We start from the raw sequence: 57,671 nt of genomic DNA, 5'->3' as shown, positions 1-57,671 counted from the left end.
TTCCGACTTAGTAAATTCTTCCGGCTCTTTCGTGCCGCCGGTGGCGTTATCGGTAATGCTCATTGCTCGCTCCACAGTACGCGACTACGCCAGCAAAGACTATTCGTCCACCCGATGATGGGCATAAACACACCCTGGCCACACTCCCGGCGCCTGTCACACTGCGACGGCTGGGCTACCATGACGAACATGAAGAAACTGGCGGCTGTCATCCTCGGTGTGGGCCTCCTTGCGGGATGCTCCTCGCAGCCTGCCCCTCCCAGCCAGTCCACTGAAGAATCTCCGGCACCTTGGAGTCCAGAAGTCTACGTCGCCCTGGGGGATTCCTATTCCGCCATGGGCTCGACTGCGCTTCCATTGGATCCTCCCAATACCTGCGTGCGCGCCCAAGACTCCTATCCGGAGCTTCTGGCCAAGGAGCTTGACGTAGAAACGCTCGCCAACGTCACCTGCCAGGGTGCGACCACGCTCGACGTACTCAGCTCCGCCGGCGAGCATCCTCCCCAGGTAGACGCACTGACCCCGATAACGGATCTCGTGACTTTGAGCATCGGCGGCAACGACGCCAGCTTCATCCTCATGGCCTCGTGCCTCGAGCGAGGCGCCCAGGAATCAACCTGCCAGCAGGAGCACGGCCAGCAGATCGCGCTGGAGATTTCCGATCTTCCGCGGCGCCTTGATGTGCTTTATGAGGAACTCGCCAAGCGCGCGCCCAACGCCCGCGTCGTCGCCACTGGTTATATGCCGCTTATCACCTCCACGGATGATTGCGCGGCCATTGCTCCCCTGGCCGCGACGGATAGGCAGTGGCTTTCGCAATCAATTCAGGACATCAACCTGGCGGTAGCGGACGCCGCTGCACGCCACGGCGCCCTTTTCGTGCTGCCCGACGACGCCGCGCAACACACCGGCTGCTCCCCCGATCCCTGGGTGGATTTCACTGGGGAGAACACCGGTTCCTTCCCCATGCACCCCACCCACGCGGGGCAGCAAGCCATGGCGGATGCAGTCGCCCGGGCGCTGAGCGCTTGAGACGGTTTGCCGGGAATTAGTTTTTCTTAGAAGATACTTGGGTTAAAGCAATCACTTTTCTCTTTTAGATAGAAGGATCTCCATGTCCGGAACCTCTCCGCGCGCGGGCCTCAAACACCGCCACTTGCACTTCATCGCACTGGGCTCAGCCATTGGAACCGGCCTGTTCTACGGCTCTGCTGGCGCCATCCAGGCGGCCGGGCCGTCGGTACTTTTGGTGTATCTCCTCGGCGGCGCCGTGGTCTACTTCATGCTCCGCGCCCTCGGTGAGATGGCCGTGCGCAACCCCATCACCGGCTCCTTCGCGGAGTACGCACGTGCCTACATGGGTGGCTGGGCCGGCTACATCACCGGCTGGATGTTCGCCTTTGAGATGGTCATCGTGGCTCTGGCGGATCTCACGGCGATTGGCATCTACATGAAGCTGTGGTTCCCCGATGTCTCGCAATGGGTCTGGGTGGCGGTGACCCTACTCATTGTGGGCGCCGCCAACGTCGCCGGCGTGCGCGCCTTCGGCGAGCTCGAGTTCGCCTTTACCACCATCAAGGTCGGCGCGGTGGTTGCCATGATCATCGGCGGTGCCGCCATTTTGGTCTTCGGGCTTTCCGGAGCCTCCACCACCACCGGCCCTGCCAACCTCGTCAACGATGGCGGATTCTTCCCCAACGGCGCCGAGGGCCTTATCGCCTCTTTCATCTTGGTGCTCTTTGCTTTCGGCGGCACTGAGATCATCGGCGTCGCCAGTTCTGAGGCCGAGGACCCCGAGGTCTCCGTGCCCAAGGCCATCAACACCGTGCCCGTGCGCATCCTGCTCTTCTACGTCCTGGCCATCCTCGTCATCTTGATGCTCAACCCCTGGCGTTCCATCACCGGCGATGAATCCCCCTTCGTGCAGATCTTTAGCTCCCTGGGTGTCTCCTGGGCCGCCGGCCTGCTCAACTTCGTGGTGATTACCGCCGCGCTCTCCGCCATCAACGCCGACCTCTTCGGCGCCGGCCGCGTGCTCACCGGCCTGGCCAAGCAGAACCTCGCCCCCGCCGTGATGTCCAAGCAGCTGCGAGGCATTCCTGTCATGTCCACCGTCATCCTCGTCATCGTGATGATCGTCGGCACCATCCTCAACGCCGTTATCCCCGAGAATGTATTCGCCATCATCGCCTCCCTGGCGACCTTCGCCACCATCTTCGTCTGGCTGATGATCCTGCTTGCCCACGTCTACTCCCGCCGCGGCATGGACAAGGCCGACCTTGCCCAGCTCACCTACAAGGTGCCCTTCTGGCCCTGGGGGCAGTACATCGCCATCGCGTTTATCATCTTCACCTTCGGCATCATGGTCTGGCAGGCCGACTACCGCGTCTCCCTCGGCGTCGGTGTCGGATTCATCGTGCTCATGACCGGCATCTACTACGCCACCGGGCGGCACAAGGTTGATGCAGTGCCGCTTCGGGTCTAATTGTCGGTCTCGACGACACCGGAACGCTGCCAATGTAATGTCTTAAACGGTGTCTACTCAGGTAAGGGAAACGAAAATGTCAGATAGCTCCGTCAGCCGAGAAGTAAGCTACATTCTCGACATAATCAGAGACATAGTGGGCTCAGGCCACTCAATTGACGCGGCAATTGAAAAGGTCTGTTCTAACCCATACGCACAACCTCCGGCAGAGGTCATGGAAGAGGCACGATCCCGCTTTCTACGCGAAACTGGGAAGATTGCTAAGTATGAGGGAATTGACATCACGAACAGGAAGGAACTGGAAAAAGGCAGTTGGTACAGCGGCCCTCGAGAACAAGACCACATCTACTGGCCGCACGTAAAACAAGTACTTGAACCAATTCTTGGTGCCGCTCTCAATGACGTTGACGCAGCTTCCAGTGTCACACTCGGTTCCCTGCGCCCCCCAGCGGAGTCAACCATTAACGTTCGCGGCCTCGTTCTTGGTTACGTACAAAGCGGTAAGACGACGAACTTTATCTCGCTGATAGCAAAAGCTGCCGATGTAGGTTATCGACTCATCATTGTCTTGGCTGGATTAACTGATAATCTCCGCAAACAAACTCAAGCGCGTATTGACGAACAATTAATTTCTGGCACGTCTGGATGGATACACCTTACCGACATTGAATCCGACTTCAACAAGTCCAAGTTTCTTGCCAACCATAACAATGCGAGTTCCTTCTTCAGCAACTCTGATAACAGAATGATTGCCGTGGTAAAGAAGAATGGACACGTCTTAAAGGCTCTTAACCAGCTCCTCAAAAATGGTGGGACTTCGACCAAAGAGCTTCCTATCTTGGTCATCGACGATGAATCAGACCAAGCAAGCATCAATGTTTCGCCCAAAGCCCAGTCAGAAGTCTCGAGGATTAATGCCCAAATACGCGAGCTTTTGAGAAACAGCAAGACTGCCTACGTTGCATATTCTGCGACTCCGTTCGCAAACATCCTCATCGACCCTAATGAGGACCAAGATATTTACCCGAAGGACTTCATCCACGTGCTCCCGATGCCGAATGGTTACTTCGGAACTGAGACCATTTTTGGGCGAGCCCCGCTGTCGGGTGAAGAATATATCGAATCCGACGGACTCAATATGATACGCACCATCGACGAATCCGAAGTAGACCAGACTCGCCCGCCGAGCAAGAAGAACGGAGGAGAAGCCTGGGACCCTAGCATTCCCGATTCACTCGACGAAGCAATCCGTTGGTTTATCCTCGCCACTGCCGCACGACATGCCCGAGGTCAAGCCTCCAAGCATTCTTCAATGCTGGTCCACACCGCCGTTCGAACTGTCGCTCACGAACAACTACGCGACCTAATCGCCGAACACGTACGTATTCTCAAATCTCACTACAAGAAGGATAATCTGCGCAACGAGCTTCGTAAGCAGTGGGAATCGGAGATCTCTACGGTGCCTCCGGAGCAACTAGGGTACAAACCGCTTACCTTTGAGGAAGTAGACGCTTATATTCCCCGCGTCCTCAATGACATCGAGGTTGTTATGGATAACGGAATATCTGAACACCGCCTAGACTACAGCACCGGACGTCCTTTGACCGTCATTGCCGTTGGTGGAAACACGCTTGCAAGAGGATTAACTCTTGAAGGATTAGTTTCAAGCTACTTTGTAAGAACTGCTACTGCCTATGACACTCTGCTTCAGATGGGCCGATGGTTTGGGTTCAGGAATGGTTACGGCGACCTGCCTCGTATCTGGATGACGGAGGAGCTGGAGTCTTGGTTCCAAGATCTATCATTAGTCGAAGCGGATCTCCGACGCGACCTCTCACGCTATACAAAAGAGAACCTCACCCCAATGGACTTCCAAGCACGAATTCGAGTTCATCCCTCCATGGAAGTCACCGCCCGCGCGAAACAACAAGACAGCCGCCCCGCAAGCATTAGCTATTCAGGGCAAAAGGTTCAAACGATCCTTTTTCGGCACAAAGACAGGCAGTGGCTAGAGTCGAACATTGAAGCGACCAAAAGGCTCGTTGCTGAGATCAAGTCAGCTGGTGTGCGCGAAATTCCCAAGAGCAACGGCACGCAAGTTTTCCGAGGCATCTCCCCTTCCATCATCGAAGAGTTCTTGGACAACTACACCATTTACGAGGAATCGAATCTAGGAAAGAACGACGCAGCACTGCTGAAGAAGTACCTGAAGCGCGAGCACGATACAGATTCGATTCGTAGTTGGGACGTCTCTTTCTATGGAAAGAGCCATAAGGACGATGAAGAGACCATAGACTTGGGCCTCGGGACAAATCTCCCGCTAATCAACCGCTCACAAATGATCGCGAATTCAAATCCGAATGTAGCGAACATAAAAGCCTTGGTAGGTTCAATGGATCGCATCAATACCGCGGATATCGATTCCGCTGCTCGGTCACAAATACTGAAAGAGCTTTCGAGTACTGAGGGAACTACGGAATCAAGGCTGCTGGACGCATACGAGGAACATGTGGGCTCTGATGTGGGACACCTCGCTATCTACGCAATCAATCCACTTTCCAAAACCACACAGAAACGGTTCTCAAAATCTGGCAAAGAGATCGATATAAGGAACCGGAGGAAAGACCTAGATGCAGTAGAGACGATCATCGGCATTGGACTCTTCTTCCCGAATTCAAACAACCCCGACATCACCGCAGACTACGTCAGCGCGAAAGAACCGATCGACGCTGAAACAATGCGCTTGATTCAAGAGTCTGAAGAAGAGGCTTTCTCTAATGAGTTTGAAGATGGAGACAAGTAGTGCCAGCGTTCGATAGAGCTGCGTTCCTCTTTCAGGCCGCTCGGAAAGATGATTCGCTCAAGCCTGGTCAAGAATGGGTTCTCGAGTCGGGTGTAGAAATCGAAGCAGGCCCAGTCATCTGCTTTGTTCAGGAAAACGGCGAGATTGGAATTGATATTCCATGTAGTGCCAAAGATTTGGAGATATTTACTGAAGACCGTAGAAGCCTTGCGATCCACTTAACAAAGAGTTCTCGTCTGAACAGTAACGGCGTTAGAGCATTTCAAACGCGTCTTGCCCTGAAAGACCTGAATCATGAAGCTATCTTCTACTTCTTCATTGACGAAATCCTGAACTTCCTCGATGAGAACCCCCACACTGGCCCGCAGGATGTTGCTGGGCAGTTAGCAAAATGGCGCCGCCTTTTCGCAGGAGCCAAGCATGCGCCAATCTCACCCGAGACCGAAGTAGGCCTCTTAGCCGAGCTTGAAGTGCTTATCGGACTATTTGAAGACAACTCTCCTCATCCCCTCGAGTCTTGGTTTGGTCCCCAGAGCGGAAAGCACGACTTTGAGTTCTCAGATTGCGCGGTGGAATGCAAAGCGACTTCTTCAGCAGAGAGGCTCCTCGCCACTATCCACGGTGCGGATCAACTAGACACTCTGAATGACAAGCCCTTAGTTCTAGTTTTTCGACGATATGAGCGCCATCTAGACGGTCCGATCTCGATTCCTAACTTGATAGAAAAGCTGAATGCTTTCTCAGAGTTTGATGTGGAGCGCTTTATTGAGCAAACACAAGAGTTCGGCATTGATTTTTTCAGCAAACAGAACCGCCAAAAATTCGGCAGCTATTTCGCCGTAGATGTACATGAGTTTGAAATCACACGGGATTTTCCCCAAGTCAAGTTAGTTAACGACCAAAATCGTATCCAAAACCTCTCTTATTCCATCGACCTTGCAGGGCCTGCGAGCGTTCCTGGACACAGAGACTTCCCCACATACATTCGATAGAGACTATGCCCTACCATCACAAAAAGCCTTTTGATCCCTCAGGTGACGTATACGCCACCTCTGTAACACGTACGATGAAAAGCCAAGCCCTATCAGCTTGGGACATGTTTACCCGTGAAACTCTCCAGAATAGTTGGGATGCTCGAGATAGGGCTTCCACCGACGATGGCGTGACATTTGCGATTGATTTCCGCGAGCTATTCGCGGATCAAGTGTCCACCCTCCGACAAGAAGTCTTTGGAAATGACTTCGTCGGAATCCCAGAGCTCGAGAAAGCTCTCGGACAAAATAGCATCACCGCTTTATGTGTTAGCGATTCCGGAACTCATGGACTACGGGGACCTAGCAAAGCTACCGCTGCTGTCGACGGACCAACAGACTTCAATTCCTTTATACGCAACATTGGGCGCAGCGACTCCAAGGTCTTGGCAGGCGGAACCTACGGCTTCGGAAAAGGAGTCTTCTTCATTGCAAGTGAGGTGAACACCGTCGTGGTCTACACGCGAACTGTCGATGAAAACAACCGACGCGTCCACCGCTTGATAGCTATGTCAAACTCCGAAGACTTCAACGCAGACGGAGTCGCATATACAGGCCGGCATTGGTGGGGTGAGCATGCAATTGAAGAAACGGGAATCGACCGCACAGAATATGCCGAGCCCTTCGAGGGCGAAACCGCCGATCGAATTGCTTCATTATTGGGGCTAGATGCACACTTTACTGAGGAGCGCCCGACCGGTACCTCTATTATGATCCTCAGCCCAGATATGTCAGCGAGTACTGAAACTGAAGAATCAGATATCGTGCCTTTAGAGCAACGCCAGCGCGGTATCCTGCAGGAAATAGCAAACTCACTGACTCGCTGGGCTTGGCCCCACATGATCGATGTTGATACGGGAATGGATCCCATTGAGTTTCTGGTTTCCTTCAAGGGCGAACCGGTAAAGATCATCAATCCGGACGAAGACAAAGCCTTACGGAGATTTATAGATGCCTTTGTCCAAGCTATTGAGCACCAAGATGCACCGATGAACGCTTGGGAACACTTTTTTAATGGCCGGGTGACCAGGCTAGCAAGTATTCGGCCTAAAAAAGTACTGGGAACTTTGTCCCTGATCGATCTCCCTAAGCCAATAAAAATTGTCGATACCATAATTGATAAGGACGTTTCCAGTCACATCGCAACAATTCGCAACCCAAGGATGATTGTCGAGTACTACAAAGCTCCAGAGGCGACCACAGGAAAGCCCTATTGCGGAGTTTTTATCGCAGATGAAGATGCCGACATTGTTTTTGCAAGAAGCGAACCTGCCGGTCATCACCAATGGAACTATGAAACGATTACCCAAGACCACGAGCTCTTGAGAGGCTTCTGGAATAGCACGAATAATCCAGTCAGCATCTTCTTCAGACGCCTCAAAGAAATGGTTAGAAGCACTGGTACTGCAGGAAACTCGCATGCAAAGTCTCAGCACCTTAAAGCTGCAACCGCACTTTCACAATCCCTTGGTTCTCTAATTTCCAATGCCATTGGCGGAACAGGAAACAGCAGCGTCGATACCAAAAAGAAGAAGCCGCGGCCTAACTCATCTGTCTCCAAGCCTCGACCGACCTACGATTCTCGCGTACAGAGCTTAAGAAAGACTGCAGGTGGGACGATCACCACCTTTCAATTGGATGTGGCTATACCTCCGAGCCAACTCCCTGTGGAGCTTTCAGTCACACCAATTGTTGATTCTGACCAGGGCAATATCCTAGAGAACCTTCGCCAAGTTGGAATCGCAGTTCCATCGGTGATGGGAATTCGTGATTCCTCATCCGAAGCTTCGCTCGACACTCTTAGTGGGAGCGTAGAAGAGTCTCTCAAGACAGCGCTATTTGAAGAACACCAAGAGTTGCTCGTGGACGTATTTCAGCCCAAGGACACTGCAGTACGTCTAGAAGTCAACTTCGAACGCAACGTCCAAACGGCAAACTCTCTATACAAGAAAGATAACGCCAATGGCTAACGTAGTGAGTTTTGGTTTTCCAACACCTCCAAAGTCTTGCGTCGTGGTCGAGGAGTTCAAGGTCAAAATTGACGACGACGAGTTTCCCATTAACTCCAGGGAGCTCCCCAACTGGGACTATCAGTCTGCAGTTAAAATCATCGCGATAGTCAACGTAGACCTTGCTGCTTTCACCTTGGGATGCGGGTTTGATCCAGACCAGAATTTAGACAACAAGCCCCACTTCGGAGCACAGATAAGCTGGAGTTCAAACAAAACTAAGCAAAGAGGAGCTAGTGCCCGAAAACTCATTTCTGATGGCATTAACCGTCTTGAGGTTGACCTTGACAGCCTGCTCCTAGGCGGCGATTTGCAGGCACAGATCCGCATAGACTTAGCCCAAGCTGGCACAGCAGTCGACGGTCAGCTTACCGCCGAACGCCTAGGATCCAAGTTGTGGCAGAGCGACGTTCTGCGGATCCGCTTAGAAGGCGCCGCCGCGCAAATGCCTATCACACCGATTGACTTCAAACTAGCTGCATTGCCCCATGATGGTGCAATGTGGAGAGTAGAGGTCAGCACCGAGCTAATGCTCCCCGTACAAGCAGGGTTGCGCATCTTCCTAAACACTCACAACAAAACGTGTCTGCGGATGCTGGAGAACCCAAACCAAAAAGAAAAAGCGGTTTGGGATGCATTTCTCCAAACGGACATAATGGTTCAACTACTACTTAAGTGTGGCGAGCTAGCAGAGCTCAATGACTTCTTCGAGAGCGCACTCTACTCTGGTTCATTGGCGGAAACCATACTTAACCTCGCTTCGTTGCTATTTCCAGATACTCCTCTGGAAGATGTTCCTCGGGACACTCCGTCGCTATTCTCAGCAGCTCAAGCTCTAGCATTCAAGGATGTCAAATGACGATTAGTTACTATCCTAGAATTACAGATGCCTACGCAATGACACTTATCAGTGAGTATTCGCAGTTTGAGGATCCTTCAGCACTCACGCAGAACGCAGCCACCCATAGTCCCATGGAATTCCACGATTCTGTTGCAACGGAAAAGGTGAGCCCCACTAGCCTCAAAAAGCTAAGAGAGGAGATTCTCGCAGCTGCTCAGGAATCAGCTTTCCCTAATCCTCTTGGTCGTCAGAAGGTTCGAGACTTCGACCAAAAGGCAGCAGCAATCCTATACGATCACATGGATCTCATCCCCGCAGAAGCTGCAAATCAAGAGATCTGGAATTTCTTAACCATGATTCTGCTTCCGGATATCGCTGCTTGGAGGTACCCCAATCGGGCCAAAAAGCCTGCTTTTGAGCGCTGGCTAGGTGTCGATAGGAATGTCTTTAGAAAACTCTGGTGGAGAGAAGCTACATTAGGCCGCGCCCTCAATTCGAAACTTGGCGAAGATGAAGCAGTGGGAATCATGGAACGCCCAGGACTATCGGGCAATCCGGCTTTGGCACGGGCCATCGTTAGAGAATTCGATCTTCAATATCGCGAGTACGGCGACTTCTCACGAAGTGACCTTATGCGAGCGGTCATGGTCAACATTAGACGTCACGTTCCACTGCTAGACTTCGAGTTCTATACCGAAACTGAACTAGAAGCGCTGATCACAGAAATCGTTGAGGAAGCCTGCTCCATCTACGCCGCTTCTAAGTCGCAAACTATAAATAGTAATAAGGGTAATGAGTAAACAAATTTCCGTAGCTCCCTCCGCTCGACGACTCACTACATCGCTCCGAGATATAGGCTATAGCTTTGAATCTGCTGTAGCAGATATCGTGGATAACTCCATTGCGGCCGGCGCTGACAAAATCAGAATTAGCATTGATTTTAATGGTCTTGAGTCTTGCGTTGCCATAGTCGACAATGGGCGCGGAATGAGTGCAAAGGCTGTGGACGAGGCCATGCGCTTCGGTAGCCGTCGAACTTACTTGAGCCAAGAATTGGGCCGTTACGGTCTCGGTTTGAAGACTGCGTCGCTCTCGCAGTGCCGCAGAGTCGAAGTCATCTCTCGCACCAACAACCATCCAATCCAAGCACGAGTTCTGGATCTTGACTTTATTCAGTCCGTCGATGACTGGGTGACCCTAGATTACAGTGACGAAGACCAAGTAAAGGCGCAATCAGAGTTGTTAGGTGATTCGCCAGGAACAATTGTGTACTGGCGGAAGCTCGACCGGCTACTACCGGTGAAGTCTCCGGAAGGCGGTTGGGCACGCAGAAGAATCGAGGCTCTCGGCCCAAAGCTTTCGTCTTACCTTTCGATGGTGTTCCACCGATTTCTTTCTGGAGAGTCCCCTACCGCGGTTTCAATAGAAGTTAATGACACGCGTCTCCAACCTTGGGATCCATTTGCACGTGATGAGCCCAAAACCGAATTCATGGGAGTCGATGAGTTCGAGGTAGAGCACGGTGATATTACGGACACGGTAACCATGAAGCGCTACCTTTTGCCTTCTCGAACGAGCTTTTCCTCAAGGGAGTCCTTTGAGGCTGCCTCCGGAATTGACAAGTGGAACAAACAGCAAGGACTGTACATTTATCGAGCCGACAGGTTGGTTCAGTGGGGAGGATGGTCTGGAATTAGGACAATCGACGAGCATACAAAGCTTGGCAGGGCTTCGGTTGACTTTGGAACGTCCCTTGACGACGCATTTAATATCAACGTAGCGAAGATGCGGGTAAACCTCCCTAGTCAGCTTAGAAAGATGCTAACTAGGCCAGTAAACGAGCTATGTATTGCCGCTGATGCGGCATATCGACGAGAAAACGCCAAACGAACACCCCAAGAGAATGACTTCCCAGCCTCGAAGGGGGAATTTGGAGGAGCAGAGTCTGGTGAGACAATTGGCCTTGCTCTTCGTACCGCTGCCGCACGGACAGGGAACTTCGAAGCCCTCAATGCGATATCGAACTTGTTGAAGGCAGAGATGCCAGAGTTGGCCAAGCACCTTGGATTCGATTAAAACAAAACCTGCGATTGATTATCACGACTTGATTCGCTTTGAGCGTATACGCACCATTGCTGGAGTGGGCATACTGAACACCTAGGCATTTCACTTACGCACACAGTACGACCAAGCTCAAACAGTGCAAGATGTGCCGACCGCGAGTTTTCGTTAAGACCGATTAGCCTCGCGATGCTAATTCTGCCATCTGATTGCTTGTTTCGGCTCTCCGTGTCGATGCCTTGGAATCTAGAAGTCACTCGGAGCACACCCTTCGCAACAATCACAGGTTCTTCGCTTCGATCTTCTGCCCGTGTTTGAGGGGAAGCTAGCTCTAGAATCTCCTTAAGTGCCGAATTGAGAGAAGGAAAAACCAACAGATCGATGCTTGGTGCCCAAAATGCTTCGGGGTGTTCGTTGATGGAAGATGCTAAGCTCTCGAACTTCCTCCTCCTCTTCTCAAAACGTTCTCCTTGAAAAACTGCGAGGATAGTTTCCTTAGTAGTTTGAGAAACCCCAACTTCTTCGTTAGCAGCGGGAAGCGACTTTATCAAAGGCCAAAGCAATCTAACCTGCTCCAAAGTGGTGCGTTCCATGAAAATTTCGCACACTAAGATGCGCCATCGATTTCCATCCCGAATCCAAGGGCGTGTCAGATCACGCTCAGGAATGCTGCGATACCAGCTTGCTAGAGCAAGAGCTGTCTGAGCCGACCCGAAGCCCTTCTTTTCCCCCAACGATAGAGCCTCAAGCACGCCTCTACCGATGTTCTCTCCGAGTCTGACGGGAACCGCGTTACCTATCTGTTTGAATGCTGCACTCGGTGGACCACTAAAACGAAAATCATCAGGAAATGTCTGCAGCCTGGCAGCCTCTCGAACTGTCAGGGTACGAGATTGACGCGGATGAATAAACCCATACCCGTCCTTCGATATGTGTGCAGTAATGGTCCTAGATAGATCATTCTCATCTAGCCTTTTGTACTTGTCATTGAAAATGTCCGAACGATACCGCTGAAGGTTAGCGGGCAACTCTGAATATTTTGTCTCCGCAGTCATCATTTCAAAGGCGATGCGGTCATCTTCGCGAACTGGCCTTGTTATGTGATCATAAAGCCGACAGCTTTGCTCTTTCGGCACTCCTCGTCGAATGTACTTCTGAAACTCAGTTTTAGGCCCTTCGTACCGTATCCAACCATCAGCATCCCCCTCGGGCCGCCATCCACCTTCTACCTCGGGCATGTCTCCTATGGCGTTCCATACAGTGACCTTCTTACTAACTTCTTGGGGCCAGCTAAAGGCTATCCCATCTCTAAGTGCTACCAAGATGTAGCGCTGACGAAACTGCGGTACACCGTATCTCCAAGTATCAATTACCTTGCTCTCGACGGTGTAACCAAGCTGCTCCAGTTCTTCGATAATGCTACGCATTATGAACATCTCATCATCGAGCGCCATATCAGGAACGTTTTCCATTATCACTGCACGCGGACGTGCCAGTTGAGCGACCTCCAAATATGCTCTCCAGAGGTTCCTCCGCTGATCTATTGGATCCCTTAATCCTTGCTCCACAAGATGGCGTATCCCGTTTCTACCTGCCTTGGAAAATGGCTGACAAGGCGGACCTCCAGCAAGGACATCAATATCAGCCTCTTTCATCAAAGAAACGATTCGCTCAATGCTCTCTGCAGTTGACATGTCCCAAGGTGCAGAAATCCCCGGGAATCGGGCCGCGTGAGTCTCTACGGCGTATTCGTAATGGTCCACGCCTAAAATCACTTCGATACCGGCGTCAGCAAGGCCTTGGCTCAACCCTCCTGCCCCTGCAAAGAGGTCCACCCCTAGAACGGCACCGCTCTTCTTTCGCTCTTTTGCATACTCGACGAGCTCATCCACAGTCTCACAATGATCAGGGTGCTTTGGCAGCTTTACGTAGGGGCCACGCACCTGCTTGACTGCAAACTCATCATTTGGATTCACAGCGATCTAATCTAGCTGGATAACTGGGCTTTACCGAATCAAATTCCACGCGGCTTGCGGATAGGCTGCTGTACCTGGGCAAACATGCTATCAGCGACGACTATTGCGCTACCCCCACTTCACAATCTGGGAAAACCACGGAAACAGCTCACAGCCTGCACAAGCTTTTTCTGGCCTAGACATGTCGCTTCCGTTACAAATACCTCTCTTCAAGGGAGAAATTAAGAACTTCTTTCTAATACGTCAGGAGGGGATTCAAGAAGAAGCGAAGATTGACTTATCTCGACTAATTTTGGAAATGATCGTACAGCTCCAGACTGATATGAGTCGGTTTTATCCGAGGTGCTACACGAGTTCGGCGTTGCTCTAAAAGACCAAAGGCCTGCCGGTTGGTGTTCCGGCAGGCCTTCTTTTCTGCTTGCTTCTTCTTGTCTGGAATGCGTACTGCACGTTTGCGTAGTTGCAGATGCTGTTCCAGGCGTTCAGGGCTCATGGCCCACATGGTGCGGTCGCGCTTGTGTCTTTGCACTTGTTTGTGTTTGCGTGGCATGCCTAATCCACCTCCTTTGCTGGGGTGGAGTCTAGCCTAGGGCGCTATTCCCTGTCTGCTTTGCTGTCCTCTTTGTCTTTTTCGTGTTCGTCTTTGTATCCGTCTTTGTGTTCGTCCTTGGGAATGCGCCGGATGATTGCGCGGTGGGACTTGAGGGTCTCGCGGGCGAAGGCCCACGCGATGATGCCCATGAGAGCCACGACGCCGCAGATGGCGAAGGCGGCTTTGAATCCGTAGACATCGGCGACGAAACCCACGAGGATGGGGCCGCATATTTGGCCTAGGTCGCCGCCCATTTGGAATGCGGAGAGCACTTGGCCGCCGGAGCGCTTGTTGCCCACGACGTCGGCCACCACGGCCTGCTGGGCAGGGTTGATAAGGCCCGAGGAGGCACCGGCTAACGCTGAGACCAGGATGAGGGACCACACGCTATCGGCAAAGCCCAAGACTCCCATGAACACTGCGGTTCCGGTCAGGCCGATCATCACCAGGGGCCGCCGCCCATAGGTGTCGGCCCAACGACCAGAGAACTGCAAGACGGCGGCGTTGCCGGCTGCGAATACGGCCAAGGCAAAGCCTGCGGCAGCGGCACCGTTGTGGAATACGGAAGCGGCGAAGAGAGGTAATACGGAGACACGCACACCCAGATTGATCCAGCACTGGGCAAAGTTGGAGGTCAAGACCGCGCGGAAGGCGACGTCCTGCCACGCCTCCTTGAGGTGCATATGGGGAAGCTCATGGGCGACTTCCTCCGCGTGATCAACCTTGGGCATGAGCGCCCAGACCACGCAGGCAGCAATCGCCACGGCCACGCCGTAAATAAAGAAAGGCCAGCGGAAGCCCAAGAAAGACAGTGAGGCACCCAGCACAGGGCCGACCACGTTGCCGAGTAGAAATGCTGTTGCGTAGGTTGCCGAGCACTTACCGCGAATGGTGGGTGGCGAGAGCTTTACTATCAGGCCCATCGCGGAGACCGTGAACATTGTCGACCCCAGCCCGGCAAGGCCACGCAGGACGACGACCTGCCAGTACTCCTGGGCCACGGACACCGCACCAGTGGCAGTCGCGACGGTGAGCAGCCCGATGAGATAGATCTTTCGGTTTCCTATACGGTCCACCAGGGCGCCCGCCGAGGGAGCGAAGATGAGGCGGGTGGCAGAGAATACCGAGATCACCATGCCAGCTGCTGCCATGGAGACGTCGAAGCTGACGATGAACTGCGGCAACAAGGGGGCGATGAGCCCGTAGCCCAAGGCGATGATGAACGCGGCGGTGACCATCACCCAGATCTCCCGAGGGATGGTCGGGTTCTGAGGTGAATTTTGAGTTGACATACTCATTTCACTCTAGCTACAAGGTCAAATCCACGCAGGAGAGTTCTGTTCGAATGTGTGTTCTATACTTTTACTTGGTTGTCCGTACCCGGCTTTATGCTCGCGGGCATGAAACAAAAACACTCAGCACGCAAGCCACTTTCCTCCATGACCACCCAAAACACTGTCACAGCAGGGTCGAGCTTTTCCGCAGCCGAGGTTGCCGCACAAGTCCTGTTCGAGGAGAAAGAAACTGTAGAAAAGATCCACGCAATCCTGCACCACCCGCGCTCCTTGGCCCGGCCCACTGCCGCATGGCGGCCACCGGTGCTCAAACTCCCAGGGGTGGCCGGGCAACCACCGCTCATCGCGGCTATGACGCGGCGCCGAGTGGGAGAACGCGTGCGGGCGCGGGTGCGCGGATTCGGAGAAAGGCGCGCACCGGCGTATCTGCTTTCGGTACGCATCACAGACCCGCATGACCGGGAGGTCCCCGCGGCGCTGGCGGAGGGGTGGATTCGCAGCCTTGTCGAGCCCGCACTAGCCGGGGCGGTGCACGAAATCGAGGGAGGAGGCGCCACCACTTATGTGTGGCTGGTTGATAGCGCCTTCAATCCGGTTCACTCCCCCAACTCGTTATTCGAGGGATTCGCCGCGGCAGCCTAGTTACTCGGCTTCTTTCTCGTCTTCGATCTCGTCGCCATCTTCAGTGTCGGCGTCGGTGTCGACGTCGTCGTCTTCTTCAAAGTCGAGGAAATCTTCGCCTTCACCGTCATCCTTGCCAAAGATGTCGTAGACATCCGGCTCGTCGAACTCAGCCGCGTCGAAGTCAACCAGCTGGGACTCCCAGTCCAAGGCTTGCTCGGAGACGAGGCTAAGGACGTCGAAGAGGCGGTCGAAGTCGGTATAGGTGCCAAGCTCGAGGGTCTCAGCGGGAACCTCGATGATCGGGCCCGCGCCGTCGAGGTCGGGGGCTGCGAAGAGTGCCACGCGCTCTTCCTCAGAAAGGTCCTCGATGTCATCGGTGGCCCACATGGCCGTGATGGCATCATCCTCAATCTCATCGAGGTCATCCTCGGAGAAGTCGAAGGCAACGAAACGCACGATCGCAGAGGGCACGCCGTCGATGGACTCGACGAGCACGCGCAGCTCTGAATCATCAGCAACCTCGGCCACAACCAGGTTCGGGTTGAAGTCATCTTGGTTGAACTCGAGCTCCGCAATACGCTCATCGGTACCTTCCAGAAGGTCCCGCAGCACGGTGACCACCTGGTCGGTGGCAATATGCTTGGCCACTGCCTCCACTGCATCGCTAACAGAGAAAGCCACTGAGACGAGTACCGCCTCAAAGTCCTCATCGTCTTCATCCACGTCGGCGGCGGCGATATACACGTTAGCAGCGGGGAGAAGAGGATCGATTTCCACAAACTGAATCTCAAGATCAGACGTGATAGGAACAAACATCACGTTGTCATTAACGCGGGATTCGATGCCCTCGGCGTCCAAGGCCGAAGCAATATCTTCGAAAAAGCTCATCGTTGGAAGTCCGTCCTCGTGAGGGTTGAAAAATGTCACCGCGGCAAAAGCGCACGGCCTTGCCGATCCTACATCTATTCTTCTGGTGCCGTCTTGCCTTCCACCAGCAGGCCAAATGTTGCCAATAAATCGCGGCGCCCACTACCCCATTCGAGCATGTCGTACTCTTCCCAGGCCTGGCGGCGGCGCTCCTGGGGCGCTGCCTCAAGATAAGGCTCCGCATCAAAAATCATGGTCTCGCGGCCACCTGCGGCTTGGTAGCTTGGCCAGTCTTGTCCTGGGGCACCCTCATGGATGAACTTCGCCCACAGCCGCTGCATTGCCCCGGTCAGGTGGTCCATTTCCTGGGCACTGCCCACGCGGGTGAGGAAAGATGCGCGCGAGGCCTGCGGATCGCCAAAAACGTTGGATAATTCCATGGAATGCATGGCACCCAGACCCAAAAACTTCATTGCCGGTGGCGCAAAGTCGAAGCGGTACATCCACGTCGGCGCGTTGCGCGAATGTGCGCCTGCGACGCGGACTGCGGGGGCCCAAAAGAGGGCGTCGGCAAGCAGGGCGGCGAAATCCGCCCGCGCCACCGCACCCCCATAAGCCTCCACTACCTGGGGGGCATGCTCCTCGTCGAAGGAAGCCAAAAGCCGCAGACCTGCACGGTTACGCGCACTCTGGCGCTGGAAAAGGAACTTGCCAAAACTGGCCTCGTCCGAATTGGTGCCGATAATAAGCGGAACCTTGTGCTCGCCGCCGCGCGCGAAGACCGCCAAGGGATGCTCCGGGATGAGCTTGCCATCAACTGTGGGTGAATAGCACGAATTAAGGTGCAACAGCTCCCCGGCGCGCCACATCATGGACTGCCCGGCGCGGATGAGATCGTCGCAGTCCTCACGACGCAGATCCTCCACCGAGGTAGCCCGCGGCAACGCCATGTGCTTGACCAGCTCGCGGGCCCAGAAACGCGACTGCGTGCGCGAGTGAATCATCGCTATAGGCGGAGATTGCGCAATGGCACGGTGGAATAGGCCCTCTGCCTGCGGCACGGTCATAAGGGTGAGGACTGCCGCACCGCCTGCGGACTCCCCCATCAAAGTGACGTTGTCAGCATCGCCCCCAAAGGCGGCGATGTTGCGCTGCACCCAATGCAGAGCCAGGAGCTGATCGGCTACCGCCGGGTTGGCATCGCAATCCCCGCCCAGGCTGCGCAGATCAAGATAGCCCAAGGCACCCAAGCGGAAGTTCACGGACACGTAGACCACGTTCATGCCCGCGGCCAGCTGATAGCCACGCAGCATGAGCATGTGCGAGGAGCCTACGATAAAGCTTCCCCCGTGGAGATAGACCACCACGGGGAGCTTCTCCTCACTATCGGGGCGGACGATGTCGAGGTAGAGGCAGTCCTCGGAGCCGATAACGCGGTCGGTCCAGGAATAGGTGGGCTGCGGTGCGACCTGTCCAAACTCGCGGCAATCGCGGATACCTTGCCAGCTTTGGGCGGGGCGCGGATTGCGGAAGCGGTTGTCCCCGCTTGTATCAGCCCCGAAAGGAATGCCCCGCCATGAGCGGACGCGGCCGGGTTCCTCGCCGTTCATGATAGGGCGGTCCGGGCTAAGGTCCTCGAGGATCTCGCCGCGCACCCAGCCTGAGCTGGTGCGGATTGTGAGATCATCACTCAGGGCGTCGAAAGCCGCGGCTTGGGCTTCGCGCGCACGTAGATGTGCCTGATAGGCAAATTCCCTTGCCGCGGAGGCGCTGAGCTCCCGAGTATGATGCGGGGGAACGCCTGCAGTGTTCATAGTCGCAATCTTAGTCCTGCGCGCCGTGCTGATGCGATGTTAAGAGGCCGTGAGCGCTGTTATGTTGTACCAACTATGTTGTACCAACGTGGCTTTATTCTTCTTTCCCCTTATCCCTAACAGATTTCGGAGCGACCCTAATAGTGAGACTTCCTTCCAAAAAGAACAGTCCTACCCCCTCAGAAGAGGAACTAGATCGCAATGCCAATATCTTTGCCAAGGCTCTAGTGGGTGGCCTAGACCGCGCTGCGGCGGTGCAGTCCTCCGTCATCATCAAGTACGTCGAGGGACTGCGCAAACGCCACAGCCTTGAGTCCCCTGCCCAGTTGCAGACCTACATAGACAGGCACTTCCTCAACATTGTCTCCTCCACTGGTGCCGCGGCGGGGGCTTCCGCCGCTATCCCTGGGGTGGGCTTTGTTACGGGTACGGCAGCGATAGGCGCGGAATCCCTGATTTTTCTCGACGCCGCCGCATGGTACATCCTGGCCTCGGCGTATCTGCGCGGGGACGACATCACCGACGAGCCGCGCCGCCGCGCGCTTATCCTTTTGGTTCTTACCGGTTCAAAAGGCTCCGCCATCGTGGATACTTTCTTGGGGGATGTGGACTCCATGGCTTCGGTATCTGCCGTTACGGCGCTTTCGCGCTTTTCTGGCCCCACGCTAAGTGGCATCAACGGTCGCTTGACCAAGGCCTTCACCAAACAGATAGTCAAGAAGGTGAAGTGGGCGTGGGTATCCAAGCTCATGCCCTTGGGCATCGGGGCAGTACTGGGAACCACCGCCAACCGCAAACTGGCCCGGCGGGTTATCAATTATGCAGGTCAGCAGCTTTCCGCCCTGCCTAGAAACTAACTGGGTGAGCACGTACTACCCCTAAGATAGTGTTCAAAGACACAATGGCCGTATCATGTAAGGCAACACTTTTCGGGGTGGCGCATGCCCCCTCGCAAAGGCACTACTAGAGTCGATGAGACGACCCCAATTAAAGCAAGGAAATGAGGCGAATACCTGCCGTGAGCAACTCGAGCATCTTCGGCCCTAATGCGTGGCTGATTGACGAACAGTTCCAGCAGTACTCCAAGGACCCCAACTCCGTCGATCCGGAGTGGCGCAACTACTTTGAGTCTAACGGAGCTCCGGAAAAAGCTCAGGCGGCGCCTGCCTCCGCGGCAAAGGCACCAGCTGCCAAGGCCCCGCAGAAGGCAAAGCAGACTGAGAGCGCAACAACCAAGGTAAAGCAGTCCCACCGCGAGACCGAGGTCAGCCGCAAGTCCCCGGTATTAAAAAAGCACGTGACTAGGCCGCAGACCGGCGCCAAGAAGGGTCAAGCTTCCCCTCTCGACCGCATCGGCACTTACCCGGAGCCAGGCGCTAAGCCCATCAAGGGAATGTTCAAGGCTATTGCCAAGAACATGGAAGAGTCTCTCGAAATCCCCACCGCTACGACCGTGCGCGATATGCCGGTCAAGCTCATGTGGGAAAACCGCGCGATGATCAATGACCACTTGAAGCGCACCCGCGGTGGCAAGATTTCCTTCACCCACATCATCGGCTACGCATTGGTCAAGGCCACGCAGATCCACCCGGCGATGAACGTGCGCTATGAGGTTCAAGACGGCAAGCCCACCGTGGTTCAGCCCGAGCACATTAACCTGGGCCTGGCCATCGACCTTCCGCAGAAGGACGGCAACCGCGCCCTCGTGGTCGCCGCCATCAAGGAGGCGGAAACCAAGTCTTTTGCTGAGTTCATCGCGGCCTACGAAGATATCGTCGCTCGCGCACGCAAGAACAAGCTGACCATGAATGACTTCAGCGGCGTGACTATCAACCTGACCAACCCAGGTGGTATTGGCACCCGTCACTCCATCGCGCGTCTGACCAAGGGCGCCGGCTCGATCATCGGCGTTGGTTCCATGGACTACCCCGCCGAGTTCGCCGGAGCTTCCGCGGACCGCCTCGCTGATCTCGGCGTCGGCCGCCTTGTCACCATGACCTCAACCTATGACCACCGTGTCATTCAGGGCGCAGAGTCCGGTGACTTCCTGCGCACCGTCTCCCAGCTTTTGGTTGACGGCGCTTTCTGGGATGAACTCTTCGACTCCATGGGAGTGCCCTACCAGCCTTTCCGTTGGGCGCAGGACGTGCCCAATACCGGCGTCGATAAGAACACGCGCGTCCAGCAATTCATCGAGTCCTACCGCTCCCGCGGCCACCTGCTGGCGAACGTCAACCCCCTGGGCTGGCACCAGCCTGGTCTGCCTTGGCCGGATCACCGCGACTTGGACATGACCACGCACGGTCTGACCATCTGGGACCTCGACCGCACCTTCAACGTCGGCGGATTCGGCGGCCAGGAAACCATGACCTTCCGCGAGGTGTTGGGCCGCCTGCGCGCTGCCTACACCCTCAAGGTCGGCTCCGAGTACACCCACATCATGGACCGTGATGAGCGCGCCTGGCTCGAGGATCGCCTCGAAGCCGGCATGCCTAAGCCCACCAATGCGGAGCAAAAGTACATCCTGCAGAAGGTCAATGCTGCAGAGGCTTTCGAAAACTTCCTCCATACCAAGTTCGTCGGCCAGAAGCGCTTCTCCCTCGAAGGTGCAGAGACGCTTATCCCGCTTATGGATTCCATCATCGATACGGCAGCCGGTCAGGGCCTCGACGAGGTTGTCATCGGCATGCCGCACCGCGGCCGCCTCAACGTCTTGTTCAACATCGTGGGCAAGCCGCTGGCAGATCTCTTCGGTGAGTTCTCGGGCAACTACAAGGGCGGCCAGCTCGGCGGCTCCGGTGACGTTAAGTACCACCTTGGCGCCGAGGGCCACCACCTACAGATGTTCGGTGACGGCGAAATCGACATCACCCTGGCGGCCAACCCCTCGCATCTCGAGGCAGTGGACCCGGTCATGGAGGGCATCGCCCGCGCCAAGCAGGATCTGCTGGACAAGGGCGCAGATGGCTACTCCGTTGTCCCCGTCATGCTGCACGGCGATTCCTCTTTCACCGGCCTGGGCATCGTACAGGAGACCATCAACCTCTCCCAGCTGCGCGGTTATACCACCGGCGGCACGGTGCACATCATTGTCAACAACCAGGTGGGCTTCACCACTACTCCGGACTCGGCGCGTTCCACGCACTACGCCACCGACCTGGCCAAGGGCTTCGACTGCCCTGTCTTCCACGTCAACGGCGATGACCCCGAGGCAGTTGTCTGGGTGGGTCAGCTAGCCACCGAGTACCGCCGCAAGTTCGGCAAGGACGTATTCATTGACTTGGTCTGCTACCGCCTGCGCGGTCACAACGAGGCCGATGATCCTTCGATGACGCAGCCGCAGTTGTACTCCATCATCGACAAGCACCGCAGCGTGCGCGAGCTCTTCACCGAGGAGCTCATAGGCCGTGGTGATCTCTCTGAAGAAGACGCACAGGCAGCAGCACGAGACTTCCACGACCAGATGGAGTCCGTCTTCACCGAGGTCAAGCGCGCAGAGTCTGCTGGACCGAGCGAGCAGGTCGGCATCACCTCTGCCCAGGAGCTCACCCGTGACCTCGACACCAATATCACCGCAGAGGACATTCTCGAGCTCGGGGAAGCCTATGCGCACGGCCCTGAGGGCTTTGAGTTCCACAAGCGCGTGGCCAAGGTGGCCAAGGAGCGTCTCAAGAGCTCCCGCGAGGGTGGAATTGACTGGGGCTGGGGCGAGCTTCTCGCCTTGGGCTCCCTGGCCAACGAGGGCAAGGTTGTCCGTCTAGCCGGTGAGGATTCCCGCCGCGGTACCTTCACTCAGCGCCACGCCATCCCGATCGATCCGGCTGATGGCTCCGAGTACAACCCGCTCAACGAGCTCGCGGCTGCCAAGGGCAACGGCGGCAAGTTCCTGCCCTATAACTCCGCTTTGACTGAGTACGCCGGCATGGGCTTCGAGTACGGCTACTCCGTGGGCAACCAGGACGCTCTTGTCTTGTGGGAGGCACAGTTCGGCGACTTCGCTAACGGTGCGCAGACCATCATCGACGAGTATGTTGCCTCCGGCGAGGCCAAGTGGGGCCAGCTCTCCAGCCTGGTTCTCCTCCTTCCGCATGGCTACGAGGGCCAGGGCCCCGATCACTCTTCGGCGCGCATCGAGCGCTACCTGCAGCTATGCGCCGAGGGCTCCATGACCGTGGCTCAGCCTTCGACTCCGGCCAATCACTTCCACTTGCTGCGCCGCCAGGCTCTCGGCGAGATGAAGCGCCCGCTCGTTGTCTTGACGCCGAAGTCGATGTTGCGCAACAAGGCCGCTGCCTCCTCCATCGCGGAGTTCACCGAGATCAAGCGTTTCCGCTCCGTCATCAACGATCCTCACAAGATCGACGCCGATGGCAAGGTCGTGGGCAACACCGACGCGGTCAAGACCATCATGTTGGTCTCCGGCAAGCTCTACTGGGAGCTGGAGAAGAAGCGTGAGGCTGATGGCCGCGATGACGTCGCCATCATCCGCCTCGAGATGCTGCACCCCATCCCCTTCAACCGCTTGAGCGAGGCCTTTGCCGCCTACCCGAATGCCACCCAGGTGCGCTTCGTGCAGGATGAGCCCGCCAACCAGGGACCATGGCCCTTCTACCAGGAGCACCTGCGCCGGTTGATCCCGGATATGCCGGAGATGGTGCGGGTATCTCGCCGCGCACAGTCTTCAACGGCCACTGGTAACGCCAAGGTGCACCAGATTGAGCAGAAGAAGCTGCTTTCCGACGCCTTCTCGGACTAGATAAAACACCTCCAGCCCCGTTCCTTCCACTTCAGGAAAGAACGGGGCTGGAGTTTTTATTGCCTACTATCCGGCGCTGGAGGCATCGGCTTTATTAGAAGAGTCTTTATCGCCGCCCGTATCTAGGCTGCCCGCGCCCGAGGACTGCGAGACCCAAGAGCGGGTGGCTTCCTCGACCGAGGTAGCACGCGCTTGGGCGATAATCTTGTCAATCTCTTCCTTGGTCAGGAACTTGGTCAGCGAGGACACCGCCAAGAGCTGCTCGCGGTCGAAGATGCCCTTTTCATAGATAGCAACGTAGTTTTCCGGAAGTTGCGGGCGGGCGCTTGCGCAGCCCTCTGCGCTCGAGGGCTCCACCACCGCAAGGTCGGCGGGCAGCGAACCCATCAGTGCGATATGCGTGCGCGCGAGGTAGTCCTCCCCCGAGGCATCGTGCTTATCTTGGACAAAGTCCTGCGAAATCTCCTGCGCCTGCGGGGCATCGAAGTAATCCAGGAGCACTCCCGTACAGCCCACAAAGAGGTTGCCTCCCAAGGGGTCCGCGTTCGGCGTTGCGGTCGCTGTGGCACTGTCCTGCCCGCGCACGACTACGGCGGCGCGCCCCTCTTCGAGCAGCGTGTATTTATAGAGATCTGCGATGACCTCTTGCTCAATGCCCCCGGTCATCTCCTCGGTGCTCGTACCGGCGGTATTGACCACGATCTGCACCGGCTGAATGGCCGCGGGTTCCGCAGGCGGGGTGGGATCGAAGCGGGAACAGGAAGCCAGCACCAGCCCGCAAGCCACGAGGGCTAACGAGGCGGCCCGCCTGCGGGGCGAGTCGAAAAGGTGGCGCATGTGATTCTTCCTCATCTATGTAGAAGGGCTCAAAGTGGGCGCATGTGATTCTACACTGGCCAGCGTTTAACTTATGGTCCACCATGACTAAGATGGTGAGGTGTTATGACTAGTACTATTACTGAATCCGCCGTACAGGCTGCGCTGGCCCGCGTGGAGGACCCGGAGATCGGCCGGCCCATCACCGAGCTCGACATGATCAAGTCCATCGCCATCGATGGCAATGATGTCGCCGTTGAGGTCTATCTCACCATCGCCGGATGCCCCATGAAATCCACGATCGAGAAGAACACTCGCGCCGCCCTCGAGGACATCGACGGCATAGGCTCGGTTTCCGTCTCTCTCGATGCCATGAGTGACGAGCAGCGCCGCGCTCTCAAGCAGAAGCTGCGCGGCGGCCAGGCAGAGCCCGAGATTCCCTTCGCCAAGCCGGACTCAACCACCCGCGTCTTTGCTGTGGCCTCGGGTAAAGGCGGCGTCGGCAAGTCCACCGTGACCGTGAACCTCGCCGCAGCGCTCGCGCACAAGGGCTTGAAGGTGGGCATCGTTGACGCCGATATTTATGGCCACTCCGTGCCTGGCCTGCTCGGTTCCACCGCCGGCCCCACCGTTTTGGATGATGAGATGCTCCTACCTCCCATCTCGCACGGTATCAAGCACATCTCCATCGGCCAGTTTGTGCAGGGCAATGCCCCCGTGGTCTGGCGCGGTCCGATGTTGCACCGCGCCCTCCAGCAGTTCTTGGGAGATGTTTTCTGGGGCGATCTCGATGTGCTCCTGCTCGATCTTCCTCCCGGCACCGGTGACATTGCGCTATCGGTGGCGCAGCTGATCCCTAACGCCGAGCTTCTCATCGTCACCACCCCGCAGGCGGCAGCGGCCGAGGTGGCCGAGCGCGCCGGTTCGGTGGCGCAACAGACCCGCCAGCGCGTTGCCGGCGTTGTTGAGAACATGGGCGCCATGGCTCTGCCCGATGGCAGCACCCTTGACGTCTTCGGCACCGGTGGCGGCAAGGTAGTCGCTGATCGCCTGAGCACCATCCTTGGCCATGAGGTTCCAGTGCTGGCGGAGGTTCCCCTCGATCCCGCGCTGCGCACCGGCGGGGATGCCGGCGTCCCCATCGTCCTCAACTCTCCCGAGACTCCCGCCGCCAAGGCCTTCCTGGCCCTCGCGGACAAGCTCGCTATTCGTTCCGAGTCCCTCGTCGGCAAGACGCTCGGGCTCGGGGTGACGAGGCACTAGCGTGTCCGCCCCGGTACTCCACGCCACGGATCTGCACGTTATCCGCAATGGCGTGGACATCCTCGCGCTCGAACAGCTCGACATCTCTGCGGGAGAGCATTGGGCAATCTTAGGTCCCAACGGGGCGGGAAAATCCACGCTGCTAAAGGTCTTGGGGACCCGGGAGTTTCCCTCGCGCGGCCACGTCGACATCCTCGGGGAAACACTTGGGCGCACGGACGTCTTCGCCCTACGCCGGCGAATCGGTTATGTCGATCCCAAGCAACGGCTGGGAGACATCGACTGCACAGAGGCAGTGATGTCCGGTATTACAGCTTCCAACGGCCTCATTCCGCGCTGGGAGCCGAGCAAGAGAGATCTTCAGGTGACTGGGCAATCCATCGAGCTCGTCGGAATGCAAACTCGGGCGCATCACCGTTGGATGCGCATGAGCCAGGGCGAGAAGGCTCGCACGCTCATCGCCCGCGCCCTCGTCACTGAGCCGGAGCTTTTGCTTCTCGACGAACCCTCCACCGGACTCGACCTTCCCGGCCGAGAAAGGATTCTGACCACCCTCGATCTTCTTCGACAGAGCCAGAAGCGGCTGGCGAGCGTCACTATCACTCACCACGTCGAGGAGATCGCGGCCTCTACTACCCACGCGCTCCTAATCAAGGATGGCGGTGTGCTGGCCGCAGGGGAAATCTCAGAGACACTCAACTCGCGCAATCTCTCCGAGCTCTATGACATGGATGTGGATCTTCACACCTACCGTGGGCGCTGGATGTCCTTTGCCGCAGACGGCCCTAGGTAATATCCGCCCATGAGAATCCGCCGCCCGAAGAATAGTCTCCGCTCTGCGTATCCGGCTTCTTTTCTTCCTCCTTCGGCTTGTTGCTCACCGGGCTTTCACTAATTTGCGGCTTCTTGCCCAGGTCTTCCTGCAGCTTCTTCGGGTTGAAGTCATCCCATACGGAATCATCTCCATCGAACAAAGCCTTGGTGATAGCCCCACGCGGCCCCAGGCGCGACCACTCAGCAGCCTGAGAAATGGGCCCGCTGAAGGCCTGCAGCTCTGAGGACAGCTCCCCCATCTCGCCATTGAGCTCTGCCTTGGCGTTATTTATAGCCTTACGAGCCGCGTAGATAGCCGCGCGCACGTCCGCGATAACTCCCGGCAAGCGCTCGGGACCAATGACCACAATGGCCAGCAAGATGATGACAGCAATCTCTGTCCAACCAATCGAAGAGAACACGGTGCTATCTTAGACCTTCATCCCATTATCCGCGCTGGTTGCGTTTGATGGCTCGAAAAACCATCTCTACTTTATCCAAGAAGTCCTGTTGAGGACGATAAGCAGGCGTAGCGGCATCCGGACCCAACTTAGGGACCTCGACGGCGATATTGGCCAGCTTTTCCATCAGGCTCTGAGGTGCGCGCACCTGCGAATCTACATTGCAGTGGCGTAGCCATTCGGAGGCATTTCTTTGCTCGTGTACTTCCGCCCGACACTCGGGGCAGTGCACGAGATGCACTCGGACGCGGTGCATCGACTTCGGCTCCATCTCACTGTCCACGAAGGCGACAACGGCCTCGGGACCTAGGTGGCCGATGGTGTCTTGGCGGCGGGCACGTGCCTTCGCCTTATTGATTGGCCGCGGACTACTTCCCCGCAGCGAAAAGGAATGACTTGCCCGTCCGGAAACGGATTCCATCTTCTTCCTCCTTGTGCGTTGAGCTAAAAGTTCCCTAGCGGGTGCGCAGCAAAAGTCGCGTCTCCGCGTTTGTCCGCGCTTCTTTCTCAAGCGCCTTGCGCAGTTGGGAGCGCCCGCGGTGAATGCGGGAGCGCACGGTTCCCATCTTCACCCCGAGGGTCTCCGCAATTTCGTCATAGCTCATTCCCACCACGTCACAGAGAACAACCGCCACGCGGAAGTCTGGGCTGAGCTCATCCAACGCGGCTTGGAGCGCTGGATCAAGGTTGGCCACGCTATAAGCCTGCTCCGGCGTCATGTCCGTGCCAGGAACCCGCTCATAGTCTTCTGGAAGGGCCTCCATCCGAATCTTCGAACGGTGGCGGACCATGTCTAGGAAGAGATTCGTGGTGATACGATGCAGCCAGCCCTCAAAAGTTCCGGCCTGGTACTTATTGAGGGAGCGGAACACTCGCATGAATGTTTCCTGCGTCAGATCCTCGGCATCGTGCTTATTGCCCGAGAGGCGAAAAGCCAAGCGGTAGACACTATCTGCGTGCTCGGCCACCAAATCACCCCACGAGGGCATGGTGGAAACTCCCGCATCAAACGCGGCAGTACCTTTCAGCTCCGGCTCGGGGTCAGAATTGACCGCATCGCGATTAGTTTTTGTCATAAGTCATAGTTTCCCAAATTTGTCTCCCAAACACCAGACATGGCACTGGAAACTACCTGTGAGTCAGTAACATCCTCCCCACCTGTATCAATTCGGCGTGGTCGCGCGCGTTTTTCGGGCAATCTCGCGCGCTTTTCCCTATGGTTTTAAATGTGACTACAACGGCCTATGACGCACTGCGTAACTATATCGAATCCACCAGCGAAGTATCTGCGGCCCTCGCCGGCGCCCGCGCTCACGCCGAGGAGTACGGTCTCCCCGTGCCGGATGAGCCCACCGGCCAGCTGCTGAGCACTCTCGCGGCAGCCTCATCCATTCCAGGCGAGCGCTGCCAGGCGGTAGCCATCACCCCAGCCGCCAGCGTGGTCGGCCTCTATCTCCTCAGCGGGCTTTCGGAAAATGGAATCCTCACCTGCATTGACCCCGAGGTAGAGCATCAACAAAGCGCAAAGAAAGCCTTCCGCGAGGCTGGTTTTCCAGCCAGCCGGGGGCGTTTCCTTCCTGCCCGTCCGCTCGAGGTCATGGGGCGCCTAGCTGCAGACTCCTACCAAGTCATCTACGCTGATGTTCCCGCCCTTGACATGCCCGCTCTCATCAAAGCCTCTTGGCCGCTATTGCGTCAGTCCGGCACACTCGTGATGGCCAATTCCCTACTCGACGGCACCCTGGGCGACACCAGCCGCAGCGACCGCGACACCGCTTCGGCGCGCGAAGCAGACGAGTACGTTCGCGGCATTGATAATGCCGTTGTTACCCGTCTGCCTCTAGGTTCCGGGCTCACGCTCGTAACTAAGCGCTAGCTGCTTTCAATCACTTCGTTCTTACCAACGACTACTACTCCACCCTCGGAGACCTTGAAGCGCCTTTCGTCGCGCTCGCGGTCAACCCCGATGATAGCTCCGTCTTGGACCACCACGTTCTTGTCCAAGATGGCGTGGCGAACCACGGCGCCTTTGCCGATTCGAACGCCGGGCAACAACACCGAGCCTTCCACGGTGGCGCCGTCTGCCACCCGCACGTCCGAGGAAAGCACGGAGTTACGTACCGTTCCTCCCGAGACGATGCAGCCTGGGGCCACCATCGAGGACTGCGCAATGCCGTTTTGCACGAACTTAGCCGGTGGCAAGTTGTTCTCATCCGTGGAATGGATAGGCCACTTGCTGCTGTAGAGGTTGAAAATGGGGTGAACCGAGATGAGGTCCATATGAGCCTCGTAGAAAGAGTCGATGGTACCGACATCACGCCAGTAGCCGTGATCCCGCTCGGTAGCGCCAGGCACCTCATTCGCCATAAAGTCATAGACGTGAGCCTCCCCGCGCCCGACGAAGTAAGGGATAATATCTCCGCCCATGTCATGGGTGGAGTCCTCGTCCTTTTCATCGACCAACAAGGCGTCAATGAGAGCCTGGGCGGTAAACACGTAGTTACCCATCGAGGCATAGGTCATCGCAGGATCATCGGGGGTAGCAGGAGGGTTCTCCGGCTTTTCCAAAAACTCCGTTATGGTTCCCATGCCATCTGCCTGGATGCAGCCGAAGGCAGAAGCTTCCTCGCGCGGCACTCGGATGCCAGCCACAGAGCACTCTAGGCCAGTGGCGATATGCTCCTCCACCATCTGTGAAGGATCCATGCGGTAGACGTGATCCGCACCGAATACGATGACGTAGTCAGGATTCTCGTCATAGATGAGGTTGAGGGACTGCAAGATAGCGTCTGCAGAGCCCATGTACCAGCGCTTTCCCAGGCGCTGCTGTGCGGGCACAGAGACGATGTATTGCGGAGTTGGCCCCGACAGGTTCCAGGCCTGGGAAATGTGCCTATCTAAGGAGTGCGATTTGTACTGAGTCAAGACCGCAATCTTGAGGTAGCCCGCATTGACCAAGTTGGACAAAACGAAGTCAATGAGGCGGTAGGAGCCTCCAAAAGGCACGGCGGGCTTGGCGCGGTCTTCGGTCAAAGGAAAAAGGCGCTTTCCTTCGCCGCCCGCGAGGACGAGAGCAAGGACATTAGGCTGGCTTTTCACACCTCCCAACTTATTATTGTTTGGGAAAGTTTGCAGTAAAAAAATTTGAACCCCTACCCCCGTTAACCGTCCCTGCACGCATGCCCGGAACGCCGTATTCTAGATACCTATGAGAGCCGGAATCTTTTCCAAGGAATACCCGCCAGAGATCTATGGCGGCGCCGGAGTACATGTCGCAGAGCTGACGCGTTTTATGCGGAAGCTCATTGATGTCTCCGTTCACTGCGCGGGCGCGCCCCGCCATGAGAAGGATGTCTTTGCCCACGGAGTAGATCCGGAGTTGGACAACGCGAATCCCGCGTTGCAAACCCTCTCCATGGGCCTGCGCATGGCTAATGCCGCCTCCGATATCGACGTCGCTCACTCGCACACGTGGTACACCGGCCTTGCCGGTCACCTCGCGGGCCGGCTTTATGATATCCCGCACGTAGTAACAGCCCACTCCTTGGAGCCCCACCGGCCGTGGAAGCGCGAGCAGCTCGGCGGCGGCTACGCAGTTTCATCTTGGTCGGAAAAGAACGCCATGGAATACGCCGATGCACTCATCGCCGTATCCGCTGGCATGAAGACCTCGATACTCGAGGCGTACCCGCGCATCGAGCCGGATAAGGTCCATGTGGTGCTCAATGGCATCGACACCGAACTATGGACGCCGCGTGAGCCGAAGTACCTGGAGCAGATCGGCGTCGACAAGCAGCGGCCGATTGTTGCTTTCGTCGGGCGCATCACCAGGCAAAAGGGCGTGCGGCACCTGTTGAAGGCTGCTGCCCACTTTGATGATGACGTCCAGCTCGTCCTTTGCGCGGGTGCCCCGGATACCCCCGAAATTGCCGCCGAGACCGCGCAGCTGGTCGAGGATCTTCAGAAATCGCGTGATGGCGTTTATTGGGTGCAAGAAATGCTCTCCCGCGAGACCATCCAGGAGGTCTACTCAGGAGCCGATGTATTCATCTGCCCCTCGATCTACGAGCCCCTGGGGATAGTTAACCTTGAGGCAATGGCATGTGGGACCGCGGTCGTAGCTTCCAATGTCGGCGGAATCCCCGAGGTTGTCGTCGATGGAGAAACAGGCATCCTCGTCAACTACGACGAATCTGATCCCGTAGGTTTCGAAGCAGACCTCGCCCGAGCGGTCAACGAGTTGGCCCACGACAGGTCCCGCGCGCATGCCTTCGGCGTTGCTGGGCGGCGGCGCGCCACCGGAGATTTTTCTTGGGCCACCATTGCCGCCCAGACCGTCGACATCTATCGCTCACTGATTTAGAGAGGAAACCGTGACAATTCACCGTCCCGAACTACATTTCGTCCCTGAAACAGGCATCCTCGAAGCGCCCGCCGGCGTCCTCCTCGATGGGCATCGCTGGCAGCTGTTTTTCCAGTACAAGCACTCTCCGGACAGTGCCTCCCGGTGGGGCCATTCCTACTCGGAAGAACAGCCCTTCGATTGGCTCGAATGCGATGATGTCCTCGCTCCTGCTGGTGGCGAACTCTCCCTGCGGGCGGGCTCCGTGGCTGCCGGAGTCGACTCCATAAACCTCTACTTCACGTCGGTGACCTCCGTGTCCACCTCCGTGCGGCTCGCGCGCTTCCCCGGCTTCGACCACGTCTGCGAAGTCTCAGACGCCGTGGATGAGCTCGATCCGCACGTTGTCCGCTACGGCGAGGTGGCCAAGCCAACCACGGATTATAAGCGCTTCCGCTCCCCTTCCGTCGTGCCGGATTGGGCCGCTGAAGACCGCGAAGAGGGCCACCGTGGCTGGCTCATGCTAGCCCTCACCGGTCATTCTGAAGCCCCCGTTCCCGTCATTCTCCGCAGCCCAGACGGCGTTGCATGGAACTTCGAGGGCCCGCTGGAACTCATCGGTGATCCAGAGTTTCTCGCCGGCGAAGTGCCAGCCACCTCGCCGCTTCCCCCTGTGGTCTCTCCGCGCATCATTCGCCTGCGCGACGAGATTGACGGCCGCATATACGATGTCTTGCTCGTAACCTTGGAGCGCAACCACCGTGACGTTTCCGGCTACTTGGTTGGCTACCTCGAAGGCACCCAGTTCCGCATCTCCACCGGCTTTCGGCGCATCGACTTCGGGCATGATTTCTCCCGTCCCCGCAACACCAACTTCACCGAAGGTACGGTCAGCCAAGAGCAGCGCTTCGATTCCGCCATTCTCTTTGGGCTACTCAACGGCGGCAGCAGGCTCGATGACCCCACCAGCCACCCCACTTTCGCCGAGGAGGGCTGGGCCAATAGCCTTTCTCTGCCGCGCCGGGTAACCCTGCAGGGCGGGAAGCTCTTCCAGACACCGGTGCGCGGCCTTCCTGACGCAGTCCAGCACTCTGATCGCGCTCGCTCCTGGACGGGGCTCTTGCACGTTCCGGCTGACTCTGCGGTCCGCGTTTCGCTTGTCGACGGCGAAGGAAACCCCGCCGCCATCATCACCCACAGCGGCGAGACGCTGAGTTTGGACCGCTCGATGGGAACGGCCTTCGACGGCTACTTTGCCGACTGCGCGCCAGCGCGAGCCGAGCTCGCTGAGGGGGACTCGGACTCGCTGACCATCATCGTTGACGGAGCTACCGTCGAAGTCTTTGCTGATGGCGGGCAGGTCGCCATGGCCTCCCGGGTGTATTTCCCTGGCGGCTGCTCGAAGATAGAGGTCGAGACTACCAACAACGCTTCCGTCGAGCAGAGCTGGCAGCGCACCGGTTCGAAGGTGTAGCACCTGCTCCGCCCCATGTCCTCCCCCCCTTGCCCCTTCGCGAGCACGGGCGGGTTCTTTTTGCGCACCACACCGCCCGAGTGTGTACGCGAAGGGACATCGACGGGAGGCAAGACTGAACCGGGAGGCCGGGCTGAGCCCAAGTAGCGAGTAAAGAGGTGCCGCTAGAGTGCGCGGAGCCGGTCGAGACGCGCGCGGGCGGTAACCGTCATGGAAGCGGGAAGCGCCGCCATGCGCTCGGCGAGTTCTGCTGGGCTGATGTGGCGGGCGGAGGGGCTCATCTTGACCTGAGCAGCGATAGAGTCCTTATCGAGCTCGATCGGGAAAGAAATATCGACCGGATCGCTGGACTGTTCGAGGAAGCCTGCGGCTTGCTCGTACATCCGCTCGACCTTGCCTTCTTCCACCCCGAGGATGCCCAAGGGCTCGCGCAACTCGTTGAGGTGGCCGGCCCCGGGAGTAAGCACGATGACCTCGCCGCCTGGGCGCAGGACGCGGCGAAACTCCGCCGGGTTGCGCGGGGCGAAAACCACCGAAATTGCGTCGATCGAAGAATCCTGCAGCGGCAAACGCTCCCAGACGTCTGCTACAACCGCGCCAATTCGCGGGTGGGCCTTGGCAAGGTGGCGCGCAGCGTGCGGGGAAATATCCAGCCCAACGCCACGCGAGCCAGCGATGGAATCGAGGGTATGCGCCAAGTAGTAGCCGGTTCCCGCGCCAACCTCGAGAAGAGTGGGAGATTCTGCCTCGGCGCCATCGAGGGCATCTTGGACGCTGCCAGTAACTGCTTCCACGAAGGGGGCGAAATGCCCGCGGGACAGGTAGGCTTCTCGGGCGGAAACCATGTCCATGTCATCACCGTGGTGCTTGAGTCCTGGGCCGGCAGCGAGGGTTACATAACCCTGTTTGGCCACATCAAAAGAGTGGCTTGACTCCGACACCAAGCGAGAATAATCATCGGCGCCGTGCAGCGCGGTCCCGTCCATGGGATCCGCAAGTACATCAATAATCGTGGAAAGCATGACTCCAGACTAGCTGGAAACCGCGATGAGCAAGGCGCCCAACTCGGCGGCTTCCTCTTTGTTTAGCTCGACGACGATGCGTCCCCCGCCGTCCGAAGGGATGCGCATAACGATCTTACGGGATTCCTCCACCGCTTCCATCGGTCCACCAGTGGTTCGTGGCTTCATAGCTGCCATGTTGTCATCCGTTCTAAGAGAAAAGTAGGTATTACTAGTTCCAGTTTAGCCCCTTTTCCCCGCGGCCGGTTTTTAAGCGTGATACAGCACACTTTAGCGCGCGCGCAGCTTGGCCTCCAGCGCGGCGAGAAGATCATCAACTTGGTCCTGGCGATATCCCCGCGGCACCACCTCGAAGGCGATGGCGCGAAAGTCCCCTTCTTCCACAGCGCGGCGATTGCTCGCCATCACCGACCGCGGCTCATCAAGAGGAGGCAGCACCTCACCGCGCCCAAAAATAGTGCCCCACGCCCACGTCCCGAGGATGACTAAGGCCACGAGCACCACGATAAGAACAATCCACGACAGCATGCCTAAATCCTATCCTCCAGTGCGGGGCGCTGCTCAACGCCCTGCTTGGCGACGCCCGCCCGCGTCAAGATAGTAGCCGCCACCACGTCCGCCATGGAGGCGAGCTCCTCGAGCGGGCGGTTGCGATGCACGCGCAGGCCCAGGTCCACCTCGGCGATGGCGGAGGTGCCGTGACGCTGGCCGACGTCGATAAGCAGGCCCGCCTCTACCCCATAGCCGGCGACGAAAGGCAACTGGCGGGCGCTGCTCGCACGCAGGGCATACTCCCCGCCCAAGGGCTGATTGATGTGGGCCAGCTCGGGGAAGAACTGGCGCAGCAAGGGCTTCGCCGTCAGCTCGGTCACGCGGCCTCCACCGTGGGGCTGGCCGTCGAGCGAGCGCCGGTACCGAGCCTTGACCATATGAATATCCGGCGATGAAAAGGGCCTTGCCAGGGCGGACACCATGCCGGGGCGCGCGGACTCTAGGTCGGCGTCAATAAAGACGATGACCTCGCCGCGCGCGGCGGCCACTCCCCTCCACAGTGATTCGCCCTTGCCAGGACGAGGTGGATCGGGCAATACCTCGCGCCAGTTGATGACACGCGCGCCCGCTTCCTGAGCCCGGCGCGCCGTGGCATCTGTCGAATCCGCGTCGATGACGATGACTTCCTCCGGAGCATCCGCCAGGCAACTGCGCACCACCTCGGCGACGGTGGCCTCCTCATTTAACGCCGGGATAACTACGGAAACCCTCATGCCAGGCCGCGAGTGGTGTGTAATGGAGCCATATCGCCGGCGATGGCGGCGGTCATGCGAATGACGTCGATGGTCTCCGTCACCTCGTGTGCGCGAAAGGCCGCGACTCCGCGGGCGGCGCACCACGCTGTAGCGGCCAAGGTGCCAGCGAGGCGTTCGCCCACGGGGCGATCCAGCGTTTCGCCGACGAAGTCCTTATTCGATAGCGCCATGAGCACCGGCCACCCAGTTGCTACCAACTCCTCTACTCGGCGCAGAAGCTCCAGCCCGTGGAAAGTATTCTTGCCAAAATCGTGCGTTGGGTCGATGAAGGTGAGAGCCTCCGGACAGCCCAGGCTCGCGGCCCTTTCGGCCTGCCTCGTTGTCTCCGCTATCACTTCGGCGACGACATCGTCGTAGTGGACGCGATGGGGGCGCGTGCGCGGCACGGCGCCACCGGTGTGCGAGCATACGTAACCGACGCGATTGTGCCCCGCGACCTCGACGAGCTCTGGGTCCCATCCGGCCCAGGTGTCATTGATGAGCCCTGCTCCTGCGGCAATTGCCTCCTGTGCGACGCTCGCCCGCCAGGTATCGACCGAGATTAGCGCGCTGGGATGTCTGCGGTGGACCGCGGTGACGATGGGCACGACGCGGTCGATCTCTTCCTGCGCATCTACTGCCTCCCCCGGCCCGGCCTTGACCCCGCCGACATCAATAATGCCCGCACCGGCGGCGATTACTTCGTCACAGCGCTGCAGCGCAGTGTCGAGACCGAATGTTGCGCCCTTGTCATAGAAGGAGTCAGGCGTGCGATTAACAATCGCCATCACCGTGGCCAGGCTCAATTGAAATCCTTAATGCGCTTATCGCTGAGCACGCTGTGCCGGCGGACGATGTGCTCCACGGCCTCGGCCGGATCATCCGTAACGAGGAAGAGATCTAGGTCGTGCTCATGGATGTATCCGCCGTCTGCCAGAGTCTTTTCCATCCATTCGACCAAGCCAGACCAGAACTGCGTGCCGATGAGCACCATGGGGAAGTTCGTGACCTTCTTGGTCTGCACCATGCACAAGACCTCGAAGAACTCATCCATGGTCCCCAATCCGCCGGGCAGGCAGACAAAGGCCTGCGAGTACTTCAAGAACATGGTCTTGCGCGCGAAGAAGTAGCGGAAGTTGAGGCCCAGATCGACGTACTCGTTGAGTCCTTGCTCGTGCGGCAACTCGATTCCCAACCCCACCGAGAGGCCATTGGCCTCGTGGGCGCCACGGTTGGCAGCCTCCATGAGTCCGGGGCCGCCGCCTGTGATGACAGCGTAATCGGCCTGGGCGAGCTGCTTTCCCACCTCAACACCAAGCTGATAATCGTGGTGGTCGGTGGCGGTCCGAGCGGAACCAAACACGGTGACTGCCTTGGGCAGGCTGGCCAACGCATCGAATCCCGCGACGAACTCGCCTTGGATCCGCAGCACGCGCCAAGGATCGGCGTGCTGCCACTCATGATCCGAACCGGACTCGAGCAGGCGCTGATCATAGGTTGATTCTTGGTCTCCCTCGGAGCGCAGCAGCATCGGGCCGCGCAGGAAACGTAGCTGTTCGGGGGTCAAGGTGTGCTCCTTATGCCGTGAGGTAGCGGGTCAACACGTCTGCGACCTGCGTAATCTGAGAGACGGGGACTTGTTCGTCTTTCTTATGTGCAAAACCGGGATCGCCGGGGCCAAAGTTGACTGCGGGGGTTCCCATCTCGGAAAAGCGCGCCACGTCTGTCCAGCCATACTTGGCGCGGACGTTGCCGCCAACGGCATCGACAAGCGCGCGAGCCGCAAACTGACCCAGGCCGGGCAAGGCCCCGCCCGCCACATCATCGACCGTGATCTCGACCTTATCGTGGGTGCCGAGAACCTCACGCACATGCCCCATCGCCTCATCTACGCTGCGATCCGGGGCGAAGCGGAAGTTCACGAACATCCAGGCCTCATCCGGGATGACATTGGTTGCCACCCCCGCCTCGACGTGCACGATGTTGAGGCCCTCGCGGTACGTGCAGCCGTCGATGGTGACCTCGCGGGGCCGATAAGTAGCCACGTTCATCATGACCGGCGCGAGCGTATGGACCGCGTTCGAGCCCAACCACGCCCGAGCCGAGTGAGCCCTGGTGCCATGCGCCGTAACGCGCAGGCGAATCGTGCCCTGGCAGCCAGCCTCAATCATGGCCCCAGAAGGCTCACCCAACAAGGCGATGTCTCCTGCCAACCACTCCGGGTGATCCGCCTGAAGGTGGCCCAGCCCGTTAAATTCCGTGGCGACCTCCTCGCCCTCATAAGCAATGAGGGTGAGATCGTGGCTCAACTCCGGCGAATCATACAAAGTTGCAAAAGCGTGCAGGTAGACGGCCATGCCAGACTTCATATCCACGGTGCCGCAACCCCACATGATGTCGGCCTCGAAGTGATGAGGCACGTTATCGGCGATGGGGACGGTATCGATGTGCCCCGCCAGCACGACCCGTGACTCGAGGCCACGCTTGGTACGTGCGCACACGGTGTTGCCGTGGCGGACGACCTCGACTTTCTGCTGATCGAGGGCGCGCAACGCCTCCTCGACCGCATCGGCTATTTCCTCCTCATGATGAGAGGGGCTAGCTATGTCGACGAGCTGAGCGGTGAGTTGGATGGGGTCTGCAAGAAGATTAATGGTCACAAGCCGCGATAATACTGCCCTCGCGGCCTCATTGCATTGTGTAAGGTACCCATAGATATTCATTCTTTGTTTTAAAAGGGCAGGCAGACATGGCTGATAACGCGCAGCGGCTCAAAACTAGGCATCTGACAATGATGGGGCTCGGCTCCGCAGTGGGTGCCGGACTCTTCCTCGGAGTGGGCCTCGGTGTCCAAGTCTCCGGCACCTCGGTGCTCATTTCCTACGCCGTAGCGGGCGCCTTCGTCGCCATTATCATGTGGATGCTCGGAGAGATGGCCGCTGCTCGGCCTTCTCTCGGCTCCTTCTCCACCTACGCTGGCCAGGCCTTTGGCGGCTGGGCACGGTTCACCATGGGCTGGCTCTACTGGTTCATGCTCGTCATGGTCATGGGCGCTGAAATTACCGGCGCCGCGGCCATCATCTCCTCATGGTTCGGTGTAGCCCCCTGGATACCCGCGCTTATCGCCGTGGTGTTCTTCGCGGTGGTCAACTTCGCCGCCGTCCGCGGCTTCGGCGAGTTCGAGTTCTGGTTCGCCATCATCAAGGTCGCGGTCATCATCGGCTTCTTGCTCATCGGCCTCCTGATGCTCTTCGGGGCCCTACCCGGCCTAGACCTCGATCGCGCCGGGGCGAACTTTACCGAGAACTTCATGCCCAATGGCATGCCCGGTTTCGCTGCGGGGCTCTTGGCTGTGGCCTTCGCCTTTGGTGGCATCGAGCTCGTGACCATCGCCGCTGCCGAGTCCGAGGACCCGGCCAACAACGTCGCCACCGCGGTGCGCGCGGTCATCTTCCGCATCATGGTCTTCTATATCGGTTCGGTCCTCGTTATCACCATGGTCCTGCCTTTTGCTTCCATCCGCGACGCCGACGTCGCTGCGGACTCCCCCTTCACCCTCGTGCTCGAGGCCGCCCAGGTGCCCTTCACTGCTGGTTTCATGGAAGTCATCATCGCGCTCGCGCTGCTTTCAGCGTTTAACGCGCAAATCTATGCCACCTCGCGCCTCGTCTTTGACATGGCTCGTGACGGCTCCGCGCCTAAGCTTCTGCTCAAGCGTAATAACTCGGGCTCGCCCGTAGCCGCAGTCACCCTGTCGATGATCTTTGCTTTCGGCTCCGTCGCGCTCCAGTACTGGAACCCGCCTGGACTGCTGGCTTTCTTGTTCAACGCCGTCGGCGGTTGCCTGCTTGTCATCTGGATCTTCATCGTCTGCTCTTATCTCAAGCTGCATCCCATCCTCAAGGAGCGTGGCGAGCTTTCCACCCTGCGCGTCATCGGCTTCCCGTGGCTGCCGCTGTTCACCCTCCTTGCTATAGCCGCACTACTCATCTTGATGCTCTTAGACCCCACAGCACGCAACCAGGTTGTCGCCGTCGCTGTCTTGACGTTGGCTTTGGTCGTCGTCTCCTTCCTCGTGCCCAGCGTGCGAAGGAACGACGTCCCCGCCTAGGTGTGTATGCTTTTCTGTGACTACTTTCCATCTTAACTAAGGCTCTTAATTTCTATGACTTCAGCATCCGCACGCGGCTTGGCCACCATCACTCACGACGGAACGGTCCTCGATGTCTGGTTCCCCGCGGTCCACACCGACCAGTCGGTAGAAAAGACCGGAACGGTTCGTCTCTCCGAGACGCCACAGCAGTTCGCAGCGCTGGCAGGCCCCGATGAGGAGCGCGGCGTCGCTCGCGTCGCCGTGGAGACTTCCATCGCCGACCTCGATGACGCTCCCGTCGACACCTACGATGTCTATCTGCGTCTCCACCTACTCTCCCACCGCGCAGTCAAGCCTCACGGACTGAACCTCGACGGCATCTTCGGCCACCTCGCCAACGTTGTCTGGACCAACTACGGCCCCTGTGCCGTTTCTGATTTCCAGATGGTGCGCGGGCGTCTCGCCTCGCGCGGTCCAGTCATTGTCTTCTCTGTAGACAAGTTCCCTCGCATGGTCGACTACGTCGTTCCCACCGGCGTACGCATTGCCGACGCCGACCGCGTCCGCCTCGGCGCCTACCTCGCCGAGGGCACGACCGTGATGCATGAAGGCTTTGTCAATTACAACGCCGGCACGCTTGGTACCTCCATGATCGAGGGCCGTGTTTCGGCTGGTGTCGTTGTCGGTGACGGCTCTGATGTCGGAGGCGGAGCCTCCATCATGGGCACGCTCTCCGGCGGCGGCAAGGAAGTCATCTCGCTTGGCAAGCGCTGCCTACTCGGCGCCAACTCAGGCATCGGCATCTCGCTTGGGGACGACGCTGTTGTCGAAGCCGGCCTCTACGTCACCGCCGGCACCAAGATCACCGTGCACGGCAAGGTCGCCGAGGTTCTTGGTGTCGAGGAAGGCACAACGGTTAAGGGCTCTCAGCTCTCCGGAGGCTCCGGCTTCGTTCTACGCCGCAACTCTGTCAGCGGTGCAGTCGAGGCCGTCGAGTGGAAGACCGCTGCCGTCGCGCTGAACCAGGATCTGCACAAGAACTAGAGCCGCTCCCCTGCGGACCCTGCTCCTTCTGCCTTCCGCCTCCAGCCTTCCGCCTCCAAGTGTCCCTTCGCGGGCACTGGGGGCGGGTTTTTGTGTTGCCCATCCGCCCTGTGTGCTCGCGAAGGCGCAACTCGGGCCGGCGGGGAGGGTCTCGGCGGGAGGTGGCGAGTAGAAGCAGTGGCTTGTTAGCACCAGATGCGTCTGGGAAGTTATCCACAGGGCACGATCTCGGCATTGCTCTCGCTCAAAGCCGAGGCATAGCCTTGCTGATATGGGGGTATGGACTACGGCAATGTTAAGGGAGAGCGGCGTCGGCAAGCGCGCCCTCGCTAAAAAGGTGGCGGAAGGTACGCTCCATCGCATCCACCGCGGCATTTTTGTGGAGGGCAAGGTGGACGCCGCGGCTGTGGCGCGGGCGCTGGTCGTTGGGCTGGTGCGAATTGCTTTTACAGGCAAGACTGCCTCTGAGATTTTTCTCGGAAAGAGGCTGACTTTCCCGCTGGAGGCCGAAGGGCCGCGCACGATTGCGGGTCCGAGCTTTAAAGTAACGCGCTCCAGGCTGCGCGCGGTGAGCCGCCACGGCGCGTGGCCAGTCATCGAGCCTCTATGGGCCGCCCGGAAGGTCCCGCGGGGCTGCGATTCGATGCTCGAGCAACACTACCGCGGCAAGGAGGGGCCGCAGCGACTGGAGCGGGATAAGCGCAGAATGCGTCGCGTGCCCGCGGGAGTACAAGCCGCGATTCGCCGGTGCGCAATAGGCGCGGATAGCCCACCGGAGGTCTCAGTTTCGCGGCGGCTCAAACGCACAGGACTCAAGGTAGCCCATAATCAAAGCATCGCCGGGTACCGCTTTGACCTGCGGATAGGAAGAGTCTTGGTGGAAATTGACGGTTTCACTCATCACAGTGACCACCGATCCTTTGTCAAGGACCGCTTGAAGGCTAATGCTGCTACATTGGCAGGATTTACCGTGCTGCGCTTTACAGCAGATTGCGTGCGCTATCACTTCGATGAGGTGATAGCGCAAATTATCTGTGCGGTTGAGCAGAAACGCCGACTGAATCCGCGACTGCCTTTCTCCGCGCTCAGTCCGGCCTGGCATTGGCATGCTTGCCTTTAGGTTGGCCCGCTTCTAGTTGCGAGTCCGCCCAGCGTGCCCCTTCGCTGGCACAGAAAGGCAAACTTCCGCGCAAATTCCTCTCCTCCGCGCCCGCGAAGGGGCGAAGCAGAGGACGGAGGAGAGGGTGAAGGGCCGAAAGAAGGCGAAACTAACGCGGATTAACGTCCGAGACCACGACGGGAGCCTTGGGCTTGGAGCGGAAGGTCCACAGCTTATTGATGACGAAGTTAAATGGCATAGCCACGATGATGGAAATGGCGGTTCCCCAATAGAGCTTGGTGCGCAGGCCGGTGGAATCGTCGAAAATATGATCCGGAAGGCCAATGGGTGAAACGGGGTTCATCAGCAAGGTCATGATGATCTGGCTGACTACGAAAGCCCCGAGCCCCGTGAGCAAGAAAGGAAAAAAGCCGCGGACCCAGGAGTATCTGCTGACGGACTTGAAGGTCCACATGCGGTTAATCTGATAGTTCCAGGTATTCGCCACGATGAAAGCAATGGTCATAAAAACGTGGTACCAGCGGATGTGGAATACCGAACCAAAGAGATTCATGAAAGCATCCTGGTAAGTGATGCCAGCGGTCCACCAAGCAATCTTCTTCGAAAGGAAGACTACTAGCAGGTTGACCAAGGTCCCTGACCCACCGACGATGCCAAACTTCAGGAATTGCCCGAAATTGGTGGCGAGGCGCGCGAGACTGAGATCAGCCATTCGGTATCCTTCCAGGTTCTCTTACATTAGCTATTTGAGTGTACTCTGCAAGGGCCACTTTGAAACAAATTCACGGGGCGCGCCCGTTAGTGGATCTGTGAAACTAATCGCAGCATGCTGCAGCAACAGAGGCTGCCGGAAGTCATAAAGGTCCAGCCCGGTATCGACGGGATAGGTATCATCCCCCACGATGGGAGAACCCAAATGCGCCAGGGTGACCCGCAGCTGATGCGTCCGCCCCGTCTCCGGCCATAGGTCTACTTCATTACCCGCAGCACGCAGCCGGGTCACTGCCCGCTTGCCTGCGGCGTCGACCTTGACCTGCCGCCGTCCCGGGGTCTTGAGCAGACGCAGCTCCACGCTGCCATCGACGTATAGGGGCCGCTTGACGAAGGCCCGGTAATACTTACGCGCCGCGCCTTCTAAAAAGATCCGTTGATAGGCCGCACGCGTGGCCGGCCTACGCGAGCACACCACTACCCCGCTGGTCAGGCGGTCAAGACGATGCAAAGGGACGATGTCATCTTCCCCGAACTCCACCCGCAGGCGCGTCTGGAGGGTCTCGCGCACAAGGCGCCCGTTAGAGGTCGTGGGCAGGAAGTGGGGCTTGTCGACGACGATAAGGTCGTCGTCGACAAGCAGGTGCCGGTAGGTGTACGGAATGGGCCGCTCGGGCGGGACATCCGGGTGGTACCACGCCGGAATGGGCTTGGGGAGCACGGTTCCGGGGCGAAGAAGCTCCCCCGGGGCAAAGGGCGAATCGCCAGCGCGCGCCGCCCAGTACTGCGGGCTGGGCGGGACGATGCCGTGGAGCACTGTCTTGCGCGGCGAGATTCCCTCGCGAGAGCCAATCAAGCCAGGCGAGAAACGGCTGCATCCACGCGTTCATCGGTGCCGTTGAGCCCAATGCGCACGAACTTCTGACCCGCCGGGCCGTAGAAATCTCCGGGGGCGGCCAAGATGCCACGCTGCGCCAACCAATCGATGGTATCGCGGCAGTCCTCGCCGCGGGTGGCCCAAAGATAGAGACCAGCGTCCGAATGCTCGATGTCGAAGCCTGCTTCGATGAGGGCACGCATCAGCTTCGCCCGCCGAGCGGCGTAGCGCTGCTTTTGAAGCGCCTCGGAATCATCATCATTCAAGGCGGCGACCATGGCTGCCTGGATCGGGCCGGGAACGATAAGCCCCGCGTGCTTGCGTACCTCGAGCAACTCGGCGATGAGCTTTTCATCCCCCGCAAAGAATCCCGCGCGGTAAGAGGCCATATTCGCGGACTTCGACAGCGAGTGCATCGCGATAAGGCTTGTGTTGTCTCCGCCGCTGACGCGGGGATCCAGAATGGAGATCGGCTGCTTTTCGTCATTCCAGCCGAGCCCGATATAGCACTCGTCGGAGGCAATGATCGCGCCATGGGTGCGGGCCCAGGAGACGATATCCTTGAGATCCTCGAGGGAAAGGACCTTGCCAGTCGGGTTCGAAGGCGAGTTGATAAACACCAGCGAGGCGTCTGCGAAGTCTTTGTCTGCGCGCAATGGCGTGGCGCCTGCGATGAGCGCACCGACCTCATAGGTGGGATAGGCCACGGTGGGGAAAGCAACCGTCTGCCCGCGCATGCCCAGCAGAGTGGGTAGCCAGGCAATCGCTTCCTTGGTGCCGATAACTGGCAGTACCGCCCCGGGCTCCATACCGTAACGCCGCTTGAGCGACTGGGCTATGGCCTCCCTCAGCTCCGGCGTGCCTGCAGTCTGCGGATAGCCCGGAGCCTCTGCCGCTGCGGACAACGCGAGCTGTACGCCTGGCGCTACCGGGTCAACAGGATTGCCCACCGATAGGTCGACGATTCCTCCGGGATGCTGCTGTGCCTGTGCTTTGGCACCAGCAAGCGAGTCCCAGGGAAAGTCCGGAAGGACGGAGCCCAGAGCGGTACGTGACATGTTTACTCCTGGTTTTGCGGGGGAAGGGCGGCAATCATCGGGACGTCAAAGTCCTGCGGTCCGAGCGCGGCCGCTCCTCCTGGGGAGCCAAGGTCGTCGAAGAAGGCGGCGTTGGCATCGTTGTATGCGATCCACTCATCGGGAACGTCATCTTCGTAGAAGATTGCCTCGACGGGGCAGGCGGGCTCGCAGGCGCCGCAATCAACGCACTCGTCGGGGTGGATGTAAAGCGAACGCTTACCCTCGTAGATGCAATCGACCGGGCATTCTTCGACGCAGCCTCGATCCATCACGTCAACACAAGGCTGGGCGATTGTGTAAGTCATGGGGTGCTAAAACTTCCTGTTCTCACGGGTTTTGGGATGGTTATTAGTATGTCACTTTTGTCGGAAGAAAGGCCAAACGCCCCCCACTATCCCGGCGAATAACAGCAACAAGGAGCGAACGCTAGTGGCCAGCACTTGGTCTCCGCTCGTGGCAGCTAGCAGCAGGAAAACGCCATAGCCCGCGATCCACGCCACCAAAGGTAAAGCAACGATGTAGGCACTATCACTCCAAAGTTTTGCTGTGCGAGTTAACACACTGTTAAACCAGAAAGCGATGAGAATCGTCACGGGGAAAATGACGCTCGCTCCCCCAGGCAGCGGGATACGCGCGGTGAGGTAGATAGCCTCCAAGAACAGCGAAAGCAGCGCCCCGATGCACAACCAGAGGATGCCGGTCACTACCTCCGCGCGATCAAAGTCTTTGCGCACTAACATGGCTCCACCACGACGTGGGAAGCAGAACCGTTACCCAGCTGGAAGTGTTCGCTGTCAAGAAGCGGCATGACTAAAAGGTTGGACAATCCGTAGGCTGCCGGGGCCAGGCCCGGATTACGCAGGCCAGCGAAGGCGGCGTGCGGATTCACCCGAGTAACGGTACCGTCCGCCACCCAGATCTGTGTGGCATGTGCACTCATTGCCGCGCGCTTGGCGGCAAAAGCCGCTGCGGGTAGTTGGTAGACCACGTCCGCGCCCGAGTTGGTGAAGTTATCCAAATAGGCGCGGTCCGGCAAAGACCAGCCGAGCGGAGGCTCGACAGCCTCTAGAGCTTCGTCGATGGCTGTGGCCTCGAATACCGGCCACCAGATGCGTTGCTCATCCGCAGCGGCGCGGTGCACTGCCTGATTCACAGCGATGTGATCGGGGTGCCCATAACCACCGTCTGGCCCGAAGGTAAAGATAACATCGGGGGCGAGGATAGCGAATTGCTCGCGCAAGAGCGCGACCGCCTCGTCGATACGGTTGACCAAGGCGCGCGGGTTGTCGTGGTCCGGCGAGCCGGCCATTCCAGAATCGTGGAAGAAGCCAAACCCTCCCAGCTGCAGCCCGTGCACGTCCAGCGCCCCCAAGGCGTGCGCCAGCTCGGCAGCACGGTATCCGCCGAGTTGATCGGAGGCGATGAGGCCCTGGTAGGGCTCTCCGATGATCTCCCCTAACTCGCCGAGCGTGACGGTGATAACCGTGACGTCCGCACCGCGGGCGGCGAGGTCAGCGAGGGTGCCTCCCATAAAAAGCGTTTCATCATCGGGGTGGGCAAAAACGGCCACGACGCGGCGACCGTTTAGGTCTCTATTCTTCATCGATCCTCCAACTCGGGGCGGTAACCAAACCTTGCTCCCAATCCTCAATGCTTTGGCCAGGACCCACGATACCTCGGCCAAGCGCGTGCACTCTAACCTCATCAAACAGGGGAACGTAGAGCACTTGAGCTGAGTTGAGATCCTGCGCGGTCTTCTGAGCAGACTCCGTAGATACCTGTCCGGATAAAATGTCCACTTTTTCTTTCGCAGCGTCTGCGGGACAATATCCCGAGAGGTCTCCAGCCAGCGGTTGTTGCTTTGCGCAATCAAAAAGACTGGCAAGGGAAATCGAGTTCACTGCGGTATCCTCCCAGGTGATGACTCCATCCACGCGACCATTGGGCAAAAGATCCGAGGTGATGGTGGTGAGGCGCTCGCTGACAACTTCAGCGTCAATCCCCTGCTCCGCGAGCAAGTCCACGATAACGTGCGCGGCTTGCAGCCCCAGGGCGTCTGTGGGATCAGCCGCGATGCGAATGGGCTGGCGGCCTGCCCGCTCGCGCAGAGGAAGATGATCAACATCTCCGCTTACCGGGTTAGCCCCGGGTTTAAGCTCGGATGCGCGCCCAGAGGACAGCCTCGCCACCTGTGCAGTATCAACATAAGAGGCAAGCGCACGCCGCTCTCCTACCTCCGGGAGTGCTCCGGGTTGGGCGGATAAGTGCAGGCGCAGCTGCCGGGGACGAGTTATAGGGGCGGCCGTAACGCCGTCGAGCAGCCCTAGGGCCTCCAGGCTGGTCTGTTGGGGCGTTAGATCGACAAAGCCGACTTGGCCCGAACGCAGCATATTGACCGCCTGGGTGGAGTCTCGCACCGAGCGCAGCTGGATGACGTCGATCTGGGCTGGGTCCTGGCCCCAGAAACGGTCATTGCGGTTAAGGGTGATGACGCCGCGTCCACGATCGACGTTCTCGACGAGATAGCGCCCGGCTGAGGCTGGGATGCCATTGGATAAAGCCGAGTTGAAATCGTCATTCTCCAGAAGGTGAGAGGGCAAAAGGTCATTAAAAAGCAGCTTCCACTCCGCCAAGCGCTCCTTAAAATCCACCGTGACGACTCGGCCGCCCTCAGTGGTACGCACGGCAGAAATCGCCCTATACCCCGCCGCGTTGTTGACGCCGGCCGTCGCGCTCACGTGCTTCCACAGGTAGTCGAAGTCCGCGCCGCTAATGGGCGTCCCATCCGACCACTGCGCGGGCGAGGCAATGGTGTAGCGCACGCGCTGGACGACGCCCTCCGGAGCCGGAATCTCCTCCGCCGACTCCAAAACATCGGAGTCCATCTGTTCGCCGTGGAAGGCAGAAGGAAGAACCAGATCAGAAATCTGCGACACCAACTCGGAGTTATTTGCTACCAGGTGCGGGTTCAGGCCGCCGCGCAAAGGGTCGACCCCGATGGCCACAGTGGAACGGGTCTGCGCTGGTTCTTCCTCCGGCGCGGGTGTGGTCGAGGTAGCCGTAGAGTTGGCCGAAGAATCCTTATCCTCTTCCTGTACAACAGGAGGGGGTCCCGGGTTCGCTGAACAGGCGCTCAGCGCTATGACCGCCGACACGCATAGAACACCGAGCTTTGTGCGCACGGGTAGCCTCCATTTCTCTGCCAATTCTGCTGTCTCCCGATCTTTCCCGCACCACTCTAGTCGCGGTGCAGGACACAAGACACCAAAAGCGGCGCCCCCGCCGATAAGACGAGGATGCCGCTTGAGCGTTAAGGGTTCTTTACTTCTTGAGCTGCTTTGCGCGCGCAGCAGCGCGCTTACGATCGGTGGCGGAGAGGTCGACCTTGCGCACGCGCAGCACGTGCGGGGCAACCTCAATGCACTCATCGTTGCCACAGAACTCGAGAGCCTCTTCAAGGGAGAGGTTGCGAGCCTTGGCCAGGGTGACCGTGGCGTCGGCGGTGGCCGAGCGCATATTGGTCAGCTTCTTCTCCCTAGTGATGTTAATGTCCATGTCCTCGTCGCGGTTATTCGCGCCGACGACCATACCTTCATAAGCCTCGGTGCCCGGCTCAACGAAGAAGTCGCCGCGGTCGGAGAGCTGCATCAGCGCATAAGCGGTGATCTGGCCGGAACGGTCTGCGATCAAGGAACCGGTAGCGCGGGCTTTGATGTCTCCGGCCCACACATCGAGACCATCGGCGATGGAGTTAGCGATACCGGCGCCGCGGGTCTCCGTGAGGAACTGGGTACGGAAGCCGATGAGGCCACGAGCGGGCACACGGAAGATCATGCGCACCCAATTTCCTTCGCGGACATCCATGGCCTGCATCTGGCCCTTGCGGGCGGCCAGCAGCTGAGTGATGGCACCCTGGAACTCCGAGGGGGAATCGATGGTGAGGATCTCGTAGGGTTCCATGGTCTTGCCATCGATGACCTGAGTAACAACCTGCGGCTTGCCCACGGTCAGCTCGAAGCCTTCACGGCGCATCGACTCGATGAGAACGGACAGCGCCATCTCGCCGCGGCCCTGGACCTCCCAAGCGTCAGGACGCTCAGTGGGCAGGACGCGCAGGGAAACGTTACCGATGAGCTCCTGCTCGAGGCGAGCCTTGATGACACGCGCGGTCAGCTTATCGCCGCCGCCCTGACCGGCCAGAGGAGAGGTGTTAACGCCAATGGTCATCGAGATAGCAGGCTCGTCAACGGTGATACGCGGCAAAGCGACGGGGTGCTCCGGATCGGCGATGGTGTCACCGATCATGATGTCGGAGATACCGGAGATGGCAACGATATCGCCAGCAATAGCTTCCTCGGTGGGCTGACGCTCAAAGCCGACGGTACGCAGCAGCTCGGCGACCTTAACGGTCTTGATGTGCTCGTTGTCATCTTCGTCATAGTGGATCCAGGCCACCTGCTGACCCTTGCGAATCTTGCCGGCGTAGATGCGCAGCAACGCAATACGGCCGAGGAAGTCATCGGAGTCAAGGTTGGTGACGTGCGCCTGCAGCGGTGCATCAGCGTTTGCGGAGGGCTCCGGCAAGACGTGGTAAATCACGTCGAACAAAGGCTGGAGGTCCTTGCCCTCGGGAACGTTTCCATCGCCCGGGTTGACGGTTGAGGCAACACCTGCGCGGCCGGATGCATAAAGAACTGGCAGGTCGAGGAGATCCTCAGCAGCCAGAGCTGCGTCCTCATCGTCGAGGCCGGCTGCGATTTCCAGCAGCAGGTCCTGGGACTCGGAGACAACCTCGTCGATGCGGGCATCGGGACGGTCGGTCTTGTTCACACAGATGATGACGGGAAGCTTGGCTTCGAGGGCCTTGGTAAGGACGAAGCGGGTCTGTGGGAGGGGTCCCTCAGAGGCGTCAACAAGCAGGACGACGCCGTCCACCATCGAGATACCGCGCTCAACTTCGCCGCCGAAGTCGGCGTGGCCCGGGGTGTCGATGACGTTGATGATGAGATCGCCACCGTCTTTGCCCAGGCCCTTGCGGGTAATGGCGGTATTCTTCGCCAGAATGGTGATGCCGCGCTCGCGCTCCTGGTCATTGGAGTCCATGACTCGATCCGTGTGTTCGCCGTGGTCACCGAAAGCGCCGGACTGCTCAAGCATTCCGTTGACGAGGGTGGTCTTGCCGTGGTCGACGTGCGCGACGATGGCGACGTTACGGAACTCGGTATTAGTCACTAGTGGGGTGCTCCTTTTAAGGATCAGCAAGCGCGGTGCGCCTATAGGTTTTAGAACGGGCACCAACACTACTCCGAAAACCCAAATATCGCAGCATTGGGAAAGCTACTTTCCCCCGCGCACCACCCGTGTAACACAATTGCGGCTCCGCACGAAATATGACGTAGTGGTCATGTTTTCACTTGACTACGCCGAAAAAGTGAATACTGTTGCAGTAGATACTATTGTGACGCACGTTAAGGCAAATCCGCAGCGGCGTCACGCCTGCGTCGCCGGCCCATTTGCCGCGAGAGTGTTTTCCGCAACAATTCATACCCTACTTTTCCAAGGATCCTGATAAACCGTGAGCACAGCTACCCTCTCCACGCGCTTTCCCGCCCGAGTCGGCATCGTTGCTGCAACCACCGCGGCTCTCATCGGGATCGCCTCGCCCCTGTTCTCTCCCGCTCAAGCATCTGCCCCCGACCTGCAGGCCATCAGCGCCTCGCTCTCGGCCAACAGCCCCCTCGACGAGCTCGGTCGCCCTAACCCCGAGACTCAAGAACGTATACGCGCATTCGCGGCGCAGCCCTGGATCCCGCAGGACGCCCGCAACGCCATCCTCTCCGCACTAGCCTTCAGCCTCGGAGAGGGCGGCGCCGGCCAGGGACCGGCCTTGGTAGACGGTCCCAGCCCGGAATTCCGTCAGTTCTATTGGCCCACCGTGTCTGCCAAGTGCATCGGCGGACAATCGGACGCCATGGGCTCGGCTATTGCCGTGCCCGGCCCCACGCAAATCCCCGCCCCCGGCGCCGGTGAGGGCGAGAGCGTGTTCCTCTTCACTGCGCTCGGCACCTCCCCCGCTGCCGCTGACCAGGGCGGAATGCACGTGCGTTGGTTTAATATCGACACCCTCCAAGCAGGCATCACCCCGCTATTCAATAACGGAATCAACGCCGACGGGCCCACCACCGTTTCGGGTCGCGCCGCCACCGGAAAGGGCACCGTAGTCGGGCTCCTGGAGGGCTCCGTCAATACTCAAGACGCCTCCTGTGCCTTTGCTCCTACCGCCGCATTCTTCGAGGTCAAGTAGATGGCTGGCGTGGATCTTCACCCCGTCAAGCGGGAGACCTTCGACGTCGAAGGCTCGGTTAACATCGATCCCAAAGGCTTCGTACGCGAGGTCGATGTCTACCGCCAGACTGACTTCGGCCTTTACATGGCCCGCGGCGCAGACCACCCACGCTTTGGCTACCTCGAGTCTTGGCTGCTGCCTGGCCTCGGACTGCGCGCCAATATCTTCTACTTTCGCCCAGGCATTGAAGAGCACCAGGAGTTCTACCTCGACGTGGCCGAAACCACCCAGCGCGATGGTGTGTGGACCACGCGTGATCTCTACGTGGATCTCATTTCCAACACGGGTGAACCAGTCGAGGTCGTAGACATTGACGAGCTCGCCGCTGCCACCTCTACCGGATACATCACTGCAGCGGACGCGGAAAAGGCCATTGAGGCCACCCTCAACGCGGTCGAAGGAATCACCCGCCACGGCGATGATGCCATGGCCTGGCTCGCCAGCGCCGGAGCTCCCTTAACGTGGGCAGATCACGTCGAGCTTTTCCCTGCTCCCTAGGGCGCTCGCGGCTAGCCTTGGCTAAAGTAGACGCGGTACCTAAAATTAGCTCTTCATGACCGAAGGAATCTCACCATGTCAGGTGGCCTTTTAGCGCTGCTCGATGACGTCGCTCTCATCGCCCGCACCGCTGCCGCAAGCGCTGACGACGTCGCCAGTCTCGCCGGCAAAACCTCTATCAAGGCAGCCGGCGTCGTCGTCGATGACGCCGCTGTCACCCCTCAGTACGTCGACGGCGTCTCGCCCGCTCGTGAACTGTCCATGATTTGGCGCATCACCAAGGGCTCCTTGGTCAACAAGCTCATCATCATCTTGCCCATCGCCCTGCTGCTGTCCTGGTTAGCCCCTTGGGCCTTGACCCCGATCCTCATGCTTGGCGGCACCTACCTGTGCTTCGAAGGCGCGGAGAAGATCTATCACTTCTTTCGACCAGGCCACAGTGGCGAGCATGACGAGGAGCACGCCAACGAGTCTGCTAAAGACGCGGAGAACCGCCTCGTACGCTCGGCCATCAGGACTGATCTCATCCTCTCCGCAGAGATCATGGTCATCTCCCTCAATGAGGTGCTCGACCAGCCTTTCTGGCTGCGGCTGGCCACGCTCATCGTCGTCGGCATCATCTTGACCTTGGGCGTCTACGGCGCCGTAGGCGTTCTGGTCAAGATGGATGATATCGGCCTCGGCATGCTCAGGCGTGGCCAGGGCACCTCCGCGCTCGGCACCGCGCTAGTCAAGGGCATGCCTTTCGTCCTCTCTACCATCGGAGTCATAGGAACCTTCGCCATGCTGTGGGTCGGCGGCCATATCCTGGTCAAGGGAACCCACGAGTTTGGTTTGGCGCAGCCCTATGAAGTCATCCATCACCTCGGACAATCCATAGAGAATTCCGTTCTGTCTTGGCTCGTTGATACCGGCCTGTCGATGATCTGCGGGCTTATCATCGGCGCGGCCGTCGTCGCCATTGTCATGGGGCTGCAGGCTCTGCGCGGCCGCCGCGCCCGGCCTGCCCGTTCTGCGCAAGCGCTGGAAATCGAGCGCTCCGCGGCGAGTTCTTAGCACCATGCGCTTGAGAGCACTGGCAGCGTGGACCGTGCTCGGCGGTCTCGGAGCCGGCCTGACCGGCATGGCCACCACCTTTAGCGCGGAATTGCTCATCTCAGCCTCCCCACATGGTGGCTGGCCCATGGTTCTCACCGCCGCCATCGGTGGCCTGCTCGCAGGTTTAGGCTGGTGGGCCCTGCGCGCCAGTGCTCCCGTCCGAACCCCGGAGCAGGCTTTGCGTGACGGCGGAGCTTTGCCCGCCCTGCGCACGCTTGGCGACGGCGCACTCCAACTCCTCGCCGTCGGCACCGGCAGTTCCCTCGGCAGAGAGAAAGCTCCGCGCCAAATCGCCGGCTGCATCCAGTACAACCTCGCCGCCGGCGTTCCTGACTCTGAACGCCGCTTGTTGCTTGCCGCAGCCGCTTCTGCAGGCTTGGCCGCGGTCTACAACATTCCCTTTGCCGGCGCGGTCTTCGCCTTTGAGGTGCTTCGAATAAAGAAGTCCCGCCGCAATTTGGCGGTGGTGATAGCGATGTCACTTGTCGCCGCCATTACCGCCTGGCCGGTGGTGGGCAACGGTCCTTTCTATAGCTTCCCCTCCCCCAGCCCCACGCCCACACATGTGCTCTGGATGGCTCTCTGGTCCCTAATCGCCGCCGTGGCCGGAGGAGGACTCGGATTCCTCTTCCGGCGAGGTGCGGACTACGCAGCGGCGCATCGCACCCCGGCGCGCTGGTACCTACCGCTTGCAACGGCGCTTGCAGCAACCGGTGTCGCCTGTACCGCGCTTATCCTGCCGCAGGTGCTTGGTAACGGCTTCGGCATCGTGGCGCTAGCCTTTAGCCAGTCGGGCTCGTGGCAGATTTTCCTGGCGCTTGCCTTGTGCAAGCCGCTGCTGACCGTCGCCTGCCTGCGGGCAGGGGCCGTCGGCGGCACGCTCACCCCTTCGTTGGCCACTGGCGCGGCCCTCGGTGCCTGCATCGCCTTGGCGCTGCCCCACCTGCCAGCCGACGCCCTCTCCACCTCCGGCTTCGCCCTCATCGGCGCGGCCGCAGTGCTTGCCGCCTCCCAGCGCGCACCGTTCTTCGCCGCCACCATCGCCTGGGAGCTGACCAATGCTCCGTGGTGGATGTTGCCGCTGCTGCTCATCTCCTGCTGGGGAGCACACTATTTGTGGTCCAAGCGCTAAGAGCCCTCCCCACGCTCACCCGCCCCGTCCCTTCGCGTACACACACGGCACACTTGCCGCGCAAGAACCTCGCCTCGGTGCCCGCGAAGGGACGCAAGGTGCGGGACTCGGGGCGCAAGAGGACGGGATGCAGGAAGACTTCTTTACTGACACGACGGTGCGTAGGCTTAGACTGGTGTGGACATGCACTAAGGTTCGTAGCTCAATGAGCAAGTGCTGGGAGGAATAATGGCTCTTTACCCGCTGGCTAGTAGCTACTTTGGCGTCGAGCACCTTGCAATCCTCGACCATCCGTTGCTCAATGCCGCTTTGGACATCCCAGGTTTGGCGCAGGGGCCGGTGAGCCTCGAGGCACAGCTCGAGCCCGATTCTCTGTCCAAGGGCTGGCGGATACGCTGCGCCTTTGGCTGCATAGGTTACCTTGATGAATTGGAGGCCGCGGAGTTCCCGCAGCTGGCTAGAGTGCGGGCATCGGGCTTACGGCCCGCCACGGTTGCCACCGTGGAAATCGTCGAGGGAGAACTTGAGGTAGGCGTTAGCCTCGGACTCGGGCCGTGGCAGGTACCCCACAACGATCAGCCCTCTGGGTCCACCTTGTTAAACGGCGGGATGGGCCATCTCATAGACACCTCGGTGGGAGACCTCAGCCCGCAGCAGCTAAAAGCCATGGGAACCGAGCAGATGATTGTCACTCTCGACTCCGTAGATGGCGATCTACTAGCAACGGCAGAAGGCTACGTCATAGGGCTCATCCCGGGAGGGCGAGACCTGCAAGAAGTAGCGGAGATGGTCCAGCGTGCCGAGGGCACGCCGGAGTTCTTTGCGGCCCGCGCCTATTGCGCAGGAGGCAGGATCGGCGTCGATTTGCCCCTGCCCGGCGCTGAGCTTTTTGCCCCCTCGATTCCCGCGCTGCGGGTGCCTTCCGAGCGCGCCGCCATCAGCGCTCCCGCAGTTGAAGGCCAGCCGGAGGTCTGGGAGGTCTCCCTGCCTGCTGCGGACTTTGCCGCAAGTCTGCCGCGCGGAAGCAGGCGCCCTACCCGCGCACAGGCCAGCCCAGACTTGGCCGCGCTCGTGAAGGCGATGCCTCGACAGGACAAGCTCTCCTGGCGTGCTTTGCCCACCGCGGATGTTCCTGGCCGTTTTTCTTCGGAGTCGGCGCGGGTGCGCGCGCGTCGCCAAGCGCGTGAGAATGGCCGCGGGGGTCACCACCGCCGCTAGTTACAATTTAGGTTTGCCTATGCTTAACTAAGGGGCATGTCTAAGACCATCCCCCTCAACTTCGAGTGGATTCCCACCTTCGACGCTGCGCGCGTCTATCTCCACATCGGTGGCGTTCACAATCACCACAATGCCCGCCTGAACACCATGGAACGCGGCGCCGACGGCCACTGGCGCGATACCGTGGATGTCCCTGAGGACCTCCGCGCCAGCTATCGCATCGTGCCGGTTAATGCCGCCACGGCAAGCACTACTGAGGACACCAACTCCCCGAGCTTTGACCTGCGCACGCGCTGGATGCAGCTTTACCAGAACGTGGTCGAGGGCGATAACAGTCTCGAGTACCGCTACCCTCCCCGCGAGCCCACCGAGAGCGGGCGCATAGTCATGCCTGCCGCGCCTGCCGCCCCCGGCTGGGAGACGGGGGACGCGCTCACGCAGTGGTCCACAGAGGAATTGGACGGCCGCCAGGTGTACCTAGCCGGCCCCGCCGATGCCACGGAGCTGCTTGTGCTTTTCGACGCCCACCATTGGATCCGCACTCCGCTCGATGCGGCATTGCACCGGCTGCATGCCGCGGGAAAGCTCCCGCGCTTTCGCATCGCGGCTATCGATACAGCAGCTAACCGCGTCGCCGAACTCTCCCGTTCACCCCTGATGCGCTCCTTCATTGCCGATACTCTCCTACCCCATTTCCCCCAGTACTCACCTGCGCATCGGGTTCTCAGCGGCCAGAGCTTGGGAGGGCTGACCTCACTAGATATTGCAATTGCTCAACCGGGGCTGTGCCGCGGGATAGTCTCCAACTCCGGCAGCTATTGGTTCCCGCACGGTTCCGCGCAGGCGGGAGGATCTATCGCAGAGGATCTGCACAACGGCGCAGCCGCAGCTCTAGCAGCTGCTGACACGCGCGTGTTTATGACGGTAGGAAAAAACGAGGGAATGGGCATGGAGATCCATACTCCAGCAGTCGCGCGCGAGCTGGAGGCCGCAGGAGTGGACTCCCGCCTTGAAATCACCTCAACCGCGCACGAGATGGCGGCCTGGGAGGGCGGCCTCACCCGCGGGCTGTGCTGGCTCTACAGCTAGAATTGAGAGCCGAAAGCGGAACACTTATACAGAGAGAATTGTTGAAGTAAGTATGTCTACACCCCTCCATTTTGAACTCAAAGTACCAGAAGGAAAACTGCTGGTAGTGGACCTCGAAACTGAAAACGATGTTATCGTCGCAGCGCAGATTTCGGGAGACTTCTTCCTCGAACCAGAGGCTGCTTTTGAAGCCTTGGCTCCCGCACTGGTCGGCTCCTCCACCACCGATTCCACCCCCGCGCTCACCGCGCGTCTCGACGCGGCGCTCGATCGCATCGCCTCCGATCCCCCGGTGGCCCTACACGGTTTTAGCACGCGAGATGTTGCCGTGGCTGTCAAGCGGGCCGTGTCCGGAGGCACCGACTTCGTTGACCACAACTGGGAAATCCTGCAGCCGGGCGTGCTGCCCACTCCCGTCAACGTCGCCTTGGACGAGGTCCTGCTCGACGAGGTCGCCACAGGAAAGCGCGGCCCCACCCTGCGCATGTGGGAGTGGGACGACAAGGCGGTCGTTTTTGGCTCCTACCAGTCCTACTGTAACGAGCTGGAGGAGGAGGGCGTCGTCAAGCATGGCATCACCACGGTGCGGCGGATGTCGGGCGGGGGTGCCATGTTCATGGAAGGCGGAAACTGCATCACCTACTCGATTTATGCGCCTGAATCCCTCGTCGCGGGCTATTCCTACGAGGATTCCTACGCCTATCTCGACCGCTGGGTGCTCGCGGCGCTGGCTAAGCACGGCGTCAATGCCTGGTACGTCCCCATCAATGACATCACCTCGGATGGCGGCAAAATTGGCGGCGCGGCGCAGAAGCGGCGGCGTGGTGCGGTGCTGCATCACACCACGATGAGCTACGACATCGACGCGGATAAGATGCTCGAGGTTTTGCGTACCGGCAAGGTAAAGATTTCCTCGAAGGGAATCGCTTCCGCGAATAAGCGCGTGGATCCCCTGCGACGACAGACCGGCGTGGGCCGAGAGGAGCTCATCAAGACCATGGTCAACGAGTTTTCCACGCGTTATGGAGCACAGCCGGGAACTCTAGGCGCCGCTTCCCTTGAGAAGGCGGAAAAACTTGTCGAGGACAAGTACGCGACGGAGGCGTGGACCAAGCGCATCCCTTAAGCCCGCGGCAAGGGTGAGCGACATTGCTGGGAATTAATGAAGGCGCTAATGTGTTGTGCTGAGTACAAACCGAGCAGTCTAGATTTTTCAGTCTGACTGGTTCGCACTAGTCGAAGTAGACTCGAAGGGCTTTTCATGAATTCCACCACCACGCGCCGTCACCTGCTGCCCGGTTGGGCCACGGGTTTTGGCGCCCAGGTCATCGCCGGTCTCATCATCGGCCTCATCCTGGGCTTTATCGCAGCAGGGCTCGACACCGACCCGGAGAACCCCGGCCTGCTCACCCAGACCTTGACCGGGGTTGGTTCCGCCTACGTCCAACTGCTGAAAGTCATGGTCCCGCCGCTGATCTTCGCTGCGGTTGTGACCTCGGTAGCTAACCTGCGCAAAGTCGCCAACGCCGCTTCCCTGGCGGTATCGACGTTGGTATGGTTCGCCATTACCGCGTTCTTCTCAGTACTCGTCGGCATCGCAGTCGCCCTCATCATGCGCCCAGGCGTAGGAACGAGCGTCGATCCCTCCACCGCCGCCGATCCTTCCAGCACCGGCTCGTGGACAGCCTTCTTGCAGTCGTTGCTGCCAAGTAACTTCCTCGGCCTCCAGGGATCACTTTCCGAAGATCATATTTCCTTGAGCTTCGGTGCCTTGCAACTCTTGGTCATCTCGCTGGCAATCGGCATCGCGGCAGTGAAAGCCGGACAGGCCGCCGACCCTTTCTTAAGGTTCACCGAGTCCTTCCTGAAGGTCATCCAGGTCATCTTGTGGTGGATCATCCGCTTGGCGCCGATTGGCACCGCCGCGCTCATCGGCAAGGCAGTCTCCACCTATGGATGGGATGCACTCGGTTCCCTGGGCAAGTTTGTGCTAGCCATGTACGTCGGTCTGGCGCTCGTCATGGTCGTGGTCTACCCGGCCGTGTTGAAGTTCAATGGGATTCCGGTCATCGGCTTCTTCAAGCGCGTCTGGCCTGTAACCTCACTCGGCTTCGTTACTCGTTCCTCCATGGGAGTTATGCCCGTCACGCAGCGTTTTAGCGAGCAGGCTATGGGCGTGCCCCGCGAGTACGCCTCCTTCGCCATCCCGCTGGGAGCAACCACCAAGATGGACGGATGTGCCTCGGTCTACCCCGCCATCGCTGCCATCTTCGTGGCGCAGTTCTACGGCATCGACCTTGGCTTGACGCAGTACCTGCTCATCATCTTCGTCTCTGTCATTGGATCTGCTGCCACGGCAGGTACCACCGGAGCCACCGTCATGCTCACCCTGACGTTGTCCACGCTGGGGCTTCCGCTGGCCGGCGTGGGCCTGCTGCTCGCCATCGAGCCCATCATCGATATGGGCCGCACCGCCGTCAACGTTACCGGCCAGGCTCTCGCCGCTACCGTTGTGGCAAAGCGCGCCGGCATCCAAAACCAACAGGTCTGGGATGACGCCGAGCGTGGCGTCAAGCATCTCATGGATTCCGATCCTGCAACCGACGCCAATTCCCCCGCTGCGGTTAGCTCCTAAAGCCGCACCGTCTCGTTCCTCCCCACCGTCCCTTCGCGGGCACCGGCACGCGGAAACTGCGCAGGTTTCTCGGCCTCTGTGCTCGCGAAGGGACCGTGCG

General features: G+C 58.9%; 53 protein-coding genes (1 of these 53 only partly in view). 27 read left to right on the top strand and 26 right to left on the bottom strand.

All coding sequences use genetic code 11. The annotated features are described in order from the left end of the window. Positions 1-63 carry the 5' portion of a DEAD/DEAH box helicase gene (locus F4V60_RS04865; RefSeq protein ID WP_075729592.1) on the bottom strand. 1,884 nt of this gene lie to the left of the window's left edge, so only the first 63 of its 1,947 coding nucleotides appear in the window; the start codon lies at positions 61-63; its stop codon lies beyond the left edge, outside the window. Positions 64-189: 126 nt separating this feature from the next. On the opposite strand from F4V60_RS04865, the gene F4V60_RS04860 reads away from it, so the two are divergent. From F4V60_RS04860 to F4V60_RS04825, 8 genes are all read left to right on the top strand, one after another. Continuing rightward, positions 190-1,032: an SGNH/GDSL hydrolase family protein gene (locus F4V60_RS04860; RefSeq protein ID WP_232315987.1), complete on the top strand. Its 843-nt coding sequence runs from the start codon at positions 190-192 to the stop codon at positions 1,030-1,032. An 82-nt stretch (positions 1,033-1,114) separates the two neighbouring features. Next, positions 1,115-2,485, top strand: a complete 1,371-nt coding sequence (locus F4V60_RS04855; RefSeq protein ID WP_075729590.1) for an amino acid permease — start codon at positions 1,115-1,117, stop codon at positions 2,483-2,485. Between the two features lie 76 nt (positions 2,486-2,561). Then, a complete protein-coding gene (locus F4V60_RS04850; RefSeq protein ID WP_075729589.1) occupies positions 2,562-5,288 on the top strand; it encodes a Z1 domain-containing protein in 2,727 nt (908 codons plus the stop codon). Next, positions 5,288-6,280, top strand: a complete 993-nt coding sequence (locus F4V60_RS04845) for a PD-(D/E)XK motif protein (RefSeq protein WP_075729588.1) — start codon at positions 5,288-5,290, stop codon at positions 6,278-6,280. Before F4V60_RS04850 ends, F4V60_RS04845 begins: the two co-directional genes overlap by 1 nt. 5 nt (positions 6,281-6,285) lie before the next feature. Beyond that, positions 6,286-8,289, top strand: coding sequence for a hypothetical protein (locus F4V60_RS04840; protein ID WP_141255828.1), 2,004 nt, complete (start codon positions 6,286-6,288; stop codon positions 8,287-8,289). Next, entirely contained in the window at positions 8,282-9,187 is a 906-nt protein-coding gene (locus F4V60_RS04835) for a hypothetical protein (protein ID WP_075729586.1), read from the top strand. The genes F4V60_RS04840 and F4V60_RS04835 overlap by 8 nt, the downstream gene beginning before the upstream one ends. After that, complete coding sequence (locus F4V60_RS04830) at positions 9,184-9,969, top strand: DUF6339 family protein (protein ID WP_075729585.1); 786 nt, start codon at positions 9,184-9,186, stop codon at positions 9,967-9,969. Before F4V60_RS04835 ends, F4V60_RS04830 begins: the two co-directional genes overlap by 4 nt. Further along, complete coding sequence (locus tag F4V60_RS04825) at positions 9,962-11,245, top strand: ATP-binding protein (protein WP_075729584.1); 1,284 nt, start codon at positions 9,962-9,964, stop codon at positions 11,243-11,245. The genes F4V60_RS04830 and F4V60_RS04825 overlap by 8 nt, the downstream gene beginning before the upstream one ends. On the opposite strand, the gene dcm is transcribed toward F4V60_RS04825, so the two are convergent. The 3 genes from dcm to F4V60_RS04810 form a co-directional block, all read right to left on the bottom strand. After that, positions 11,242-13,206 carry a DNA cytosine methyltransferase gene (gene dcm / locus F4V60_RS04820; RefSeq protein WP_075729583.1) on the bottom strand — a complete coding sequence of 655 codons (1,965 nt, stop codon included), beginning with the start codon at positions 13,204-13,206 and terminating at the stop codon, positions 11,242-11,244. The two genes, F4V60_RS04825 and dcm, sit on opposite strands and share 4 nt — an antisense overlap. Before the next feature lie 286 nt (positions 13,207-13,492). After that, on the bottom strand, positions 13,493-13,756 hold the full coding sequence (locus F4V60_RS04815; RefSeq protein ID WP_075729582.1) for a hypothetical protein: 264 nt from the start codon (positions 13,754-13,756) through the stop codon (positions 13,493-13,495). Between the two features lie 44 nt (positions 13,757-13,800). Continuing rightward, the gene (locus F4V60_RS04810; RefSeq protein WP_084559141.1) at positions 13,801-15,090 is read right to left on the bottom strand and encodes an MFS transporter; all 1,290 of its coding nucleotides are present in this window, start codon (positions 15,088-15,090) and stop codon (positions 13,801-13,803) included. Positions 15,091-15,198: 108 nt separating this feature from the next. On the opposite strand from F4V60_RS04810, the gene F4V60_RS04805 reads away from it, so the two are divergent. After that, positions 15,199-15,735, top strand: coding sequence for a hypothetical protein (locus tag F4V60_RS04805; protein ID WP_232315985.1), 537 nt, complete (start codon positions 15,199-15,201; stop codon positions 15,733-15,735). Here the strand turns inward: F4V60_RS04805 and F4V60_RS04800 are convergent, their stop codons facing one another. Both F4V60_RS04800 and F4V60_RS04795 read right to left on the bottom strand, forming a co-directional pair. Next, complete coding sequence (locus tag F4V60_RS04800) at positions 15,736-16,605, bottom strand: DNA primase (protein WP_075729580.1); 870 nt, start codon at positions 16,603-16,605, stop codon at positions 15,736-15,738. 74 nt (positions 16,606-16,679) lie between these two features. Next, on the bottom strand, positions 16,680-18,398 hold the full coding sequence (locus F4V60_RS04795) for a carboxylesterase/lipase family protein (protein WP_075729579.1): 1,719 nt from the start codon (positions 18,396-18,398) through the stop codon (positions 16,680-16,682). A gap of 143 nt (positions 18,399-18,541) precedes the next feature. Here F4V60_RS04795 and F4V60_RS04790 point away from each other — a divergent pair, with 143 nt between their 5' ends. Continuing rightward, on the top strand, positions 18,542-19,255 hold the full coding sequence (locus F4V60_RS04790; RefSeq protein ID WP_141255831.1) for a hypothetical protein: 714 nt from the start codon (positions 18,542-18,544) through the stop codon (positions 19,253-19,255). A gap of 161 nt (positions 19,256-19,416) precedes the next feature. Then, positions 19,417-23,154, top strand: coding sequence for a multifunctional oxoglutarate decarboxylase/oxoglutarate dehydrogenase thiamine pyrophosphate-binding subunit/dihydrolipoyllysine-residue succinyltransferase subunit (locus tag F4V60_RS04785; RefSeq protein WP_414646575.1), 3,738 nt, complete (start codon positions 19,417-19,419; stop codon positions 23,152-23,154). A gap of 66 nt (positions 23,155-23,220) precedes the next feature. Here F4V60_RS04785 and F4V60_RS04780 read toward each other — a convergent pair whose 3' ends face one another. Then, a complete protein-coding gene (locus F4V60_RS04780; RefSeq protein ID WP_075729576.1) occupies positions 23,221-23,991 on the bottom strand; it encodes a hypothetical protein in 771 nt (256 codons plus the stop codon). A gap of 105 nt (positions 23,992-24,096) precedes the next feature. Between F4V60_RS04780 and F4V60_RS04775 the strand changes: the two genes are divergently transcribed. Together F4V60_RS04775 and F4V60_RS04770 are read left to right on the top strand one after the other, a co-directional pair. Continuing rightward, positions 24,097-25,233, top strand: coding sequence for an Mrp/NBP35 family ATP-binding protein (locus F4V60_RS04775; RefSeq protein ID WP_075729575.1), 1,137 nt, complete (start codon positions 24,097-24,099; stop codon positions 25,231-25,233). Position 25,234: 1 nt separating this feature from the next. Next, positions 25,235-26,026, top strand: a complete 792-nt coding sequence (locus F4V60_RS04770; protein WP_075729574.1) for an ABC transporter ATP-binding protein — start codon at positions 25,235-25,237, stop codon at positions 26,024-26,026. On the opposite strand, the gene F4V60_RS04765 is transcribed toward F4V60_RS04770, so the two are convergent. Genes F4V60_RS04765 through sigE form a run of 3 tightly spaced genes read right to left on the bottom strand, consistent with a single transcriptional unit; the run spans position 26,019 to position 27,583 of the window. Then, entirely contained in the window at positions 26,019-26,468 is a 450-nt protein-coding gene (locus F4V60_RS04765; protein ID WP_075729573.1) for a twin-arginine translocase TatA/TatE family subunit, read from the bottom strand. The two genes, F4V60_RS04770 and F4V60_RS04765, sit on opposite strands and share 8 nt — an antisense overlap. Positions 26,469-26,493: 25 nt before the next feature. Then, positions 26,494-26,928: an anti-sigma factor family protein gene (locus tag F4V60_RS04760; protein ID WP_075729572.1), complete on the bottom strand. Its 435-nt coding sequence runs from the start codon at positions 26,926-26,928 to the stop codon at positions 26,494-26,496. Between the two features lie 34 nt (positions 26,929-26,962). Continuing rightward, entirely contained in the window at positions 26,963-27,583 is a 621-nt protein-coding gene (gene sigE, locus F4V60_RS04755) for an RNA polymerase sigma factor SigE (RefSeq protein WP_075729571.1), read from the bottom strand. 152 nt (positions 27,584-27,735) lie between these two features. On the opposite strand from sigE, the gene F4V60_RS04750 reads away from it, so the two are divergent. Next, entirely contained in the window at positions 27,736-28,383 is a 648-nt protein-coding gene (locus tag F4V60_RS04750; RefSeq protein WP_075729570.1) for an O-methyltransferase, read from the top strand. Here F4V60_RS04750 and glgC read toward each other — a convergent pair. Next, positions 28,380-29,606 (bottom strand): glucose-1-phosphate adenylyltransferase, encoded by a 1,227-nt coding sequence (gene glgC / locus F4V60_RS04745; protein ID WP_075729569.1) that lies wholly within the window; start codon positions 29,604-29,606, stop codon positions 28,380-28,382. The genes F4V60_RS04750 and glgC overlap by 4 nt on opposite strands. Positions 29,607-29,715: 109 nt before the next feature. Here glgC and glgA point away from each other — a divergent pair, with 109 nt between their 5' ends. Then, positions 29,716-30,870 (top strand): glycogen synthase, encoded by a 1,155-nt coding sequence (gene glgA / locus F4V60_RS04740; protein ID WP_075729568.1) that lies wholly within the window; start codon positions 29,716-29,718, stop codon positions 30,868-30,870. 10 nt (positions 30,871-30,880) lie between these two features. Further along, positions 30,881-32,323, top strand: a complete 1,443-nt coding sequence (locus tag F4V60_RS04735; protein WP_075729567.1) for a GH32 C-terminal domain-containing protein — start codon at positions 30,881-30,883, stop codon at positions 32,321-32,323. A 164-nt stretch (positions 32,324-32,487) separates the two neighbouring features. Here the strand turns inward: F4V60_RS04735 and F4V60_RS04730 are convergent, their stop codons facing one another. From F4V60_RS04730 to dapE, 7 genes are all read right to left on the bottom strand, one after another. Continuing rightward, a complete protein-coding gene (locus tag F4V60_RS04730; RefSeq protein ID WP_075729566.1) occupies positions 32,488-33,345 on the bottom strand; it encodes a methyltransferase domain-containing protein in 858 nt (285 codons plus the stop codon). A gap of 9 nt (positions 33,346-33,354) precedes the next feature. Continuing rightward, complete coding sequence (locus tag F4V60_RS04725; protein WP_075729565.1) at positions 33,355-33,522, bottom strand: DUF3117 domain-containing protein; 168 nt, start codon at positions 33,520-33,522, stop codon at positions 33,355-33,357. 93 nt (positions 33,523-33,615) lie between these two features. Next, positions 33,616-33,873, bottom strand: a complete 258-nt coding sequence (locus tag F4V60_RS04720; protein ID WP_075729564.1) for a DivIVA domain-containing protein — start codon at positions 33,871-33,873, stop codon at positions 33,616-33,618. A 2-nt stretch (positions 33,874-33,875) separates the two neighbouring features. Further along, the gene (locus F4V60_RS04715; RefSeq protein ID WP_075729563.1) at positions 33,876-34,610 is read right to left on the bottom strand and encodes a glucosyl-3-phosphoglycerate synthase; all 735 of its coding nucleotides are present in this window, start codon (positions 34,608-34,610) and stop codon (positions 33,876-33,878) included. Further along, on the bottom strand, positions 34,607-35,419 hold the full coding sequence (gene folP / locus F4V60_RS04710) for a dihydropteroate synthase (protein ID WP_075731075.1): 813 nt from the start codon (positions 35,417-35,419) through the stop codon (positions 34,607-34,609). The genes F4V60_RS04715 and folP overlap by 4 nt, the downstream gene beginning before the upstream one ends. 14 nt (positions 35,420-35,433) lie before the next feature. Further along, the gene (locus tag F4V60_RS04705) at positions 35,434-36,198 is read right to left on the bottom strand and encodes an LOG family protein (protein ID WP_075729562.1); all 765 of its coding nucleotides are present in this window, start codon (positions 36,196-36,198) and stop codon (positions 35,434-35,436) included. Positions 36,199-36,208: 10 nt separating this feature from the next. Further along, positions 36,209-37,291 (bottom strand): succinyl-diaminopimelate desuccinylase, encoded by a 1,083-nt coding sequence (dapE, locus tag F4V60_RS04700; RefSeq protein WP_075729561.1) that lies wholly within the window; start codon positions 37,289-37,291, stop codon positions 36,209-36,211. Positions 37,292-37,380: 89 nt separating this feature from the next. Here dapE and F4V60_RS04695 point away from each other — a divergent pair, with 89 nt between their 5' ends. The 3 genes from F4V60_RS04695 (at position 37,381) to F4V60_RS04685 (ending at position 40,888) form a co-directional block, all read left to right on the top strand. Then, entirely contained in the window at positions 37,381-38,742 is a 1,362-nt protein-coding gene (locus F4V60_RS04695; protein WP_141255833.1) for an amino acid permease, read from the top strand. 54 nt (positions 38,743-38,796) lie between these two features. Beyond that, positions 38,797-39,768, top strand: coding sequence for a 2,3,4,5-tetrahydropyridine-2,6-dicarboxylate N-succinyltransferase (gene dapD / locus F4V60_RS04690; protein ID WP_075729560.1), 972 nt, complete (start codon positions 38,797-38,799; stop codon positions 39,766-39,768). Positions 39,769-40,060: 292 nt separating this feature from the next. Beyond that, positions 40,061-40,888 carry an endonuclease domain-containing protein gene (locus tag F4V60_RS04685; RefSeq protein ID WP_232315984.1) on the top strand — a complete coding sequence of 276 codons (828 nt, stop codon included), beginning with the start codon at positions 40,061-40,063 and terminating at the stop codon, positions 40,886-40,888. Between the two features lie 148 nt (positions 40,889-41,036). Here the strand turns inward: F4V60_RS04685 and F4V60_RS04680 are convergent, their stop codons facing one another. From F4V60_RS04680 to typA, 8 genes are all read right to left on the bottom strand, one after another. Continuing rightward, positions 41,037-41,600, bottom strand: a complete 564-nt coding sequence (locus F4V60_RS04680) for a GtrA family protein (RefSeq protein ID WP_075729558.1) — start codon at positions 41,598-41,600, stop codon at positions 41,037-41,039. 30 nt (positions 41,601-41,630) lie between these two features. Then, on the bottom strand, positions 41,631-42,455 hold the full coding sequence (locus F4V60_RS04675; protein WP_373862506.1) for a pseudouridine synthase: 825 nt from the start codon (positions 42,453-42,455) through the stop codon (positions 41,631-41,633). After that, positions 42,452-43,534, bottom strand: a complete 1,083-nt coding sequence (gene dapC, locus F4V60_RS04670; protein ID WP_075729557.1) for a succinyldiaminopimelate transaminase — start codon at positions 43,532-43,534, stop codon at positions 42,452-42,454. The genes F4V60_RS04675 and dapC overlap by 4 nt, the downstream gene beginning before the upstream one ends. Positions 43,535-43,536: 2 nt before the next feature. Then, the gene (gene fdxA / locus F4V60_RS04665) at positions 43,537-43,860 is read right to left on the bottom strand and encodes a ferredoxin (RefSeq protein WP_075729556.1); all 324 of its coding nucleotides are present in this window, start codon (positions 43,858-43,860) and stop codon (positions 43,537-43,539) included. Between the two features lie 51 nt (positions 43,861-43,911). Beyond that, entirely contained in the window at positions 43,912-44,289 is a 378-nt protein-coding gene (locus tag F4V60_RS04660; protein ID WP_084559140.1) for a hypothetical protein, read from the bottom strand. Beyond that, positions 44,289-45,158, bottom strand: coding sequence for a PIG-L family deacetylase (locus F4V60_RS04655; RefSeq protein ID WP_075729554.1), 870 nt, complete (start codon positions 45,156-45,158; stop codon positions 44,289-44,291). The genes F4V60_RS04660 and F4V60_RS04655 overlap by 1 nt, the downstream gene beginning before the upstream one ends. Continuing rightward, positions 45,148-46,737, bottom strand: a complete 1,590-nt coding sequence (locus F4V60_RS04650; protein ID WP_232315983.1) for an ABC transporter family substrate-binding protein — start codon at positions 46,735-46,737, stop codon at positions 45,148-45,150. The genes F4V60_RS04655 and F4V60_RS04650 overlap by 11 nt, the downstream gene beginning before the upstream one ends. A 139-nt stretch (positions 46,738-46,876) precedes the next feature. Continuing rightward, a complete protein-coding gene (gene typA, locus F4V60_RS04645) occupies positions 46,877-48,787 on the bottom strand; it encodes a translational GTPase TypA (RefSeq protein WP_075729552.1) in 1,911 nt (636 codons plus the stop codon). Positions 48,788-49,130: 343 nt separating this feature from the next. Here typA and F4V60_RS04640 point away from each other — a divergent pair, with 343 nt between their 5' ends. From F4V60_RS04640 to F4V60_RS04605, 8 genes are all read left to right on the top strand, one after another. Continuing rightward, positions 49,131-49,859 carry an Rv1157c family protein gene (locus F4V60_RS04640; RefSeq protein ID WP_075729551.1) on the top strand — a complete coding sequence of 243 codons (729 nt, stop codon included), beginning with the start codon at positions 49,131-49,133 and terminating at the stop codon, positions 49,857-49,859. Continuing rightward, on the top strand, positions 49,860-50,399 hold the full coding sequence (locus tag F4V60_RS04635) for a ribonuclease FAU-1 family protein (RefSeq protein ID WP_075729550.1): 540 nt from the start codon (positions 49,860-49,862) through the stop codon (positions 50,397-50,399). Positions 50,400-50,474: 75 nt separating this feature from the next. Beyond that, complete coding sequence (locus F4V60_RS04630) at positions 50,475-51,455, top strand: DUF808 domain-containing protein (protein WP_075729549.1); 981 nt, start codon at positions 50,475-50,477, stop codon at positions 51,453-51,455. Between the two features lie 4 nt (positions 51,456-51,459). Beyond that, positions 51,460-52,629, top strand: a complete 1,170-nt coding sequence (locus F4V60_RS04625; RefSeq protein WP_075729548.1) for a chloride channel protein — start codon at positions 51,460-51,462, stop codon at positions 52,627-52,629. Between the two features lie 228 nt (positions 52,630-52,857). Then, positions 52,858-53,847, top strand: a complete 990-nt coding sequence (locus tag F4V60_RS04620) for a hypothetical protein (RefSeq protein WP_075729547.1) — start codon at positions 52,858-52,860, stop codon at positions 53,845-53,847. A 36-nt stretch (positions 53,848-53,883) separates the two neighbouring features. Continuing rightward, a complete protein-coding gene (locus F4V60_RS04615) occupies positions 53,884-54,936 on the top strand; it encodes an enterochelin esterase domain-containing protein (RefSeq protein ID WP_075729546.1) in 1,053 nt (350 codons plus the stop codon). A 52-nt stretch (positions 54,937-54,988) separates the two neighbouring features. Next, complete coding sequence (locus tag F4V60_RS04610) at positions 54,989-56,062, top strand: lipoate--protein ligase family protein (protein ID WP_075729545.1); 1,074 nt, start codon at positions 54,989-54,991, stop codon at positions 56,060-56,062. A gap of 135 nt (positions 56,063-56,197) precedes the next feature. Further along, positions 56,198-57,571: a dicarboxylate/amino acid:cation symporter gene (locus F4V60_RS04605; RefSeq protein ID WP_075729544.1), complete on the top strand. Its 1,374-nt coding sequence runs from the start codon at positions 56,198-56,200 to the stop codon at positions 57,569-57,571. The last annotated feature ends 100 nt before the right edge of the window (positions 57,572-57,671 follow it).

The organism is Corynebacterium flavescens (assembly GCF_008693105.1).
GTDB classification, from domain to species: Bacteria; Actinomycetota; Actinomycetes; order Mycobacteriales; family Mycobacteriaceae; genus Corynebacterium; species Corynebacterium flavescens.
Note: the sequence above shows the minus strand (reverse complement) of the source record. Positions and strands in the feature narration are given on the sequence as shown.

Coding starts and splice junctions, on each gene's coding strand:
- F4V60_RS04860 (WP_232315987.1), top strand. CDS start 190: ATGAAGAAACTGGCGGCTGTCATCCTCGGTGTGGGCCTCCTTGCGGGA.
- F4V60_RS04855 (WP_075729590.1), top strand. CDS start 1,115: ATGTCCGGAACCTCTCCGCGCGCGGGCCTCAAACACCGCCACTTGCAC.
- F4V60_RS04850 (WP_075729589.1), top strand. CDS start 2,562: ATGTCAGATAGCTCCGTCAGCCGAGAAGTAAGCTACATTCTCGACATA.
- F4V60_RS04840 (WP_141255828.1), top strand. CDS start 6,286: ATGCCCTACCATCACAAAAAGCCTTTTGATCCCTCAGGTGACGTATAC.
- F4V60_RS04835 (WP_075729586.1), top strand. CDS start 8,282: ATGGCTAACGTAGTGAGTTTTGGTTTTCCAACACCTCCAAAGTCTTGC.
- F4V60_RS04830 (WP_075729585.1), top strand. CDS start 9,184: ATGACGATTAGTTACTATCCTAGAATTACAGATGCCTACGCAATGACA.
- F4V60_RS04825 (WP_075729584.1), top strand. CDS start 9,962: ATGAGTAAACAAATTTCCGTAGCTCCCTCCGCTCGACGACTCACTACA.
- F4V60_RS04815 (WP_075729582.1), bottom strand. CDS start 13,756: ATGCCACGCAAACACAAACAAGTGCAAAGACACAAGCGCGACCGCACC.
- F4V60_RS04810 (WP_084559141.1), bottom strand. CDS start 15,090: ATGTCAACTCAAAATTCACCTCAGAACCCGACCATCCCTCGGGAGATC.
- F4V60_RS04805 (WP_232315985.1), top strand. CDS start 15,199: ATGAAACAAAAACACTCAGCACGCAAGCCACTTTCCTCCATGACCACC.
- F4V60_RS04800 (WP_075729580.1), bottom strand. CDS start 16,605: ATGAGCTTTTTCGAAGATATTGCTTCGGCCTTGGACGCCGAGGGCATC.
- F4V60_RS04795 (WP_075729579.1), bottom strand. CDS start 18,398: ATGAACACTGCAGGCGTTCCCCCGCATCATACTCGGGAGCTCAGCGCC.
- F4V60_RS04780 (WP_075729576.1), bottom strand. CDS start 23,991: ATGCGCCACCTTTTCGACTCGCCCCGCAGGCGGGCCGCCTCGTTAGCC.
- F4V60_RS04775 (WP_075729575.1), top strand. CDS start 24,097: ATGACTAGTACTATTACTGAATCCGCCGTACAGGCTGCGCTGGCCCGC.
- F4V60_RS04760 (WP_075729572.1), bottom strand. CDS start 26,928: ATGGAATCCGTTTCCGGACGGGCAAGTCATTCCTTTTCGCTGCGGGGA.
- sigE (WP_075729571.1), bottom strand. CDS start 27,583: ATGACAAAAACTAATCGCGATGCGGTCAATTCTGACCCCGAGCCGGAG.
- glgA (WP_075729568.1), top strand. CDS start 29,716: ATGAGAGCCGGAATCTTTTCCAAGGAATACCCGCCAGAGATCTATGGC.
- F4V60_RS04730 (WP_075729566.1), bottom strand. CDS start 33,345: ATGCTTTCCACGATTATTGATGTACTTGCGGATCCCATGGACGGGACC.
- F4V60_RS04725 (WP_075729565.1), bottom strand. CDS start 33,522: ATGGCAGCTATGAAGCCACGAACCACTGGTGGACCGATGGAAGCGGTG.
- F4V60_RS04720 (WP_075729564.1), bottom strand. CDS start 33,873: ATGCTGTCGTGGATTGTTCTTATCGTGGTGCTCGTGGCCTTAGTCATC.
- F4V60_RS04715 (WP_075729563.1), bottom strand. CDS start 34,610: ATGAGGGTTTCCGTAGTTATCCCGGCGTTAAATGAGGAGGCCACCGTC.
- folP (WP_075731075.1), bottom strand. CDS start 35,419: ATGGCGATTGTTAATCGCACGCCTGACTCCTTCTATGACAAGGGCGCA.
- F4V60_RS04695 (WP_141255833.1), top strand. CDS start 37,381: ATGGCTGATAACGCGCAGCGGCTCAAAACTAGGCATCTGACAATGATG.
- dapD (WP_075729560.1), top strand. CDS start 38,797: ATGACTTCAGCATCCGCACGCGGCTTGGCCACCATCACTCACGACGGA.
- F4V60_RS04685 (WP_232315984.1), top strand. CDS start 40,061: ATGTTAAGGGAGAGCGGCGTCGGCAAGCGCGCCCTCGCTAAAAAGGTG.
- F4V60_RS04680 (WP_075729558.1), bottom strand. CDS start 41,600: ATGGCTGATCTCAGTCTCGCGCGCCTCGCCACCAATTTCGGGCAATTC.
- dapC (WP_075729557.1), bottom strand. CDS start 43,534: ATGTCACGTACCGCTCTGGGCTCCGTCCTTCCGGACTTTCCCTGGGAC.
- fdxA (WP_075729556.1), bottom strand. CDS start 43,860: ATGACTTACACAATCGCCCAGCCTTGTGTTGACGTGATGGATCGAGGC.
- F4V60_RS04655 (WP_075729554.1), bottom strand. CDS start 45,158: ATGAAGAATAGAGACCTAAACGGTCGCCGCGTCGTGGCCGTTTTTGCC.
- F4V60_RS04635 (WP_075729550.1), top strand. CDS start 49,860: ATGGCTGGCGTGGATCTTCACCCCGTCAAGCGGGAGACCTTCGACGTC.
- F4V60_RS04630 (WP_075729549.1), top strand. CDS start 50,475: ATGTCAGGTGGCCTTTTAGCGCTGCTCGATGACGTCGCTCTCATCGCC.
- F4V60_RS04625 (WP_075729548.1), top strand. CDS start 51,460: ATGCGCTTGAGAGCACTGGCAGCGTGGACCGTGCTCGGCGGTCTCGGA.
- F4V60_RS04620 (WP_075729547.1), top strand. CDS start 52,858: ATGGCTCTTTACCCGCTGGCTAGTAGCTACTTTGGCGTCGAGCACCTT.
- F4V60_RS04615 (WP_075729546.1), top strand. CDS start 53,884: ATGTCTAAGACCATCCCCCTCAACTTCGAGTGGATTCCCACCTTCGAC.
- F4V60_RS04610 (WP_075729545.1), top strand. CDS start 54,989: ATGTCTACACCCCTCCATTTTGAACTCAAAGTACCAGAAGGAAAACTG.
- F4V60_RS04605 (WP_075729544.1), top strand. CDS start 56,198: ATGAATTCCACCACCACGCGCCGTCACCTGCTGCCCGGTTGGGCCACG.